The sequence below is a fragment of the Tepidicella baoligensis genome, assembly GCF_013432195.1.
GTDB lineage: Bacteria > Pseudomonadota > Gammaproteobacteria > Burkholderiales > Burkholderiaceae_C > Tepidicella > Tepidicella baoligensis.
Map to the genome: position 1 here is coordinate 1 of NZ_JACCDB010000014.1, position 44,938 is coordinate 44,938.

Genomic DNA, 44,938 nt, shown 5'->3' on the forward strand with positions numbered 1-44,938 from the left:
TCGTGGCCAAGATTCTCGACTGATCGTTTCGTAGGGGTATAGCTCAATTGGCAGAGCGTCGGTCTCCAAAACCGAAGGTTGGGGGTTCGATTCCCTCTGCCCCTGCCACCTGACCCGTTTGTCGGAGTGGTTTCGAAGCCCGCCGAAGTCGCAAGACCTCAGGTGGGCTTGCGTTTCTCGAGAGAACGCTTTTTAGGATAGGACTCATGGCCTCCACTGATGTTGAAACCGTAGGCTCGGGCGCCGACAAGGCCAAGCTGGCGGTGGCGGTCCTGCTGACGCTGGCAGGATTCGTGGCTTTTTATATGCTGTCCGCCCAGGGATCCCTGGTGCAGTGGTTGGCCTTGCTCGTGGGGCTGCTTGCGGGTGCGGGCGTGTTTCTCGTGTCCGAGCCTGGGCGGCGCTTCATCGGTTTTGGTCGGGATTCCTGGCGTGAAGTGCAAAAGGTGGTTTGGCCCACGCGCCGCGAGGCCATCCAGATGACCGCCTATGTCTTTGCTTTCGTGTTCGTCATGGCCTTGTTTCTGTGGCTGACCGACAAGCTGCTCGGCTGGGTTTTGTATGACCTGATTCTGGGTTGGAGATAAACCATGACGGATCCCACGGCAACTCCCATGAGTGCGGCGCCTGCGGAAGGCATGCGCTGGTACGTCGTCCATGTCTATTCCGGCATGGAGAAGGCCGCTGAGCGCAACATCGTCGAGCGCGTTCAACGGGCTGGCATGCAGAACAAGTTTGGGCGCATCCTCGTGCCGACCGAAGAGGTGGTCGAGGTGAAAAATGGCGTCAAGCGGACCACGGAGCGCAAGTTCTTCCCTGGCTATGTGCTGGTCGAAATGGTCATGGACGATGACACCTGGCACTTGGTGAAAAACACGAGCAAGGTCACGGGCTTCGTGGGGGGCGCGCGCAACCGGCCCACGCCCATCTCCGAAGAGGAGGTGCAGAAGATCATCGGCCAGATGCAGGAAGGATCGGACAAGCCGCGCCACAAGGTCGAGTTTGTCATCGGCGAATACGTTCGCGTCAAAGAAGGGCCGTTCACCGATTTCAATGGCACCGTCGAAGAGGTCAACTACGAGAAAAACAAGTTGCGCGTCTCTGTCACGATCTTCGGTCGGGCGACGCCGGTGGAGCTGGAGTTCAACCAGGTCGAAAAAACCTGAGATGGACGCCCTGCGCCTGCAGGTTTGTTTCGTTGAAAGAGTGCTATAATTCCAGGTTCTGCTGAGACGAAGTGTCGTTTTGGTGTTTTTTGCTGGCGCTGTCGGCCCGACGCCAGCCGGCATGAGCCGAACAGGGTCTTGGTCGCGAGGAGGTGGTGGGCCATACGGGCGCGCTGCCGTTTGAACTCGCAGGAGCGACAACATGGCGAAGAAAATCGTCGGCTTCATCAAGCTGCAGGTCCCGGCTGGTAAGGCCAATCCTTCTCCCCCGATCGGTCCGGCGCTGGGTCAGCGCGGTCTGAACATCATGGAGTTCTGCAAGGCGTTCAATGCGCAGACCCAGGGCGTCGAACCTGGCCTGCCGTTGCCGGTGGTGATCACTGCCTTCGCGGACAAGAGCTTCACCTTCATCATCAAAACCCCGCCGGCCACTACGCTGATCAAAAAGGCGATCAAGCTGGACAAGGGTTCCTCCGTGCCGAACAAGAACAAGGTCGGCAAGATCACCCGGGCTCAGCTCGAGGAAATCGCCAAAACCAAAATGAAGGACATGACCGCTGCCGATCTCGAAGCGGCTGTCAAGACCATCGCTGGTTCGGCCCGCTCCATGGGCGTGATTGTGGAGGGCGTGTGACATGGCCAAGCTGACCAAAAAGCAAAAAGCTCTTCAGGGCAAGGTGGACTCCACCAAGCTCTATCCTCTGGCCGATGCCCTGTCGCTGGTCAAGGAATGTGCCACTGCCAAGTTCGATGAATCGATCGACGTGGCGGTGCAACTAGGTGTGGACGCCAAGAAGTCCGACCAGGTGGTGCGTGGCGCCGTGGTGTTGCCCAATGGCACCGGCAAGACCAAGCGCGTGGCCGTGTTTGCCCAGGGCGCCAAGGCGGAAGAGGCCAAGGCGGCTGGCGCTGATGTGGTGGGTTTCGACGATCTGGCGGCCGACATCAAGGCCGGCAAGATCGACTTCGATGTGGTCATCGCTTCGCCCGATGCCATGCGTGTCGTCGGTACCCTGGGTCAGATCCTGGGTCCGCGCGGGCTGATGCCGAACCCCAAGGTTGGCACCGTGACGCCCGATGTGGCCACTGCCGTGAAGAATGCCAAAGCGGGTCAGGTGCAGTTCCGTGTGGACAAGGCGGGGATCGTCCACGGCACGATCGGTCGCCGCTCGTTTGACAACGACAAGTTGCAGGGCAACTTGGTGGCGCTCATCGAAGCGCTGAACAAGGCCAAGCCTGCATCGTCCAAGGGCCAGTACCTGCGCAAGGTGGCGCTGTCGTCCACCATGGGCGTGGGGGTGCGCGTGGACGTGCAGTCCATTGCGGCCTGATCAAGGAAAATCCCGCTCCGCTGCGTCGGGGTGGGGTGGTTTGGTGGGTCCGCCCGGTTCCGGGTGGAGCCATCCAGGACCGCTGGTGCGGTTCGGTGCAAGCCGGCCCGCTTAATGACGCAGGCGCCAGCGCAGATGGCGATCCCGCCGCAGATGGAACATGATCCAAAAACGGTTGGTCGCTGCAACGAGGTGCATGGGAAGGCCGGGCCTGACCATGTTTTTTAAGGAGTAGACCTTGAGTCTGAATCGCAGTGAGAAGCAAGCCGTCATCGATGAGGTGTCGGCGCTCGCCGCTAAAGCTCAAACGCTCGTGATGGCGGAATACCGTGGCATCACGGTCGCCGACCTGACCAAGTTGCGTGTGGACGCGCGCAGCAAGGGCGTGAGCCTGAGTGTTCTGAAGAACACCCTGGCCCGCCGTGCTGTCGCGGGCACAGGCTTCGAGGCAGGCGTTGACCAGATGACCGGCCCGCTGATCTATGGCTTCTCGGAAGACGCCGTGGCCGCCGCCAAGGTGGTGGCCGATTTCGCGAAAACCAACGACAAGCTGGTGATTCGCGGCGGCGTGTATGCCGGTAAGGCCCTGGACGCGAACGGCGTGAAGCAGTTGGCCAGCATTCCTTCCAAAGAAGTGTTGCTGGCCCAGTTGCTGGGCTTGATGCAATCCCCCATCTCTCGCACCGCCCGCGTGCTGGCCGCTCTGGCCGAGAAAAAGGGCGAGGCGCAGGCTGCCTGACAGGCGCCTGTGGGTCCCAACAGTTTTTAGGAAATCAATATGGCATTCGACAAAGACGCATTTTTGACCGCTCTGGACAGCATGACGGTCATGGAACTCAACGACCTGGTGAAAGCCATCGAAGAGAAGTTTGGTGTGAGCGCTGCCGCCATGGCCGCTCCGGCTGCCGCTGGCGGTGGTGCCGCTGCGCCGGCCGCTGAAGAGAAGACCGATTTCGACCTGGTCCTCCAAGAAGCCGGCGCCAACAAGGTGGCCGTCATCAAGGCGGTGCGCGAGATCACCGGTCTGGGCCTGAAGGAAGCCAAGGATCTGGTCGATGGCGCGCCCAAGACCGTCAAGGAGGCGATGCCCAAGGCCGACGCCGAGGCCGCCAAGAAGAAGCTGGAAGAAGCCGGCGCCAAGGCCGAGCTCAAGTAATTCGGTGGCACTCCGAGGCTGGAAAGTCCGTCAAGGGCCTTCCAGCCTTTTGGCGCTTCAGAGCACACCGTCAAGGCTTTGGTTGTTCCGCTGCCTTGACCGTGTCTTCTGACCCCGACTGCAGAAGACGGCTTGGTTCGGGCCTGCGTGCAATGCGCGGGCCGTCCGCCACTGACTGGTAGAGGCCAGTCGCCAAGATCCGGAGGCGTGCGCTGCATGCCTCCGTCCCTCAGTCGCCGCAGACCTCAAGCCCGGAGATCTCATGGCTCATTACTCGTACACCGAACGCAAGCGCATCCGCAAGAGCTTTGGCAGCCGCGAAAACGTGCTGGAAATTCCCTACCTCCTGCAGATGCAGAAGGACGCCTATACCGCGTTTCTTCAGGCCGATGTACCCCCGCGTCAACGCCGTCACGAAGGCCTGCAGGCCGCTTTCGAATCGGCTTTCCCCATCGTCTCGCACAACGGATTCGTCGAGATGAAATTCGTGGAGTACAACCTGGCCAAACCGGCGTTCGACGTGCGCGAATGCCAGACCCGAGGCCTGACCTACGCCTCGGCCGTGCGCGCGCGCGTGCAGCTCATCATCTACGATCGAGAGTCTTCGACGCCGCAGTCCAAGGTGGTCAAAGAGGTGAAGGAGCAGGAAGTCTACATGGGCGAAGTCCCGCTCATGACGGACAAGGGTTCGTTCATCATCAACGGTACCGAGCGTGTGATCGTGTCGCAGCTGCACCGCTCGCCCGGGGTGTTCTTCGAGCACGACAAGGGCAAGACGCACAGCTCGGGCAAGCTGCTGTTTTCGGCCCGGATCATTCCCTATCGCGGCTCTTGGCTGGACTTCGAATTCGACCCCAAGGATCTGCTGTACTTCCGTGTGGACCGTCGCCGCAAGATGCCGGTCACCATCCTGCTCAAAGCCATCGGCCTGAACCCCGAGCAGATCCTGGCCAACTTCTTTGTGAACGACCACTTCCGCCTGATGGACAGCGGCGCCCAAATGGCCTTCGTGCCCGAGCGTCTGCGCGGCGAGGTGGCCCGTTTCGACATCACCGACAAGTCGGGCAAGGTGGTGGTGGCCAAGGACAAGCGCATCACCGCGCGGCACACCCGCGAGCTGGAGCAGTCCGGCACCACCCACATCACCGTGCCCGAGGATTTCCTGTTGGGTCGCGTGGTGGCCAAGAACATCGTCGATCCGGACACCGGCGAGATCATCGCCAAAGCCAACGACGAGTTGACCGAGACCTTGTTGAAGAAGCTGCGCAGCGCCGGGGTGCAGGATCTGCCCTGTATCTACACCAATGAGCTGGACCAGGGGGCCTACATCAGTCAGACCCTGCGTACCGACGAAACCAGCGACGAGTTCGCCGCCCGAGTCGCCATCTACCGGATGATGCGCCCCGGCGAGCCGCCGACCGAAGATGCGGTGCAGGCGCTGTTCCACCGCCTGTTCTACAACCCGGACACCTACGACCTCTCGCGCGTGGGCCGCATGAAGTTCAACGCCCGCGTGGGCCGCGATTCGGCCGAAGGCCCGATGGTGCTGTCCAACGAGGACATCCTGGACGTGGTGAAGATCCTGGTCGATCTGCGCAACGGCAAGGGCGAGGTCGATGACATCGACCACCTGGGCAACCGCCGGGTGCGTTGCGTGGGCGAACTGGCCGAAAACCAGTACCGCACGGGCCTGGCGCGTATCGAGAAAGCCGTGAAAGAGCGTTTGGGCCAGGCCGAGCAAGAGCCGTTGATGCCGCACGACCTGATCAACTCCAAGCCGATTTCCGCGGCGCTCAAGGAATTCTTCGGGGCGAGCCAGCTCAGCCAGTTCATGGACCAGACCAACCCGCTGGCCGAGATCACGCACAAGCGCCGCGTCTCGGCCCTGGGGCCGGGCGGTTTGACCCGCGAGCGCGCCGGCTTCGAGGTGCGCGACGTGCACGTCACCCACTACGGCCGCGTCTGCCCGATCGAAACGCCGGAAGGTCCGAACATCGGTCTGATCAACTCGCTGGCGCTGTATGCGCGCCTGAACGAGTATGGCTTCATCGAAACGCCCTACCGCCGGGTGGTGGACGGCAAAGTGACGAACCAGATCGACTACCTCTCGGCCATCGAGGAAGGCAAATATGTGATTGCCCAGGCCAATGCCGCGCTGGACGCCGAAGGCCGTCTGACCGGCGAGCTGGTGTCGGCGCGGGAAAAGGGCGAATCGGTGCTGGTGTCTCCCGACACGGTGCAGTACATGGACGTGTCGCCGGCGCAGATCGTCTCGGTGGCGGCCTCGCTGGTGCCCTTCCTGGAGCACGACGACGCCAACCGCGCGCTCATGGGCGCCAACATGTCGCGCCAGGCGGTACCGGTGCTGCGGCCCGAAAAGCCGCTGGTCGGCACCGGCATCGAGCGCGTGGCCGCGATCGACTCGGGCACCGTGGTCACCGCCAAGCGCGGCGGTGTGGTGGACTATGTCGATGCCACCCGCATCGTGATCCGCGTCAACGACGACGAGGCAGTCGCCGGTGAAGTGGGCGTGGACATCTACAACCTGATCAAGTACCAGCGTTCCAACCAGAACACCAACATCCACCAGCGCCCCATCGTCAAAAAGGGCGAGCTGATCCACAAGGGTGCCGTGATCGCCGACGGTGCGTCCACCGACCTGGGCGAAATCTCGATCGGGCAGAACATGCTGATCGCCTTCATGCCCTGGAACGGCTACAACTTCGAGGACTCGATCCTGATCTCCGAGAAGGTCGTCTCCGAGGACCGCTACACCTCGATCCACATCGAGGAGCTGGTGGTGATGGCCCGCGACACCAAGCTGGGTGCCGAGGAAATCACCCGGGACATCCCCAATCTGGCCGAACAGCAACTCAACCGTCTGGACGAATCCGGCATCATTTACGTGGGCGCCGAAGTGCAACCTGGCGACGTGCTGGTGGGCAAGGTCACGCCCAAGGGCGAAACCACGCTGACCCCGGAAGAGAAGCTGCTGCGTGCCATCTTCGGCGAGAAAGCGTCCGACGTGAAAGATACCTCGCTGCGGGTGGAGCAGGGCTCGCAAGGCACCGTGATCGACGTGCAGGTCTTCACCCGCGAAGGCATTCAGCGCGACAAACGGGCCCAGCAGATCATCGACGACGAGCTCAAGCGTTTCCGTCTGGATTTGAATGACCAGTTGCGCATCGTGGAAGCCGACGCCTTCGACCGGATCGAGAAGTTGCTGATCGGCAAGGTTGCCAACGGTGGGCCGAAGAAGCTGGCCAAGGGCACGACCATCGACAAGGCCTATCTGGCCGAGGTGGACAAGTACCACTGGTTCGATATCCGCCCGGCGGACGAGAACGTCGCCGCTCAGCTGGAGTCGATCAAGAACTCCATGGAGCAGACGCGCCATGCCTTCGACCTGGCGTTCGAGGAAAAGCGCAAGAAGCTCACGCAGGGCGACGAACTGCCAGCGGGCGTGCTGAAGATGGTCAAGGTGTACCTGGCCGTCAAGCGCCGTCTGCAGCCCGGCGACAAGATGGCCGGCCGCCACGGGAACAAGGGTGTGGTCTCCAAGATCACCCCGGTCGAGGACATGCCCTATCTGGCCGACGGTACGCCGGTGGACATCGTGCTGAACCCGCTGGGTGTGCCTTCGCGCATGAACATCGGTCAGGTGCTGGAGGTGCATCTGGGCTGGGCCGCCAAAGGCTTGGGTGAGCGCATCGGGGAGATGCTGCGCCGCGAGGCCGCTGCCTCTGAAATTCGCGGCTTCCTGGACCAGATCTACAACCGTACGGGGCGCAAGGAAAACCTGGACGACCTCAACGACGAGGAATTGCTGGCGATGGCGCAGGAGCTCAGCAAGGGCGTGCCGTTTGCGTCGCCCGTCTTCGACGGTGCCTCGGAGGCCGAGATCCTGGACATGCTCAAGCTGGCCTATCCGGACGAGATTGCCAAAGCCAAGGGCCTGACCGAGACCCGCACGCAGGCGCAGCTCTACGACGGCCGCACCGGTGACGCGTTCGAGCGCGTGACCACGGTGGGTTACATGCACTACCTGAAGCTGCACCATCTGGTGGACGACAAGATGCATGCCCGCTCCACCGGCCCGTACTCCTTGGTCACGCAGCAGCCGCTGGGCGGCAAGGCGCAGTTCGGTGGCCAGCGCTTCGGCGAGATGGAAGTGTGGGCACTGGAGGCCTATGGGGCTTCCTACGTCCTGCAGGAGATGCTCACCGTCAAGTCCGACGACGTGCAGGGCCGCACCAAGGTGTACGAAAGCATCGTCAAGGGCGAGCACGCCATCGACGCCGGGATGCCGGAGTCGTTCAACGTGCTGGTCAAGGAAATCCGCTCGCTCGGCATCGACATCGAACTCGAACGCTCCTGATTCACCGAAGAAAAGGAAAGCCATCCATGAAATCCTTGCTCGACCTGTTCAAGCAGTTCACGCCCGACGAGCACTTCGATGCGATCCGCATCGGTCTGGCCTCGCCGGAAAAAATCCGCTCCTGGTCTTTCGGTGAAGTCAAGAAGCCCGAGACCATCAACTACCGCACCTTCAAGCCCGAGCGCGACGGCCTGTTCTGCGCCAAGATCTTCGGCCCCATCAAGGACTACGAGTGCCTGTGCGGCAAGTACAAGCGCCTCAAGCACCGCGGCGTGATCTGTGAGAAGTGCGGCGTCGAAGTGACCCAGACCAAGGTGCGTCGCGAGCGCATGGGCCACATCGACCTGGCCGCGCCTTGCGCCCACATCTGGTTCCTCAAGAGCCTGCCGTCGCGCCTGGGCCTGGTGCTCGACATGACGCTGCGCGACATCGAGCGCGTGCTGTACTTCGAAGCCTATGTGGTGGTGGACCCTGGCATGACCCCGCTGAAGAAGTTCAGCATCATGTCGGAAGACGACTACGACGCCAAGGTCAAGGAATACGGTGACGAGTTCGTCGCCAAGATGGGGGCCGAGGGCATCAAGGAGCTGCTGCAGAGCATCGACCTCGACACCGAGATCGAGAAGCTGCGCAACGACCTGACGGGCTCCGAGCTCAAAGTCAAGAAGAACGCCAAGCGTCTGAAGGTGCTCGAAGCGTTCAAGAAGTCCGGCATCAAGCCCGAGTGGATGATTCTGGAAGTGCTGCCCGTGCTGCCGCCGGACCTGCGTCCGCTGGTGCCGCTGGACGGCGGCCGCTTTGCGACCTCCGACCTGAACGACCTGTACCGCCGCGTCATCAACCGCAACAGCCGCCTCAAGCGCCTGCTCGAACTCAAGGCGCCCGAGATCATCGCGCGCAACGAAAAGCGTATGCTGCAGGAGGCCGTGGACAGCCTGCTGGACAACGGCCGTCGCGGCAAGGCCATGACCGGCGCCAACAAGCGCGCGCTCAAGTCGCTGGCCGACATGATCAAGGGCAAGAGCGGCCGCTTCCGCCAGAACCTGCTGGGCAAGCGGGTGGACTATTCGGGCCGCTCGGTCATCACCGTGGGCCCGACCCTCAAGCTGCACCAGTGCGGTCTGCCCAAGCTGATGGCGCTGGAACTGTTCAAGCCCTTCATCTTCGCCCGCCTGGAACAGATGGGCATTGCCACCACCATCAAGGCCGCCAAGAAGGAGGTCGAGGCCGGTACGCCCGTGGTGTGGGACATTCTGGAAGACGTCATCAAAGAGCATCCGGTGTTGCTCAACCGCGCGCCGACGCTGCACCGTCTGGGCATCCAGGCCTTCGAGCCCATCCTGATCGAAGGCAAGGCCATCCAGCTGCATCCGCTGGTGTGTTCCGCCTTCAACGCCGACTTCGACGGCGACCAGATGGCGGTGCACGTGCCCCTGTCGGTGGAAGCGCAGATGGAAGCCCGCGTGCTGATGCTGTCGTCCAACAACGTGTTGTTCCCGGCCAACGGTGAGCCGTCGATCGTGCCATCGCAGGACGTGGTGCTGGGCCTGTACTACACCACCCGCGAGCGCATCAATGGCAAGGGCGAAGGCATGGTCTTCGCCGATGTGGCCGAAGTGCAGCGGGCACTGGACGCTGGCGTGGTCGAACTCACGGCCAAGATCAGTGTGCGCCTGACCGAGTGGATCAAGGACAGGGATACGGGCGAATTCACCCCGGTGACCAAGATGGTGGACACCACCGTCGGCCGTGCCCTGCTCAGCGAGATCCTGCCCAAGGGCCTGCCTTTCGAACTGATCAACAAGGCGTTGAAGAAGAAGGAAATCAGCAAGCTGATCAACGCCAGCTTCCGCAAGTGCGGCCTCAAGGAGACGGTGGTCTTTGCCGACAAGTTGCTGCAGAACGGCTTCCGCCTGGCGACCCGTGCCGGTATCTCGATCGCGGTGGACGACATGCTGGTGCCGGCGGAAAAGCACGCCATCATCGAGCGCGCCGAGGCCGAGGTGAAGGAAATCGCCCACCAGTACGCCTCCGGTCTGGTGACCGCGGGCGAGCGCTACAACAAGGTGGTGGACATCTGGGGCAAGGCCGGCGACGAGATCTCCAAGGTCATGATGGAGCACCTGAAAAAGGAAAAGACCATCGACCGCCACGGCAACGAGGTCGAGCAGGAGTCTTTCAACTCCATCTACATGATGGCGGACTCGGGGGCTCGCGGTTCTGCGGCTCAGATTCGTCAGCTCGCCGGTATGCGTGGCCTGATGGCCAAGCCCGACGGCTCCATCATCGAGACGCCGATCACGGCCAACTTCCGTGAAGGCCTCAACGTGTTGCAGTACTTCATCTCGACGCACGGTGCCCGCAAGGGTCTGGCCGATACGGCGTTGAAGACCGCCAACTCGGGTTACCTGACCCGCCGCCTGGTGGATGTGACCCAGGACCTGGTGGTCACCGAGGAGGATTGCGGAACCTCGAACGGGACGCTGATGCGCGCCATCGTCGAGGGCGGCGAGGTGATCGAGTCGCTGCGCGAACGCATCTTGGGGCGCACCACGGCAGAAGATGTGCTGAACCCCGAAAACCAGCAGGTCATCATCGCTGCAGGGCAGATGATCGACGAGGACGCCTGCGATCTGATCGAGCAGGTGGGCGTGGACGAGGTGCGCGTGCGCACCGCGCTGACCTGCGAAACCCGTTATGGGCTCTGTGCCAAGTGCTATGGCCGCGATCTGGGCCGTGGTGGGCTGGTGAACGTGGGCGAAGCCGTCGGCGTGATCGCCGCCCAGTCCATCGGTGAGCCGGGTACACAGCTGACCATGCGGACGTTCCACATCGGCGGTGCGGCCTCGCGTGCGGCGGTCGCTTCCAGCGTGGAGGCCAAGTCCAATGGTATCGTGGGCTTCAATGCCACGATGCGTTACGTGTCCAACACCAAGGGCGAGCTGGTGGTGATCGCGCGTTCCGGTGAAATCATCATTTCCGATGAACATGGTCGTGAGCGCGAGCGCCACAAGGTGCCGTATGGCGCCATTCTGGCAATCAAGCCCGACCAGACCATCAAGGCCGGCACCATTCTGGCCAACTGGGACCCGCTGACCCGCCCCATCATCACCGAATTCGCCGGTACGGTGAAGTTCGAGAACGTGGAAGAGGGGCTGACGGTGGCCAAGCAGGTGGACGATGTGACCGGCCTGAGCACGCTGGTCGTGATCGACCCGAAGCGCCGTGGTTCCACCAAGGTGGTGCGCCCGCAGGTGAAGCTGATCGATGCCATGGGCAACGAGGTCAAGATCCCGGGCACCGATCACTCGGTGACCATCGGCTTCCAGGTGGGGGCGCTGATCCAGGTGCGCGACGGCCAGGAAGTGGGGCCCGGCGAGGTGCTGGCGCGCATCCCGGTCGAAGGCCAAAAGACCCGCGACATCACCGGCGGTCTGCCGCGCGTGGCCGAGCTGTTCGAGGCCCGTTCGCCCAAGGACAAGGGCATCCTGGCCGAGATCACCGGCACGGTGTCCTTCGGTAAGGAAACCAAGGGCAAGGTGCGCCTGCAGATCACCGACCCGGACGGCAAGGTCTGGGAGGAACTCGTGCCCAAGGAAAAGAACATCCTGGTGCACGAAGGGCAGGTGGTGAACAAGGGCGAGCTGATCGTCGATGGCCCGGCCGATCCGCAGGACATCCTGCGCCTGCTGGGTATCGAGGAGCTGTCGCGCTACATCGTCGACGAGGTGCAGGACGTCTACCGTCTGCAGGGTGTGAAGATCAACGACAAGCACATCGAGGTGATCGTGCGCCAGATGCTGCGCCGCGTCGTGGTCGAGAACCCGGGGGATTCCAGCTACATCGCTGGCGAGCAGGTCGAGCGCTCCGAAATCCTGAACACCAACGACGCGCTGCGGGCCGAGGGCAAGACGCCCGCGACCTACAGCAACATCTTGCTGGGGATCACCAAGGCGTCGCTGTCCACGGATTCCTTCATCTCCGCCGCGTCGTTCCAGGAAACCACCCGCGTGCTCACCGAAGCCGCGATCATGGGCAAGAAGGACGAGCTGCGAGGTCTGAAGGAAAACGTGATCGTCGGCCGGCTGATTCCGGCCGGCACCGGCATGGCCTTCCACGAGGCGCGCCGCGCCAAGGAGCGCATGGACGAGGAAGAGCGCCGGGCCATCGCGGAGGCCGATGCCGCCGCGCTGGCGGCCGATCGTGCCGAGGCCAGCGGCACGGCCGAGTAAGCCCTCGCGCCTTCTTGGCCTGACGCCGCCAGCCTTCGCACAACCCGACCCGCCTCCGTGCTGGTCGGGTTGTTTTTTGGGTGGGACGTTCGTGTGCGCAACCGATGGGCTGCGGTACAGTATGTCGTTGCGGTCCAGTGGCCGTGAGGAGGAAGCATGTCGATCTTCTGGTGGGTGGTGCTGGCGCTGCTGGCCCTGGGGTTTTTCTGGGCCATCGGGGTGTACAACCGGCTGATCCGGTTGAAGAACCAGGTGGCCAATGCCTTTGGCCAGATCGACGTGCAGCTCAAGCGGCGCTACGACCTCATTCCCAACCTCGTCGAGGTGGCGCGCAAGTACATGCAGCACGAATCCGAGACGTTGGAAGCGGTGATTGCCGCACGCAACCAGGCGCAGACGGCCGAACGCGGGGCGGCAGCCAATCCCCTGAGCGCCGGGGCCCTGGGCGCGCTGGCCGGAGCCGAGCAGATGCTGGGCGGAGCGCTGGGCCGTTTGTTCGCTGTGGTCGAAAACTACCCTGAACTCAAGGCGGACCAGACCCTGCGCGAGCTCAAGGAGGAGCTCATCCATACCGAGAACCGGGTTGGTTTCGCCCGCCAAGCCTACAACGACGAAGTCCTCGAATACAACGACGTGGCCTTGCATTTCCCGACGATCATCGTCGCTCGCCTGCTGGGCTTCACCCCGCTGGACATGCTGGCCTCTACCGCCAGCGAGGCCGAACGCCAGGCGCCGCGCGTCCGGTTCTGAAACCGCAACAGCCCGCATCGTGAAGTTTTTCGAGTTCCAGCGCGACGCCCGTGGCCAGACCCGGCGATTGCTCTTCTGGTTCGCGATCATGGTCGGACTGCTGGTGCTGGCCATCAATGCGGTCCTCGCATTGGCCTGGCAGATCACCGTGGGTGGTGTGTTTGACTATCCCAATCATTTTTTTGCGGTGAACACCGGCGTGACGCTGCTGTTCGTACTCGGGGGTTGGTGGATGGAGACCTCTAGCCTGAAGGGTGGAGGGCATGCGCTGGCCACACGCCTGGGTGCCAGAGATGCGCGCACCAGCGGCCACGGGGACGAGCAGCGTTACGTCCATATCGTGCAGGAGCTTTCCATTGCCGCAGGCATGCGCGCCCCGAAGGCGATGGTGTTGCCGCGGGAGGCGTCGATCAATGCTTTTGCCACCGGCTGGGACGCGCGTAATGCGGTGGTGGCCGTCACCCAAGGGGCGCTGGATGCCCTGACGCGTGAGGAGATGCAGGGCTTGGTGGCCCATGAACTCAGCCACATCCGGGAAGGGGACACCCGGTTGAACATGCGGCTGGTGGGGATGGTGTTCGGGCTGGAAATGATTTACCGGCTCGGGCAGATGCTCGTGCGGCCCGATGCGCGCGGACGTCGCCACGTGGCCGCCCTCATCGGCTTGGGGGTGATGGCCGTGGGCTGGCTGGGTTGGCTCGCGGGCCATGCCTTGCAGGCAGCCGTCTCGCGCCAGCGCGAACACTTGGCCGATGCCCGGGCCGTGCAATGGACCCGCAACCGCGACGGATTGGGGCGGGTGCTGCGCAAGGCCATGGGTCAGTTGCGGCAGGGGGGATCGCCAGGGCGCATCGAACAGCCCACCGTGCAGCACATGTTGCTCGTGTCGGGCGAGTCCGGCTGGATCGGGCGCTGGTTCGATTCGCATCCACCACTGGCCGAGCGCATCCGTCGCATCTACGGTGGCCTGATGCCGCCGCTGTCGCCGCGTCATGGCCGCGAGCCCGATGTGAAAGCGCCGTTTGCCGATACGCTGCCTTTGTCTGGTGCCTGAATCCCGATGAACACCCTTCGGCCTCCCTGCACCGTGGATCTGTCGCATCAACTGGCCTGGGCCGCCCGCACGGTGGAGGCCGTGGCCAAGGGGCGCTCCCTCACCGATGCCTTGCCCCGTGTGCCCGTGGCCCTCAGGCCAGGCGTGCAGGCGCTGGTGTTCGATGCGCTGCGCCACCGCGGTCTCACGGTGACGCTGGTGCGCGGTTTGGCGCAGCGCGCTCCGGCGCCGCCCGTGCATGCCTTGTTGTCGGTGGCCCTGGGGCTGTTGCTGGAAGACGATGCCAGTACCGACCGGCCCTCGTACGCGCCTCACACCGTGGTGGACCAGGCCGTGGCGGCCGTGCCCTTGCTCAAACAACCCCCTCCGGTGGCCGGGTTCGTGAATGCCTGCCTGCGTAGGTTCCAGCGCGACCGGGCCGCACGCCTGGCGCAGGCGCGGCAGGTGGAGGTGGCGCGCTGGAATCACCCGGCCTGGTGGGTTCAGCGGCTGCGCGAGGACCATGCCTTGCACTGGCAGCAGATTCTGGCGGCGAACCAGCGACCGGCGCCCATGGTGCTGCGGGTCAATCGGCGTCGCGTTCAGCGCGACGACTACCTCGACCGCCTGCGTTCCGAGGGCCTGCCAGCCCGGGCCTGGGGTGAGGATGGCGTGGTGTTGGAGGCTCCCGTTGCCGTCGATCGGCTGCCGGGGTGGGCGCTGGGACACGTATCGGTGCAGGACGGGGCGGCACAGCTCGCTGCGGGGCTGTTGCTCGGCGCCGGGCCGGCGCCCCGGCGCATACTCGACGCCTGTGCCGCCCCCGGCGGCAAGACGGCGCATCTGCTGGAGCGCTGTGACGCCGAGGTGTTGGCGCTTGACCGTGACCCCCAGCGGACCGAGCGCATACGAGAAACCCTCAGTCGATTGGGCTTGCAGGCCGATGTCCGAACGGCCGATGCCGCCGCGCCCGACACCTGGTGGGATGGCCGCCTTTTCGATGCCATTTTGCTGGATGCGCCGTGCACGGCCTCGGGCATCGTGCGGCGCCATCCGGATGTGCGCTGGTTGCGGCGCCCGGAGGATGTCGATCGGCTGGCTGCGCAGCAACATAGACTGTTGGAAGCGTTGTGGCCGCTGTTGGCCCCAGGCGGGCGGCTGCTGTACTGCACCTGCTCGGTGTTTCGGGCCGAAGGTGAGCAGCAGATCGAAGCCTTCCTGGAGCGCCATCCGCAGGCTCGGCGGCTGGCGGCACCCGGCCATATGCTGCCCACAGGCGATGCTTTCGAGGCTGCCCCCGATGCAGATGATGCGATCGGCGACAATGCATCACGTGAAACGGATGGTTTTTTCTACGCCCTGCTGCACAAGCCCGCGTGAAGCGGGCACGGCTGCGCCTGCCCGGGTCGGTCCCGGCTGGCGTGGCTGGATCTGGCTGCTGGGCTTGCTGTGGGTGTTATGGAGCGCCGGCCTGGTGCGCGCCGACACGTTGCAATTGGCTCGCGAGCCGTCCGGGCTGGTGCTCAGCGCTCGTCTGGATGTCGATCTGCCAGACGGACTGGAGGACGTATTGCTCAAAGGGGTGCCGGTGCATTTCGTCTGGCAGGCCGACGTGCGCCGGACCCGCTGGTACTGGACCGATCAGCGCGTGGCCAGCGCCCAACGGGTGGTGCGGCTGGCTTATCAACCGCTGACGCGGCGCTGGCGCCTGAGCGTACTGCCGGAGACGGGTGGCGATCCTGGCCTGGCCGCAGCCCTGCACCGCAACCTGGACACCTTGGATGAGGCCCTGGCCGTGGTGAAGTCGGTATCGCGTTGGCGCATCGTGGCGGCGGAGGATCTGCCGGACGCGGGGGAACTGCGTGTGGACGTCCAGTTCCGCATCGACGGCGGTCTGCTGCCCCGGCCGTTTCAGGTGGGCGGTACCGGGCCCGTGAACTGGGGGGTGGTCTATCGCGAGACGCTGAAGGTGTCCGAGTTCGACGCGGCCTCCGATCAGGACAAGCCATGAGCGCTTCTGCGTCCAGTCCGCCGAGCGCAGCCAGCCGTCGCTGGCTCATGGGGCTGGGGCTGGTGTTCATGACCGGTGTCGCACTGGTCCTGTTTTTCCTGCTGACGCTGGCCACCGATCACCGGGCACTCGAGGCCGGGGGGTACACCAGCCTGGTGTGGCTCAACGTGGGCGTGGCGGCTGTGTTGGCCCTGGTGCTGCTGTGGCTGTCCATTCGACTGGCCAGCCGTTGGCGGCGCAAGCGCTTCGGCAGTCGTCTGCTGGTCAAGCTGGCGGCCATTTTCGCGCTGGTCGGCTGCTTGCCCGGCTTGCTGATCTATCTGGTGTCTTACCAGTTCGTCTCACGGTCCATCGAAACCTGGTTCGATGTGCGCGTCGAGACCGCCCTGTCGGCAGGGCTGAATCTGGGCCGGACCACGCTGGATACCCTGGCCGCCGATTTGTCCGGCAAGACTCGTGCGGCTGCCGTGGGGCTCGGTGGGGTGGGTGATCTCGCGGCAGCCTTGGCGCTGGAGGGGTTGCGCGAGCAGTTGCAAGCCAGCGATGTGATTCTGTGGAGCAGCGCGGGGCAGGCGATTGCCACGGCCGGCGAGTCCCGCTTCAATTTGGTGCCCGAGCGGCCCTCGGCCACTTTGCTGCGACAGGTTCGCAACCAGCGCGTGGTCGCCTTCATCGAGGGGCTGGAGGAACTGGAAGCCTTGGCCGACCCGCGGGAGGTGCTCGCCTTGCCGGTGCGGGAGCTCCCTCGGGTGCGGGTGATCGCGGCGGTCTCGCCTCCCAGCTTCGGGCTCGGTGGCGATGTGCGCTTTTTGCAGGTGACCATGCCGCTGCCGGCGGCCTTGGTGGCCGACGCCCTGGCCGTGCAGCTGGCGAACCGGGAATACCAGGAGCGGGCACTGGCCCGGGACGGGTTGCGCAGCATGTACATCGGGACACTCACGCTGGCGCTGTTTCTTTCCGTATTCGGTGCCGTGCTGCTCGCAGTGCTGCTGGGCAACCAGATTGTGCGCCCCCTGCTGGTGTTGGCCGAAGGCATGCGCGATGTTGCCCGGGGAGACCTGACCCCGAAAGTGGCCCTGACTGCCCGAGACGAACTCGCCGGGCTGACCCGCACCTTCGCCCACATGACGCAGGAACTCCTGGAAGCCCGGCAGGCCGTGCAGCACAGCATCGGCCAGGTCGATGCCGCCCGCGCGAGCCTGCAAACCATCCTCGATAACCTCACCGCCGGCGTGGTGGTGCTCGATGCCCAGCACCGCGTGGTCAGCGCCAACCCGGGGGCTACACGCATCCTTCGCGTGCCGCTGGCGGCTCACTTGGGCGAGCCCCTGAGCGGGATACCGGGGCTGGAATCGTTTGGCCAGTGGGTGCAGCAGCAGTTCGACCGCTTTCTGTCCGATCAGTCCCACCACGAAGGGGGGCACTGGCAGCAGTCGATCGAACTCCACGGTGGCCAGCACGCGCAAGAAGGGCAGGGGGTGACGCTGATTGCGCGCGGGGCCCTGCTGCCCAACGGCGACCACCTGCTCGTGTTCGATGACGTCTCCGAAATCATCTCGGCCCAGCGCGCCCAGGCTTGGGGGGAGGTGGCGCGGCGTCTCGCCCACGAAATCAAGAACCCCTTGACACCCATCCAGCTCTCCGCCGAGCGCTTGGCGATGAAATTGGAGCCCAAGCTGGAAGGCGCCGATCTCGCGGTGCTCAACAAATCGGTCAAGACCATTGTCGATCAAGTGGACGCGATGAAGCGGCTGGTCAACGAGTTTCGTGACTATGCCCGCCTGCCAGCGGCCAGCCTGCAACCCCTGGATCTGAACGCCTTGGTACAAGAAATCGTTGGCCTGTACGAGGCAGCCGAAGTGCCGGTGCGGCTGGAACTGCAGCCCGAGGCTCCGCTGGTGTTGGCCGATCCCCAGCAGGTGCGGCAGGTGGTGCACAACCTGGTGCAAAACGCGCAGGACGCTACCCCGCCCGGTGCCGGTCCGGTGCTGCTGCGCATCCGAGTGTCTGAAGGCGGGCGCTGGGTGCGCCTGCAGGTGCTGGACCACGGTCCAGGCTTCGCCGACGCCATCCTCAAGCGTGCCTTCGAGCCCTACGTGACGACCAAGCCCAAAGGCACGGGCCTTGGACTCGCCGTCGTCAAGAAGATCATGGACGAGCACGGCGGCCGGGTGGACATCGGTCAACGCCAGGACATCGATGGAACCCGTGGCGCGCAAGTATCGTTATCATTCAGGGTTGCAAATCTGCAACAGGGTTGAGCAGTCCCCGGAAAGCAAGCGGCGCAGCATGGCAAACATATTGGTGGTTGACGATGAACTCGGGATCCGCGACTTGTTGTTCGAAATCCTGAACGACGAGGGGCACGCAGTGGAGTTGGCTGAGAACGCCGCCCAGGCGCGCGAACTGCGTGCGCAGTACCGTCCCGATCTGGTGCTGCTCGACATCTGGATGCCAGATACCGACGGTGTGACCCTGCTCAAGGAGTGGTCCGCCAGCGGCTTGCTGACCATGCCGGTGATCATGATGAGTGGGCACGCCACCATCGATACGGCGGTGGAGGCGACGCGCATCGGCGCCATGGCCTTCCTGGAAAAGCCGATCACGATGCAGAAGCTGTTGCAAGCGGTGGAGAAGGGGCTGAACCGGGCCATGGCGCGTCCGATCACGCCACCCAAGCTGGCGGTCCCCACTGCAGTGGCCGCGGAAGTCCAGCCCCCAGCGGGTGAGGTGCGCCTGCCCGCAGTCCAGGACGGCGACACCTCGGTGCAGACCTTCGATCTGGATGTCCCCCTGCGCGACGCGCGTGATGCCTTCGAAAAAGCCTATTTCGAGTTTCATCTGGCCAAGGAAAACGGCTCCATGACCCGCGTGGCCGAAAAGACCGGCCTGGAACGAACCCATCTGTATCGCAAGCTCAAACAACTCGGCGTGGATCTCAGCCGCGCCAAGCGCGGCGCCGTCTGAGCCGCTTTCTGTGTTATAGTAGTGGTCTTGGCCCGGTAGCTCAGTTGGTAGAGCAGCGGATTGAAAATCCGCGTGTCGGTGGTTCGATTCCGCCCCAGGCCACCATATTCAAAGCCCAACCCTTCTCGGTTGGGCTTTTTCACATCTGGGCTTCCCCAGGCTGTGCGCGGTTTGCGTCGATTCTGCGTGTGCTACAGGCCCCGGCAGGCCAGCCACAAGGCGCCTACTTACCGGCCTAGTTTGACCCTTTTCCGCTCTCGGTTCTCAAAAAATATCCGAGAACTTCGCCAGCCGAGCACACGCAGAAACCCTTTCACGACAAGCGCTTGCTACCGAAGTGCTGCACTGGGTTCGACGCATAGACCACCTGCCGCCAATAGTCGAACCCGATGCCTGCATGGCGGTGATCGTCAGCCCTTGGGCGGGTGAGGATCATTGCCGTAGCTGTTGCGCTCGCGGATGCGACCATCCTCACCATGAATCAGCACTTCGCTGCGCTGGTTGATGGCGATGTCCCGGGCGGCACGTTCGGCCTCGGACTGGGTGCGGTGATGCGAGGTGTCTCGCTGGTTGCGTTCGCCACGGACGGCCCAGCCGTCGTCGCGCTTCACTACGTGTTGGTTCTTGCCGGCCATTTCAAAATCCTTTCAAGGTTGGGTGGATGCTGTACATCGGGTGCGAAGAGGGATCGGTTCAGTCACCCCCTTTCCAAAATCACGAACTCAGGCTTGAGCCAGTAGTGCCCCTTGTCGTCTTTGTCGACGAAGGTGGCGTAGACCTGCTTATGCCGCTTGAAAATGTCTGCAGTCCGGAAGCTGGCACCAGGCTCGAGGCCGAGCCCTGCAGCGATGTGTCGCTTGTGCACCTCGTCCCCATCGGCGTCTTCCAGGACCTTCAGGAACAGGTAGACCTGAGGCGACAGATCGATTGCCTGACCATCAATCAGCGCGACACGCTGCGTGTGCATCAGACGCAGGGAGGTCTCCGCCGATTCCTGCACCGGTGCCGGACGAGTCAGGTACGCCTCCAAGTTCTCGATCACCAGACCAGCCTTGCGGATGTGGGCGATGGCCCGCAGCGGCACCAGAAGGCGATCGCTCAAGGCAGTCCCGACCAGGGATGTTGGATCATCCGATGTGATGATCACCTCGGCACCGGGTGCGACCAATTGCGTCAGCTTGGCCGCCAACTGCTCGGGCATCGCACTCAGGCGTCGCGCAAAAAACACCGTGTGACGGCGGCGCCGATGTTCGAACTCACCCAGCCGCCACAAGACGTTGTCGACGATCGGCTCGACGGCATAGCGCGGGGCCAACCCCAATCCTGCTGACAACCACTTGGCCAGCTTCTGCGGTTGCACCTGCCAAAAGTGCGCCTGTTGATTCGCCAGTCCGACCCAACCGCATTCCGGGCAGTAGCCGCGATAGGGTTGCGAATCTGGCGCGGTGTGTGGCTGCGGCCGCATGGCCTCGGTGCCGCACTCCGGGCAGAGGATGTCCAGTGCCCGCTCGCGGCTGACGGCGATGGCGTCCAGGGCCAGCAGATGGCCATAGAACCCGGGCCGGCTCGAAAGCCAGACCGCGTCGGGGGAGATCAGCATGTCTTCACGCTCGAGCAGGCGGCAGATCTCGGCCAGCCCCTGGTCGTTCATGACCGCGACCGCCTCATTCATGCATGACTCCTTCGGCTTCCTCCGCCAGCTTGGCCGTCGCGGGTGACTGCATGACACCCAGTGCGCGCAGCAGCGATTCCACCAGCCGGGCGTCAGCCTCTTCCATGTCCCGCAGATTGCTAATCCCGCTTTGCTTGAGATCGATGTGCAGCACCCGGCTGGCTTTTCCCGGCTGCAGCGGCTCGAAGTACAGCGAGACAACGGCGTCGATGATGTTGAAGCCTTGTCCCATCAGGATGGGACTGATTTGCTGAGCAGCGAGACAGGCCAGCACATCGGGCGCGTCTTTCTCCCCCGGCGGCTTGATCTGGTAGTCGCAGATCGGGGGATGGATGGCCCGCACTTTCGCCTGTGACAAACGGATGCGCTCAACCCGGTGTGCCGCCAGGTCACATTCGCGGTCATCGAAAAGCTCGAAGCCATCCCGCAGACGGTTCAGTAAAAACATCGGCTTCTCGATGTCCTGGGGCTGCAGCACCTGCTTGAATACATGCTTGCCGAGGTGCTCCAGCAAGGTCTGCTGTGTCTTGGCACCACCGGGCGCCAGCACATCAATCACCCCGCTGGCCGGGTAGATGACGACATCCATGGCCATGGGTGGTCTGACGTCACGCCAGTGCGCCCGGTTGTCGTCGCCAAATTCAAGCTGACGCTGGGCGTTGTCCTCAATGAGGATGCCCAGTTGCACGCCACCATCCAGATGCCGGTCCAAGGTGTCGATCTGACAGGCGCGCGGCGTCCCCTTGCTCGGCGTGAATGCGGTGGCCAGTGCCACCTCGAGGGCGCGAATGTCTTCCTGGCCACGGAACAGCGCATCGACGGGCGGCACCTGCAAGCGTTTCCACCCACGCTTGCCAATGCGCAGGCTCACCGCGTAGATCGCCTCGGCCGTGGCGAATAGGTCAGGCCAGTTGGCCATGACCCACAAGGCGCGCTCGGCATCGCTGGAGAATTTCGTGAAATCCTCGTGGATCGCGGAGTCCGGTGGGGCGGTGTTGCGCAGGGCATCGACACCACGCCCGTTGGCCAAGTCATGCACGCGCCGCATCTCGGCGTACAACACCTCTCGTTGGACGGTAGGCAGGGCATCGATGATCTCAGTAACGGCATTGACCAGCTTATCGTCGACAGGATCGGCGGGCAGTTCCAACTTGCGAGACTGCAGGTAGAACTTCCAGGCGTGCGCTGGGACTTGGCGGATGAGTTGGCGGTAGTTGAAGGCGGCCATCTTGTTTTTCCTTTTTGCTGGGCCGCCGTGCCGATGACTTCTTGTGTGCGCGAGAGGCCTGGGTTGGTTACACTGTTCTCAACACCGTATTGCACAACAAAGCAAAATGTATTTGTTCGCTATATCGGGTGTTTGATGGAATTTAACGGTGGATGATTGTGTTGTCAAGCCGGTGCGGATTCGTTCGAAATAACGTAATATCTCGGTCTGTGCAAAACGCTACCCGTCCCCCTGTTCGCGTGGGGCTGAGAGAACACAGGAGAAACCGTGGCAACCCCACTGGGTGACAAAATTCGCAGACTGCGCCGTGAGCAGAAGTTGAGTCTCGACGCACTGGCCGCCGCAGCCGGCATGAGCAAGAGCTATCTGTGGGAGTTGGAGAACAACGACGATGCCAACCCCACCATGGAAAAACTGGCCAGCATCGCCGCTGTCCTGAACGTCACGCCAGAGTTCCTGGCGCACAACGAGCTGGCAGACCAGCCGGAGGACGCCTTCGACAAGGCGTTCTTCCGCAACTACAAGACGCTAAAGCCCGAGACCAAGCATCAGCTCCTTGAGATCCTGAAGACCCTCAAGAAAACCCAAGGATGAGTGCCCCGCCCAACAAGCCGGCGCCTTGGGCCAACCGGCTGAACAAGCTCTTGGATCAGTTTCACGCCGTCCATGGAGGCGACCGATTCCCGGTCGATGTGGAAGCGCTGATTCGGGAAGTGCCGGGTACTTTCCAGACCGGCGAGCCGATCACCATTCAGGGCGAGGCAATGGACCCGGAGTTCGAGGGGGCGCTGTTCAACCTGAATGCCGATGCGCCGGGCAAGGGCAACTGGGCCATCATCTACAACCAGGCGATCAGCTCACCGGGGCGAATCCGCTTCACGCTGGCACACGAGCTGGGGCATTACCTGGTGCATCGCCATCTGCAGACGTCTTTCAACTGCAGCGAGGTGGACACCACTCAGTGGGACAGCGACGAGCGAAAGATTGAGTCCGAAGCGAACACGTTTGCGTCCTACCTGCTGATGCCTGCGGATGATTTCCGTCGGCAGATCCACGGGGCAACCATCGATCTGGACGTGCTCGGTGCATGCGCGGATCGGTATGGCGTGTCCATGACGTCGGCCATACTGAAGTGGCTCGAGCTCACGCCCCACCGTGCGGTGCTGGTCATGTCCCAGAACGGGATCGTCCAGTGGGCTTCCGGCAGCGGGTCCGGCAAGTGGCTCTCCATCTCTCTGAACAAACGGCTGGCCAATGGTCAGCGACGGCCACTTCCCGCAAGGAGTGCCACCCGCTTGGACACCGATACCAATGTCGATCGACTAGGCACCCCGATCGATGCACGCATCTGGTTCCCACAGGAGCCCGATGGCATGGTGGCGCGGGAGATGCGCATCGCGTCTGATCTCTATCGTCAAACGATGACCCTGTTGATCCTCCCGCCCGAGGTCAAACCTTGGGAGCGCAACCAGACGGACGATGACGACGACGGCCTTGAAAACACCTTCGATCGTTTCGTCCGCAACGGTCAACCGCCGGTGCGCTGACGGCACGGCCGGATGGTTCGGTGGCGTTTGTCACCAGCAAGCGCCCATCCGCAACGGCTAACCTCCGTTCGCAATCACCCGCAGCAGGCCGCAATTCCCTGCTCGGAAATCCGGTGGCCAGCCGGTGAAATGGTGGCAGTTTTTCATCACGAAAGCCTGCCATGACACCTCTCGAACACCCTACCAAATCCGCCCACCGCGATACCCGCGAGCTTGGGCGCTCGCCTTGCCAGGAAATCGCGCAACTGCTCGCTGCCGGCATCCTCCGGGCACACACAGTTCCCACCGTGGCAAGCCCATGTCAGCATGAAGCCACGGCTGGCGACATTCCGCTTGGCTTCACTAGCCACCAGCGCGTTCATACGAACCCGTCTCAACAAGAAGGAGTTTCCGTATGACGACACACGCAAGCCAAGAAACCGTGGCTGCACGGCTGGCGCAACTGCCCTACCTGCCGATGGAAAACCTCTGGGCGCTCTGGGATCAGTATTTTGATCGTCGCCCTGGCCACCATCACCGCACCTGGCTTGAAAGTCGGCTGGCTTACAAGATTCAGGAAGAGGCGTTTGGTGCCATGTCCTCATCGCTCAAGCGCCGCCTGGAAAAAATCGGTGAGACCGGCGAGGTGCCCAACCAGAAGCGCAGAGCAGAAAACCAGTTGGCGCCGGGTGCCACCCTGATCCGCGAATACAACGGCATTGCCCATCAGGTCAAAGTCCTGGACGATGGGCGTTTCGAATACCAGGCCCGTGCCTACAAAAGCTTGTCTGGGGTGGCCAAGGCCATTACCGGCACCGCGTGGTCTGGGCCGGCATTCTTCGGACTGCGCCAGCCGTCCAAGCGGGGGGCGTCCGTATGAGAAAACCCGCCCTTTATCCCAATACGCAAGCGCCAGCGATCACGCCCAAGCGGCGCTGTGCGGTCTACACCCGAAAGTCCACCGATGAAGGCTTGGACATGGAATACAACAGCCTGGAGGCGCAGCGTGATGCGGGGCTTGCCTACATTGCCAGCCAGCGCCATGAAGGCTGGATCGCTGTGGCCGATGGTTATGACGATGGCGGCTTCTCGGGTGGCAATATGGAGCGGCCCGCGCTGCGCCGATTGATGGACGATATCGAGGACGGAAAGATCGACATCGTCGTGGTCTACAAAATCGACCGCCTCACGCGCAGCCTGCCAGACTTCGCGCGACTGGTGGAAGTCTTTGATCGGCACGGAGTCTCGTTCGTGTCTGTGACCCAGCAGTTCAACACCACGACGTCGATGGGACGCCTGACGCTCAACATCCTGCTGTCTTTTGCCCAGTTTGAGCGCGAGGTCACCGGCGAGCGCATCCGCGACAAGATTGCCGCCAGCAAGGCCAAGGGGATGTGGATGGGCGGCGTGCCGCCTTTGGGCTACGACGTCAAGGATCGCAAACTCGTCGTCAATGACAAAGAGGCAGCGCTGGTGCGCGATATCTTCATGCGCTACGCCGAGCATGGATCGGCCGCACGTCTGGTGCGCGAGTTGCAGGTCGAAGGCCACACCACCAAGTCCTGGGAAACCCAGACCGGGAAGTTCCACCACGGTCGGATCATTGATCAGCAGTACCTGTTCAAGCTGCTGCGCAATCGCCTGTACCTGGGTGAGATCACGCACAAGGGCGAGGTTTTCAAAGGCCAACACCAGCCCATCATCTCGACGGCGCAATGGGAGGCGGTCGACGCCATCATTGCGCAACGCAAGCGCAGCACGACCCGTGACCGGTACAACGAGACGCCGGCGCTGCTGGCGGGATTCCTCTATGCCCCCGACGGCCAGCGCATGCTACCTACCTACACGCAGAAGAAAAACGGCAAGCGGTACCACTACTACGTTCCCTACCTGGAAAAGCGCCAGACCGCTGGTGCATCACGCATCCCTGGCCAGCGCAGCATGGGGCCCATGCCGGCCGCTGAAATCGAATCAGCTGTGCTGATGCAGGTTCTGCGCGTGTTGCAGGAGCCCGAGATGATCATCGGCGTGTGGCGCGAAGTGCTGGCAATGCAGGATCAACCCGGACTCGATGAAGCCATGATCGTGGTGGCCATGCGCCGTATCGGTGACATCTGGGCGCAGATGTTCCCGGTGGAGCAGCACCGCATCATGCGGCTGCTGATCGAGCGTGTGCAACTGCACCCGAATGGCCTCGACATTGTCTGGCGTGAAGACGGATGGCACCGATTCCGGCGTGAACTGGCCCAGCACCCCTTTGTGGTGGAGCAGAAAGATGCGCCCGCCATGGGGCGCCTCGGCCATGATGAAGAGGTGATGGCATGAGCCAATCCACCCCGCAACGTTGCAAGATTGAGATATCCGTATCGGGTCCGTCGCGTGAATACCAGAGCCAGGGCTCAGCGGTCACCTTCGTCCCCCTGACCATCAAGCGTCGTCACACCCGCAAACTGCTGATTGCGCCGCCTGGCCAGGAAGATGCCAAGGTCCGCTCATCATTTGACCTGCCCATGATCCGAACGATCGGCAAGGCTTTCTACTGGCAAAAGCTGCTCGACAGCGGTGAGGTCGCCAATGCCACCGATCTGGCGCGGCAATTGAAGCTAGAGCCAGGCTGGGTCGCCGAGGTGCTGCGGCTCACGCGCCTCGCCCCCGACATCGTGCAGGCCATTCTGGATGGGCGGCAGCCGCGCCACCTCAATCTTCACGCGATCCGGGGCCGGCAGGCGGACGTGCCTGTGGACTGGGATGAGCAGCGACAGTTGCTGGGGTTTCGGCCGATGGCCTGATCACGGCAGAAACAGGTTCTCTTCACCTTCGGCTCCTCATCTGTCCGCCTGCGCCCACTGCAGGCGTTTTTTTCATCTGGATGCTGGCACGGGCAGCAATTGCCCGATCTGCCCACCCTTTGCGTCCACCTTGCCCACCGGTTTGCCCACCCCCTGAATCCCAAACTGCACTCACGTTTTCGCAATCACCTGAAAGGAGAAGAACGTGAGTGTCAAACACCTGAATCAGCGCCAGCTGGCTGAGCGCTGGAATGTCGCGGAGGCCACGCTCGAGCGCTGGCGATCCGCCGGTATCGGGCCTGTGTACCTGAAATTGCAGGGCCGCGTCCTCTACCGCGTCGAGGACATCGAAGAGTACGAGGCGAGGAGTCTGCACAGCAGCACGTCGTCGCGCGTGATGGCCGGAGGTGTTGCATGAGCCAACGCCATCTACCCCCTCCACACGAGGATTTGCTGTCCATCCCGGCGACCGAATTGGCCGCATTCGATGCCCGCAGCCTTTTCCAGCTGAAGACGCTGGCCGCCGACCGTCTGGCCACTGCCAAGGCTGAAGTCGATCACATCGAACACGCCCTGAACTTGAAGTATGCCGAGCGCGCCAAGCACCTGCGCCAGGTCGCCGGCAAAGACAGCGGTGTCGTCCATTTCGATGACGGCGAGGTGCGCATCACGGCCGACCTGCCCAAGAAAGTCGAATGGGATCAGGCGCTGCTGGCCAACCTGGATGCGCGCATTGCCGCCAACGGCGACAACCCCCGCGAATTTATCGACGTCAGTTATCGCGTCTCAGAGACCAAGTTCTCCGCCTGGGCCAGTGCCCTGCGCGAGCAATTCATCCCCGCGCGAACCGTGAAGGTGGGCAAGCCCAGCTTCCGTCTCGCCCTGCTTTCGGAGTAATCACCATGTTCAAAAACCTCATCGAATCCCTGCGCAAAAAAACCTTGTCCCTGTCGGACCTGCCGGAAACCATCCGCGTCCCGGGTCACGCCGGGCAGACCGACATTGACCGCCTTCCCCTCGATCAGGCATCCGTCGATGACCTGGCCTTCGCTATCCAGGGCCTGGAAGCCCGCTCGTCTGAGATCTCCTGCCAGTTGCATTCCTTGCGCCGCCTGCACGATCTGGCCCGCGCCCGGGGCGCGCTAGGCACGGATAAGGTCACAGAGATCTTTGGTGGGGAGGTCTGATATGAGCTTTCCCTTCATCACCGCCGAGCAGCGCCTCGCAGAAAAGCGCGGCTCCAAGGGCGTCATTCTTGGGCCATCAGGTGTGGGCAAAACCACGCTGCTCAAAACCGCCGATGCGACCCGCACCCTGTTCATTGACCTGGAGGCTGGCGATCTGGCCGTGCTGGATTGGCCTGGCGACAGCGTGCGGCCACGCACCTGGCAGGAATGCCGCGATCTGGCCTGCTACATCGGTGGCCCAAACCCCGCGCTGCGTGACGACCAGTCCTACAGCCAGGCGCATTACGACCAAGTGTGTGCCTTGTATGGCGATCCCGCCATGCTGGCCAAGTACTCGCTGATCTTTGTGGACTCGATCACGGTTGCGGGGCGCCTGTGTCTGCAGTGGGCCAAGGGGCAGCCGCAGGCCTTCTCCGAAAAAACCGGCAAGCCCGACACGCGTGGTGCTTATGGCCTGCATGCCAGCGAACTGGTCGGGTGGCTCACCCAGTTGCAGCATGTCCGTGACAAGGACATCTGGCTGGTCGGGATCCTCGACGAAAAGCTCGATGACTTCAACCGCAAGGTGTTCAGCCCTCAGATCGAAGGCTCCAAAGCCGCGCTGGAACTGCCCGGCATTGTCGATCAGGTCATCTCGATGGTGGTGCTCAAGTCGGATGACGGCACCCCTTATCGCGCCTTCGTCTGCCAGCACATCAACCCCTGGGGCTACCCCGCCAAAGACCGTTCCGGACGACTGGAAGTCGTCGAGGAGCCGCATCTGGGCCGCCTCATTTCCAAGATCACTGCGCCGCGCGCGCAATAAGCAGGAGAGTATTCATGAACAGCTACAGCAACAACGCCGCCTGGAATGACTTCAACGATGCCGAAGACCAGCGCGAGTACGCCCTGATCCCACCCAAAACCCTGGCCAAGGTCATCATGGCCATTCGCCCGGGTGGGTATGACGATCCAAGCCAAGGCTGGACTGGCGGTTACGCGACCCGTTCCGACAAGACCGGTGCGATCTATCTCAACGCCAAGTTCACCATTCTGGAGGGACCGTTTGCCAAACGCGTGGTGTTCGGGCTGATTGGCCTGTCCAGTCCCAAGGGCCCGGAGTGGACCCATATCGGGCGTAGCTTCCTGCGCGCCATCCTGAACTCGGCACGAGGCATACATCCGGCAGACAACTCGCCACAGGCGCAGAGTGCGCGCCGCATCAAGGGCTTTGCCGATCTGGATGGTGTGGAGTTTGTCGCCCGCATTGATGTCGAGAAGGATCAGAACGGCGACGACAAGAACGTGATCAAGGCCGCCATTCAGCCGGATCACAAAGAGTATGCCGTTCTGATGGGGCAGCCGATGCGCACCCCAAGCCAAGCGCCCTCGGCTCCCACCGGTACGCCCCCTATGACATCGGCGCCAGCCGTTCCCACTCGTCCTGCCTGGGCGCAATAAGGAGGACTACCCATGATGCTGCGTCCTCGGCAGCGGGAGTTCGTCACCCGCTGCGTCACGGCTCTCAAGGCCCATGGCAACACCCTCGGTGTGGCGCCGACTGGGGCTGGCAAGACGATCTGCCTGTCCGGCACCGCCGGGGAGTTTCTTCAACATCCGGACGCCAAGGCCTGCATCTTGGCGCACCGCGACGAATTGACCGCGCAAAACCTGGCCAAGTTTGGCCGCGTCAATCCGCACGTCAGCACCTCGGTCTTCGATGCCCACCAGAAATTGTGGTCGGGTCAGGCCACCTTTGCCATGGTGCAAACCTTGGCACGCAATCTGGAGCAGATGCCCACGCTGGACATGCTGGTGATCGATGAGGCTCACCACTGCGCGGCGCCCACCTACCGACAGGTCATCGACTCGGTCCTGGCCAAGAACCCGCATGCGCTGATTTACGGCGTGACTGCTACGCCCAATCGCGGGGATGGCAAGGGCCTGCGTGAGGTGTTCTCCAATGTCGCAGACCAGATCAGGTTGGGCGAGCTGATCCGCTCTGGGCATTTGGTCCCACCGCGCACCTTCGTGGTCGATGTCGGAACGCGTGACGCACTCGACGGCGTGCGAAAACTGACCGACGACTACGACATGAACGCCGTGGCGTCGATCATGAACACCACGCCTGTCAATGCAGCGGTGGTCCAGCATTGGCAGGCGCATGCCGCCCGTCGCAAGACAATTGCATTCGCTGCCACCGTCGATCATGCCCATGCCGTCTGCCAGGCCTTCAACGCGGCGGGGGTTCGGGCCGCAGTGGTTCATGGCGAGATGACACCTGCCGAACGGCAGTTCACCCTGGCTTCGTATGAGACTGGCGATGTCATGGTGCTGGTGAACGTGGCCGTGCTCACGGAAGGGTATGACTACACCCCCACCTCCTGCATCGTGCTGTTGCGCCCCAGCTCCTACAAGTCCACGCTGATCCAGATGGTCGGACGTGGCCTGCGCGTGGTCGACCCTACCGAGCACCCTGGCGTCGTCAAGACCGATTGCGTGGTCCTGGACTTCGGCACCGCCTCCCTGCGCCATGGCAGTCTGGAGCAGGAAGTCGATCTGGATGGTTTTGCCGGTGATGGCGTGGCGCCGACCAAGCACTGCCCGCAGTGCGATGCAGAAGTACCGATAGCCAGTCGCGAGTGCCCGCTCTGTGGCCACAGCTTTGCCAAGGCGATCGAGGAAGCACGTCACCAAATCAGCGATTTTGTGATGACCGAAATCGATCTGCTCAAGCGCTCCAACTTCGCCTGGTGCGACCTTTTCGGCGACGACTGCGCGCTGCTGGCCACCGGTTTCAAAGCCTGGGCGGGTGTCTTCTTCCTGGGTGGGCGTTGGTACGCGGTGGGTGGTGCCGAAAAACTGCCCGCCCGCTTGCTGGGTGCAGGGGAGCGCACGGTGTGTTTGGCCCAGGCCAATGACTGGCTCAACGACCAGGAAGTTGACGATGCCGCTCACAAGACCCGTCGCTGGTTGCAGGAGTCGCCCACACCTGGGCAACTGCGTTACCTGCCTGCGCCGCTGCGCGCGGATTTCAGCCTGACCCGCTATCAGGTCTCAGCGCTGTTGACCTTCCAGTTCAACAAGGCGGCCATTCAGCGCCTGGTTACCGCAGCCAACGATGCGGTGATGGCCGAGTTTCGGGAGGCTGCGTGAGATGTGCTGTGTGCGCCCGTCAAGCCAAAGGCCTGGGGTATTTCAACCCACGCTTACGGCGTTCCGACCCCCGCCGCTACAACGACCGGTGGGTGTTCTGCTCCATGCGGTGCCAGAACGTCTTCTCCCGACTGATGGAGCGCCTGACCCCGTTTCAGGAGGATGCCGTGATTGATCCCAGCGACATGGAGATCGCCGCCATGCAATCGGCACTGGCTCCCTTGGGTGAGTACGTCGCCTCCATCGGCATGGATCGCCCTTTAGCCGACTACGGCAAGGACGAAGTCCTGCGCCTGGTGGAGGTCGTGGTCGACGCCTATCAGGCCCACATGTTGGCTGAGCACGAACGCATGGTCGAGCGCGATCGCACTTTCTTTGAACAACTCGCCAGCCGCAAGGCCACTGCCAGCACGGGTGGCGATCACCACAGGATTCCATTTTGATGATCGACCTGAACCATCAACCCAAATTTCACGAGCAGGTGTCAATGCTGCTGGATGCAGCCTTGCAAGCCGAGCGCAGCCAGCAGGCCCGCCGGCGCTATCTGGGCGCCTCACGCCTCGGTGTGCCCTGCGAGCGCGCCCTGCAATACGAGTACGTCGACGCGCCGGTGGACGACGGTGCCGAGCTGCCGGGTCGCACGCTGCGGATCTTTGAAGTCGGCCATGTCATGGAGGACCTGGCCATTCGCTGGCTGCGCCTGGCTGGCTTCGACCTCTACACCCGCAAGCAGGATGGCGAGCAATTTGGCTTCTCCGTCGCGGGTGGTCGCATCCAGGGGCATGTCGACGGCGTGATCGCCGGCGCCCCTCCCAACCTGGGTTTGTCGTTTCCCATGCTCTGGGAGTGCAAGACCATGAACGACAGGAGCTGGCGCGACACCGCCAAAAAGGGCGTGGCCGTGACCAAGCCAGTCTACGCCGCGCAAATGGTGATCTACCAAGCCTACATGGAGCCGAGCATTCCTGGCATCGCATCTCATCCTGCGTTGTTCACCGCCATCAACAAGGACACCCAGGAGCTTTGGTTGGAGCTGGTGCCGTTTGATGCAGCGCTTGCGCAGCGCATGTCTGATCGCGCTGTCAAAGTCATCCAGGCGACCGAGGCTGGTGAATTGCTGCCGCGCGTGGCGTCTGAGCCGAGTTTCTACGAGTGCAAGTACTGCGCCTGGGCGCGTCGGTGTTGGCGCGAGCAGGGTGTGAGCGCATCGGGGGTGCAGTCATGAATGCGCGTCTTCCTCAACCCGTCATCGAGGCATTGACGGTGACCGCCCGTCGCCAGAAACCCTTGATTGGTGCATCCCTGCTGGAGCGTCTGCTGCTGCGCCATGTGGCTGTGGTGTGTCCGGAGTCGCGACTGGTCGTAGCTGTTATCAAACAGGCGTTCATTGACCTGTGCTCGCCCTCGAAACATCTGCGCTCTGAGGCCAGACGTTTCTTTCGAGACGGGCGCCTGGAGCTGTGGTGCGACCAGGTCGGTCTGTCCTCCAACTTCATGCGAGAGATCGCGACCAAGGCTGGCTACTTGAATCCGGCAGACACCGATGAAGGAGGTGTCCATGCTTGATTTCAACGACCAAGAACCCGCAGCTCCATCACCCAGCGGAAATTCCGAGCGGGATGAACTGCGATCGGCCTTGATGGCACGGCTCGAGGGCGTGCTGTTTGCTTTATTTCCGGCGGGCAAGGTGACACACGGCAAATTCGTCGTTGGCGATGTGCTGGGCAGTCCAGGTCGCAGTCTGGAGATCGAGCTGGATGGTGAACGGGCGGGCCTGTGGATCGACCGCGCCACGGGTAATGGTGGCGATGTCTTTGCGCTCATCGCTGCGCACCGCCATTGGGACACGCATCGTGATTTCGCGGCCGTCCTCAGCTTCGCCCGGGAACTGCTCGGCCGAGCGCCCGCCGTGTCACCCGCCAGACGCAAGGCAAGCGCGCCGGTGGATGAATTGGGTCCAGCCACCGCCAAGTGGGACTATCTTGCCGCTGACGGCAGTCTGATTGCCTGCGTGTATCGCTATGAGCCCAGTCCTGGACGTAAGGAATTCCGCCCTTGGGATGCCAAGCGTCGCAAAATGGCGCCGCCCGATCCGAGGCCGTTGTTCAACCAACCTGGCATTGCTCATGCCGACCGGGTGATTCTGGTCGAGGGCGAAAAATGCGCCCAGGCCTTGATCGACGCTGGCCATTGCGCGACCACCGCGATGCACGGTGCCAACGCGCCCATCGACAAGACCGACTGGTCACCCCTGCAGGGCAAGCATGTACTGATTTGGCCCGACCGCGACAAACCCGGCTGGGAGTACGCCATGAATGCCGCCGAGGCGGTCATGGCAGCAGGAGCCCAGCACTGCGCGGTGTTGATGCCGCCGTCCAATCCTACGTCGCAAGACCCCCAAGGAAGTGCGGATGGCTGGGACGCAGCCGACGCCATTGCTGAGGGCTTTGATGTGGAGGCTTTCCTTGCCCACGGTGAGCGCATCCAATTCCAGCCTTCAACGCCAGACACCACGCCGGCAGCAGATCCGACCGAGCAATCGGTCTGGGCCACTGAAGACGCGCTGGCGCTGACTTTCTCGGGTCGGTACGCCCAGGACTGGCGCTATGTCGCGTTGTGGGGCAAGTGGGTGTTCTGGACCGGCAAGCGCTGGCAAACCGAGGAGACTCTGGCGGCGCACCACCTGATGCGCCAGATCTGTCGGGAGGCCGCACTCAAGGCCGATTCTCATCGGGTGGCCGCCAAACTCGCCAGCAGTGGCACGGTAGCTGGCTTGGAGCGGCTCGCACGCTCCGATCGGCGTCATGCCGCCACCGCCGACGAGTGGGATGCCGACCCCTGGCTGCTCAACACGCCAGGCGGCGTGGTGAATCTCAAGAATGGCGTGCTGCGCTCCCACGACCGTCTGGACCGACTGACCAAGATCACGACGGCCACCCCCGCGGGTGATTGCCCCACCTGGCGGCAGTTCATCGATGAGGTCACGGGTGGCGATCAGGCCCTGCAAGCTTATCTTGCTCGGATGGCAGGGTATGCGCTGACTGGATCGACACGAGAGCACGCGCTGTTCTTTCTGTATGGCACAGGTGCCAACGGCAAATCGGTGTTCGTGAACACCCTGGCCACCATCCTGGGGGACTACGCCACCAACGCGCCCATGGACACGTTCATGGAGACCCGCACAGACAGGCACCCGACCGATATGGCCAGCCTGCGTGGGGCCCGGTTTGTCGCCGCCATCGAAACCGAGCAAGGGCGACGCTGGGCCGAGTCCAAGGTCAAGAGCTTGACCGGTGGCGACAAGATCTCGGCGCGCTTCATGCGCCAGGATTTTTTCGAGTTCATGCCGCAGTTCAAGCTGATCGTGGCAGGCAATCACAAGCCAGCCATCCGCAACATCGACGAAGCGATGAAGCGGCGCCTCCACCTGATCCCGTTCACGATCACCGTCCCACCGGAAAGGCGTGACAAGCACCTGCAGCAAAAGCTGCTGGCCGAACGGGATGGGATCCTGGCTTGGGCAGTTCAAGGCTGTCTGGAGTGGCAGCGTCAGGGCCGGCTCGACCCACCCCAGCAGGTGCTCGATGCCACCGATGAGTACTTCGAAGAGGAGGACGCGATTGGTGAGTTCCTGGACGAGGACTGCCAGCAGTCGCCCGTGGCGCGGGAAGCGATTTCCGCGATCTACCAGCGCTGGCGTGAGCGCGCTGAGCGGCGTGGCGAGTACGTGGGCACCAGCCGCTGGCTCACCCAGCAACTCATCAACCGTGGGTTTGCGCGCACACGCCTGCATGGCGGGGCAAAAGCCCTGTCAGGCCTGTCGCTCAAACCCCGCGAGCCGGGCGGCTACATGCCCTATCGCGACGACTGACCGAATCGACAGACCCCAGTGGGTGACCGAAAGTGACCGGCATATCGTTATCTCTCTACACGTGTACGTGCGCAGGCGCGAGCGGATAACGAGAAACGGGTCACCTTCGGTCACCAGATGCCAAAAACGCAAGGAGTGACCAATGAACACAATGACCATCTTCGCCCTTGATCTGGGCACACAAACCGGCTGGGCACTGACCAGCCGTGACGGCAGCATCACCAGTGGCAGCCAATCTTTCAAACCCCAACGCTTCGAAGGCGGCGGCATGCGCTTTCTGCGGTTCAAGCGCTGGCTCACCGACATCAAGCAGTGCAACGACGGCATCGACCAAGTCGTGTTCGAAGAGGTCCGCCGCCACGTTGGTGTCGACGCGGCCCATGCCTACGGCGGATTCATGGGACAGCTCACTGCCTGGTGCGAGCACCACCAGATTCCCTACCAGGGCATTCCGGTCGGCACGATCAAGAAGCACGCCACGGGTAAAGGTAACGCCAGCAAGGACGAAATGGTGGCATCTGTCCGTGCGCGTGGACATGCCCCGACCGACGACAACGAGGCTGACGCCATCGCCTTGCTGTACCTGGCCCGTGAGATGGCCACAGAGGTGGTGTGACATGAAAGTGCCCCAATACCGCTACCGCTGCCCCTTGGGCAATCTGCAGCCCACCACGCCGGATCTGGACGCGGTCAAACGCGAGGGCTGGCGCACCGATCACATCCTGGTGGTCAGCGAGCACGACGAACGGCTCGACTGGGTGGAGAAACAGTTCGTCCGTCGTCTGGGTGAACGCCTCTACGGTGATGGAGGCAAGCGCCATGACTGAGGCCAGAACCGAATGGACTGTGGACGATGTGGCCGCCCGGTTTGCTGAGGCTGCCGAGATTGCACACAAGCTGCCCCGGGTCAGACCTGGTGGCTACTTCAATCCCTGGATGACGCTGGCCATGCAGGTGCCCGAGCGCTACCCCGATCCCGAGCGGCTGTACAGGCCCATGCCCCCCAGCCCCCAGGCGGTGGAGCGGATGCTCGAGACCATGCGCTGGGTGCAGTGGCTGGAGGTGGAGCAGCGGCATCTGGTGTGGATGCGTTCGAACCGGTATCGCTGGGAGCAGATCGGTCGGCGGTTTGCCTGCGCGGCAAGAACTGCCCAACGACGGTACGACGCTGCCATCCATCNGCAGTGGCTGGAGGTGGAGCAGCGGCATCTGGTGTGGATGCGTTCGAACCGGTATCGCTGGGAGCAGATCGGTCGGCGGTTTGCCTGCGCGGCAAGAACTGCCCAACGACGGTACGACGCTGCCATCCATCTGGTCACTCTGCACCTGAACAAGGGACACTGACTGAAGTCGAGGCAAATCGATGGCGGGGGCGGGGTGGTGCGGGATGGTGATGACAGATGCCAAAACACCCCCTGTCGCGTTTTGCCCGGTTTGGGCCTACAGTTTCAGCTATGGTCAGGACAGCGGTGTGAGCAGCGGGCGTGATCTTCCGACTCGAACCTTGCACCCCGACAGATGCGAAGCGATGCAAACACCTGATGGCTGATGCCAATCAGATGATCGCGGAGTCCTGCGGACAATCGATGGGTCCTTCCTGGCCAAAACGGTATGCGGGGGGCAACAGCGCGAGATTTCGATAGCGTCTGCCCTGAAAAACAGGTTACCACCCGGCCAGGTTACCGGCCTGTGGTTACCACCACCCCAGACAGTTACCACCCCCTGAATATTTCCCACCCGCCCGGCGGCAACGCTCGGCGGGTTTTTCAATTCCATGACGCCCAACCTGCAGATCGAATACCGGCCGATCGATGCGCTGCTGCCGTACGCGCGCAATCCGCGCACGCATTCTCCGGCGCAGATTGCCAAGATCGCGGCCAGCATCGTGGAGTTTGGCTGGACGCAACCCATCCTGGTCGATGGCGAGAGCGGAATCATCGCCGGCCACGGGCGCCTGGCGGCGGCGCGCAAGCTGGAGTTGGCGGACGTCCCTGTCATTGAACTGGGCCACCTGACCCCGGCGCAAAAGCGTGCTTACGTGATCGCCGACAACCGCCTGGCGCTTGACGCTGGATGGGATGACGAGTTGCTGGCGCTTGAACTGGCGGAGCTGTCTGAGGCCGGATACGACCTGCTGCTCACCGGATTCGACGATGATGATCTGGCCAAGATGCTGGCCGACTTGGGTGATGGTGAAGGCAGCGAGTCTGGAGATGAGTCGGATGCCGATGAGGAAAGCGACGTTCCCGAACCACCCAAGCAGCCGATCTCCCGACCAGGGGATGTCTGGCAACTGGGCCAGCACCGCCTGATCTGCGGCGATGCCAGCGACCCATCCGTGGTCGCCACCTTGATGCAGGGCGAGCAGGCCAGCCTGTGTTTCACCTCGCCCCCTTACGGCAACCAGCGCGATTACACCTCTGGCGGCATTGCCGACTGGGATGGCCTGATGCGCGGCGTGTTCGCGCAAGTGCCCATGGCCGCCAATGGCCAGGTGCTGGTCAACCTCGGCCTGATCCACCGTGACAACGAGTTCATCCCGTATTGGGATCAGTGGCTCGACTGGATGCGCAGCCAAGGCTGGCGACGTTTTGCCTGGTACGTCTGGGACCAGGGGCCAGGCATGCCCGGTGACTGGCAAGGTCGCCTGGCACCGAGTTTCGAATTCATCTTCCACTTCAACCGGCAAACGCGCAAACCCAACAAGACCGTGCCCTGCAAGTTCGCCGGCCAGGAAACGCACCTGCGCGCCGACGGATCCTCGACCGCGATGCGTGGCAAGGATGGCCAGGTCAACGGCTGGACCGCTGCCGGCCAGCCGACGCAGGACTGCCGAATTCCCGACTCGGTCATCCGGGTCATGCGCCACAAGGGAAAGATCGGCAAGGACATCGATCATCCGGCCGTGTTCCCGGTGACGCTGCCAGTGCAGGTCATCGAGGCCTACACGCAGGAAGGCGAGATCGTGTTTGAGCCCTTTGGCGGCAGCGGCACCACGCTGATGGCCGCCCAACGCACCGGTCGCATGGGCCGCGCGGTGGAGATCGCACCCGAGTACGTCGACGTGGCGCTGCTCCGTTTCCAACAGAACTTCCCTGGCGTGCCGGTCACCTTGGCCGCCACCGCAGAACCCTTTGAGGTTGTTGCTCAACAACGCAAAGCCGAGCATCGACAAGAGAGCGAACATGCAACTGTCTGAACATTTCGAACTGGCCGAGTTTCTGGTCTCAGAAACGGCGGCTCGCCGTGGCATTGCCAACGAGCCCACACCCGAGGTCATCGAGAACCTGCGTCGGCTGTGTCAATCGGTACTGCAGCCGCTGCGCGTTCACCTCAAGCGCCCGGTGGTGATCACCTCCGGCTACCGCTCGCCAGCGCTGAACCGCGCCATTGGGGGCAGTCCGACCAGTCACCACATGCAAGGGCGTGCGGCTGACCTCATCGTGCCAGGTATGACGCCGTTGCTCGTGTGCCAAGCCGCCCACCAGTTGAAGCTGCCCTGCGTGCAGATCATTCACGAGTTCGGACGGTGGACCCATCTGGCAGTGGCGATCTCGAATGAGCGCACCCAGTTGCTCACGGCCAAGCTGAACCAGGGCAAGACCGTCTATGAAACGGGGTTGGTCCATGTCTGAACCCTGGCTATCCACCCATATCGAGCGCTGGCCCACCGAGAAACTGGTGCCCTACGCCCGCAATGCCCGTACCCACTCAGAGGAGCAGGTGGCGCAGATTGCGGCATCCATCGTCGAGTTCGGGTTCACCAATCCGATCCTGGCGGGGTCCGATGGCGTGATCGTGGCGGGCCATGGACGTCTCGCCGCCGCGCAAAAGCTCGGTCTGGATACCGTGCCGGTGGTCGTCCTCGATCATCTGACACCCACCCAGCGACGTGCCCTCATCATTGCGGACAACCGCATTGCAGAAAACGCCGGCTGGGACGACGCCATGCTGCGCATCGAGTTGCAGTCGCTGCAGGAAGATGGATTCAATCTCGACATCACCGGCTTCGATGCCGACGCGCTGGCCGAGATCATGGCGGGCGAAGAGACCACGGTCGATGGCAATACAGATGAGGATGCCATTCCAGAACTGAGCGAAACAGCCATCAGCCGACCCGGTGACGTGTGGATTCTTGGCAATCACCGGCTGGTTTGCGGTGATGCTACGCAGCCATTCAGCTACGAGCAGTTGCTCGCCGGGCAACGCGTTCAGATGATCTGGAGCGACTTGCCCTACAACGTCAACTATGCCAATAGCGCGAAAGACAAATTGCGTGGTAAGCACCGACCTATCCTGAATGACAACTTGGGCGAGGGTTTTTATGACTTCGTCTTCGATGCGCTCTCGCTGATGTTGCCCCACTGCGATGGCGCGGTCTACATTGCGATGTCCTCCAGCGAACTTGACACGCTACAAGCCGCGTTTCGCGCGGCCGGTGGAAAGTGGTCTACGTTCATCATTTGGGCCAAGCACACCTTCACCCTGGGCAGAGCGGATTACCAGCGTCAATACGAACCGATCCTGTATGGCTGGCCGGAAGGCAGCAGTCGGCATTGGTGTGGCGATCGCGATCAAGGTGACGTCTGGAATATCAAGAAACCTGCCCGCAACGATCTTCATCCCACGATGAAACCTGTCGAGTTGATGGAACGTTCAATCCGCAATTCGAGCCGACCAGGCGATGTGGTCCTCGATTGCTTTGGCGGATCCGGCAGCACGCTGATCGCCGCTGAGAAATCGGGGCGCCGCTGCTTCATGATGGAGTTGGAGCCGAAGTACTGCGATGTCATTGTTCGCCGTTGGCAGGAATTCAGTGGCGGCAAGGCTATCTCTGAATACAGCCAACGCGTCTTCGACGAGGTCACAATCCAGGAGGCTCCGGCGTGATCAGGCAGCTCAGCTTCTTGGATGTGGCTGAGCCCAAGGACCACGGCTTGATCGACGAAACTGCTGTTGTTCGGCACCACCACCTGCGGGTCAGCGCCGAAATGGAAATCGGCCGAGCGGGTGAGTATTTGGTGATGGCAGATTTGCTGCTCAATGGTTGGGTAGCGTACCCGACATCACAAGGCGTGCCGTATGACATTGCTGTTGACATCGGCCAGCGGGTGATCCGGGTTCAGGTGAAATCCACCAAGACGCCCAAGACACCCGGTTCGCTCAACCGCGGCTCTCCGCTGTATGTGTTTCACACCCGTCGAGCTGGAAAAGGTGGGCGACGGCGGTACAGCAGCGATGATTTTGATGTGCTGGCATTGGTCGCCCTGGATCGCCGGCTGATTGCCTACTATGCATTGGCCGATACCCACAACGATTGCATTGCGCTGCGCGTACCCGGGGTCCGCTATGGTGATGGTGGCGTCAAGTGCCGCTACTTTGAGGATGCGAAATTCGAATTCGCCCTGGATAGCGTTTTGATGAGACAACGACAGGAGGCATTGTTCGCCTCCTGAGTCCATGTCAATGCTCGGTGCGTTTGAGGTCGCGGTAGAAATTCTCGTGCGGGCCAACCATCAGCAACTTGAGCGTGTTCTCATCCAGAATGCGGTAGGCAAGCAGGCACAGCAGGTTGCCCATGCGGAACTTGTAAACCTGCACGCCAGCCAGATCGCCGACTTTGGTTTCACCGGCTTCCGGCTGGCCGACAATGGTTCGAACTGCCTCGTCAAGCGCGGCTTTTTGCTGCTTGTGCAGCTTTTTAACGGCGCGCTCGAAGGTCGGTGTGACAAGGACGCGCATCAGCCGAACTGGTACTCACCCACGGGCTCTTCCTGGTCAGCGATCAGGATGTCGCGGATGACGCTGAACGGAAGATCGGGGTTTTCTGCGGCGATCTTGCCGATCTGAGACCAGTATTCGATTTGCTTGGGCACCGAGCGGTGCTCGATGGTGCCATAGCGCTTGGCGGTCTCAACCAAGGCTTCGGGCAGTTTGACATTGATGGCCATACGAACCTCCTTTGAATGGGTCTATGATAGCCCATAAGGGACCAAAATGGAACCTGTGATGTCAGTCTGCCAGGGCCTCTTCGACGATCTCGCAGTGAATCACAAAGCCCGTCAGGTAGGGCAGCCCCTTGGGAATCCCGTGCTGCTTGCTGGTCAGGCGGCCGATGGTCCAGCCCATCCAGCGTTGGGTGGCGGCGTGGATCGCATCGTGCAGGTTCAATCCGGCGTGCAGGCCGTTGAGCACATCGTCGGCAAAGTGACGGCCATGGCGGCTGTCCAGGAAGGCGCGCACCGATTCGAGGGGCTGGAAGGTGGCGTCCGAAATCGCGGTCATCGCGATCGGCCAAGCTGCTGCGGCTTGATCATTCATCGTGCCCCAAAAGCCCCAGACTTCGTTCTGGGTGGCAGGGATGTGGGTGGTGGTCATCGTCGGCTCCATGTCTGTGTTGGCGATGACTCCATTGACGCGCTGTAGAGCACAGAAGCCAAGGCTTTCTCGATCATTTATCGAGAGCGTGATCATTTCGCGACGCTGGCCAGTTCGGCCTGTGCGTTGGCGATCAGGTCCAAGCGCAGGTTGGGCGTGATGTTGCAGGCCAGGGCGTTGAGCGCCCAGTTCATCACCTGTGATTTGTCGTGCGGCGTCTCGGCCGTGTCGAGTCGCTCGATGTAATGGTCCAACTCGCGCAGGCTGCGCTCCAGGGTGGACCGGGCGGTGAGCAATGCGTCTTTGGCCCTTTGTTCGGTCATCTGGCGCATGAGGGTGTCGAGGTCGAGGGTCATGGTGGGGCTCCTTCAATCGTTGGGCGATGACCCCATTTACGCGCTGTCCCGATGCAAAGCCAAGGCTTTGATTGCAGAAGATGGGCAGCGTGGCGTCAGAGCCACTAGCCCAGACGGGCTGCGTAGCGGGCGTAGTCCCCGCCCGACGGATCGACATAGAGGCACGGGCGTCCGGGGGCATGGACTTCCACGCACAAACGCCCCTGGCCGACATAACCACCCTTGCCGGCCAGCCAGTCGCGCGAGACCAGCAGGTTGGCAGCAAACCCATCGAACTCCTCAGGCGTCATGGTCCGGGTCTCGGTGACGTAGACGAGGTAGTCGCCGCTGGCGCTCATGTCCCTGAGGTTCTCGGGCTTGCGCGCAAAGGGCAGCCGGATGCCGAGCTGCTCGACTTGAATCTCCCGGCCCTCCCACTGGAGGGTCAAGGGGGTGCGTTCAATGGTGATGGACATGCTGGGCATGAAGTGCCTTTCTGGTTTGAGTGGCGGTTGGGCTGTTGGATCGGTACTTGGGGCTGGCGACCTTGGACTGCAAGGCTTCGACGCCCGCCAGTGCCAGGGTGAGCACGGCGTTGTGAAACGCCGCTTCGGCCAAACAGGGCGCAAGCCGCGCGTCTTCGAGCAGGAGGTCGATGCTTGGTGCCACCTTGGCCCTCATCGCGGCGCACACCGCCTCCTGGCGCGCTGGGCTGGCGCTGCGGATTTCGGGGCAAAGGCTGATCAGGGTGCGAAACGCCTGGTCGGCCAGGCGCCGCCCCAGCTCATCGATGCGCGCCAAGTTGGGGTGGGCGTTCATGCGGCCTCCGATTTAGTAGTGGTGACGGTAGCGGTGCCTGCGGACGTGGACTCGATGCGGTACACGCGCTGACCACCAGCTTCCTTGGCTGATGTGATGGTCAGCCCCAGGCGCTTCTTGAGCGTGCCGGCCAGGGTCCCGCGCACGGTGTGCTGTTGCCACCCCGTGGCCTCCATGATCTGCGCGATCGTGGCGCCCTCGGGGCGTTGCAGCAGGCCGATGACCAGAGCCTGTTTGCTGTCGGCGCGGGTGCGAACCGGCTTGTCCTTGGCGGGCTGCTGCCAACTGGCCTCTGCACTGGCGACATCGGCCTCCAGTTCCGGATCGTCCAACGTGATGGTCGGCGGCAATGCGCCCGGTCGGGGCAGGCCCAAGGCGTCGTAGCCCTCGGCAGCCACCACCCAGTCATCGCCATCGGGCGTGATCAGGGCACGTTTGAACAAGCCTTCGAGCACCTTGGCACGGGCGCCGCCCTTGATGTGCTCGGGGAACCAGGCGATCTTGCCGCCGCTGTCTTGAACGGCGTGCTCCAGGATGGCCTGCTGGTTGGGGTTGAGTGCGGTGGTCATGGCGCCCTCACGCATGCAGGGCAGTGGCGCTGCCGTTGCCACTGGTTTGACGTGCTGCGGTGACTTTGCGCACGCGGTGCACGGCCTGCTTCGGTGCGCCGCCTGCCGCACGCAGCCCAGCATCAAACGCGGCTTGCAGGGCGCTCTTGACACCCCAGACGCTGACGTCGTGGAAGTCCAGGCTGTCGCGGTGGCGGGTTTGCAGGGTTTCGATAAACAGGTGGTCCAGGGCAATCGATTCGAGCAAGAGCTCGATCTCGTCGGGGGGGAGTGTGGTGGGCTGCTTCTGTTTGGTCATGTGGGGCTCCTGGGTGGTGGGTTGCTTGTCAATCGACATCCGCATTCACGCGCTGTGCGCCACAGAAGCCAAGCGCTTTTTAATCCCGGGTGATTCACTCGCCTTTGCATGAAAAACCGCATACAGGAGGCCACCCACTTGCACTGAGTAGATCAACACCATGGGACTGTCCATTCGCGCCTACGCGCGCCATCGCGGCGTGTCGCACGTGGCCGTCAAGAAGGCCATCGACACCGGGCGCATCAGCCAGTTGCCGGACGGCACCATCGATCCGGTGGTGGCCGATGCCCAGTGGGCAGCCAACACCACACCGACCCGACGGTCGGTGGCAGATGTCGCCAGTGACAAACCGGCCCCGCAGGTTTCCGCAGCCACCCGCGAGATTCCGCAAGCTGCCGCACGACCACAACGGGAAACGCCAGAGCCGCCCACCCCGGCGCTGTCATCGGGCGGCACGTCACTGCTGCAAGCCCGGACCGTCAACGAGGTGGTCAAGGCGCAAACCAACAAAGTACGCCTGGCCCGATTGAAGGGCGAACTGGTCGATCGGTCGCAGGCCGTAGCCCATGTCTTCAAGCTGGCCCGTGCCGAGCGCGATGCCTGGCTCAACTGGCCAGCGCGCATTTCGTCACAGATGGCCGCCGGACTCGGTGTCGATCCGCATGCCTTGCATGTGGCGCTGGACGCCGCCGTGCGCCAGCAACTTCAGGACCTGGGCGACTTGCAAGCCAAGGTAGATTGACCATGGACGAGCTGTATTACGAAGGCTGGGACGCCATCGAGCGTGCCTGGCGCGAGGGTCTCACCCCCGATCCGCTGCTCACGGTGTCCGAATGGGCCGACAAGCACCGGGTGCTCTCCAGCAAGGCCGCCTCGGAGCCAGGGCGCTGGCGCACCAGCCGCACACCCTACCTGCGCGAGATCATGGATGCCTTATCCCCCATGTCGCCGATCGAGCGGGTGGTGTTCATGAAAGGCGCGCAGGTGGGCGGCACCGAATTGGGCCTGAACTGGGTGGGCTACGTGATCCACCACGCCCCGGGCCCGATGATGGCGGTGTGGCCCACGGTGGAGATGGCCAAGCGGGCCTCCAAGCAGCGCATTGATGCGCTGATCGAGGAAAGCCCGGCCATCCAGGAGCGCATCGCCCCGGCGCGCAGTCGGGACTCCGGCAACACCATCCTGGCCAAAGAGTTCCATGGTGGCGTGCTGGTGATGACCGGCGCCAACAGCGCGGTGGGCCTGCGTTCCATGCCGGTGCGCTACCTGTTTCTCGATGAGGTCGATGGCTACCCGCTGGATGTGGAAGGCGAAGGTGATGCGATTTCCCTGGCCGAGGCGCGCACCCGCACCTTTGCCCGGCGCAAGATCCTGATCGTCTCGACCCCGACGATTGCCGGGGCCAGTGCAGTGGAGCGCGAGTTCGAGGCATCGGACCAGCGCCGCTACTTCGTGCCCTGTCCGCACTGCGACCACCGCCAGTGGCTGCGGTTCGAGCAACTGCGCTGGGAGCGCGGCCAGCCCGAAACAGCGGCCTACATCTGCGAAGGCTGTGGTGAACCGATTGCCGAGCACCACAAAACATGGATGCTGGAGAACGGTCAGTGGCAGGCCTGCGCGCCAGAACAAGCTGGGCGCACGGCCGGGTTTCATCTTTCCAGCCTCTACAGCCCGGTGGGCTGGCGCAGCTGGATCGAGATCGCGCGGGCGTGGGAGTCGGCTGCGATGTCAGACAGTCGGTCGGCGTCGGCCATCAAGACCTTCAAGAACACCGAACTGGGTGAGACCTGGGTCGAAGAGGGCGAAGCGCCGGATTGGCAGCGCCTGCTGGAGCGTCGCGAGGACTACCGTATCGGCACCGTACCCGCGGGTGGCCTGATGCTCACTGCCGGTGCCGACGTGCAGAAGGACCGCATCGAAGTCTCTGTCTGGGCCTTCGGGCGTGGCAAAGCCGCGTGGCTGGTGGAGCACCGGATCTTGATGGGTGACACCGCTCGCACCGAGGTCTGGTCGGCTCTGAACAAGCTTATGGGTGAGACCTGGACCCACAGCAGCGGATGCCAGTTGAGCCTGGCGCGACTGGCGCTGGACACCGGCTACGCCACCC

The 44,938-nt window shown here is 62.8% G+C and carries 49 protein-coding genes and 2 tRNA genes; 40 read left to right on the forward strand and 11 right to left on the reverse strand.

Features of this window, described 5'->3' with window-relative positions:
- Window positions 1-32 precede the first annotated feature (32 nt).
- From HZS63_RS12075 to HZS63_RS12150, 16 genes are all read left to right on the forward strand, one after another.
- Window positions 33-108 (forward strand) — tRNA-Trp (locus HZS63_RS12075).
- 98 nt (window positions 109-206) lie between these two features.
- A complete protein-coding gene (secE, locus tag HZS63_RS12080) occupies window positions 207-587 on the forward strand; it encodes a preprotein translocase subunit SecE (RefSeq protein ID WP_180684279.1) in 381 nt (126 codons plus the stop codon).
- Window positions 588-590: 3 nt separating this feature from the next.
- A complete protein-coding gene (nusG, locus tag HZS63_RS12085) occupies window positions 591-1,166 on the forward strand; it encodes a transcription termination/antitermination protein NusG (RefSeq protein WP_180684280.1) in 576 nt (191 codons plus the stop codon).
- A 202-nt stretch (window positions 1,167-1,368) separates the two neighbouring features.
- Window positions 1,369-1,800 (forward strand): 50S ribosomal protein L11, encoded by a 432-nt coding sequence (rplK, locus tag HZS63_RS12090; RefSeq protein ID WP_180684281.1) that lies wholly within the window; start codon window positions 1,369-1,371, stop codon window positions 1,798-1,800.
- Between the two features lies 1 nt (window position 1,801).
- A complete protein-coding gene (rplA, locus tag HZS63_RS12095; protein ID WP_180684282.1) occupies window positions 1,802-2,497 on the forward strand; it encodes a 50S ribosomal protein L1 in 696 nt (231 codons plus the stop codon).
- Between the two features lie 238 nt (window positions 2,498-2,735).
- Window positions 2,736-3,236 carry a 50S ribosomal protein L10 gene (rplJ, locus tag HZS63_RS12100; RefSeq protein ID WP_180684283.1) on the forward strand — a complete coding sequence of 167 codons (501 nt, stop codon included), beginning with the start codon at window positions 2,736-2,738 and terminating at the stop codon, window positions 3,234-3,236.
- A gap of 39 nt (window positions 3,237-3,275) precedes the next feature.
- Window positions 3,276-3,653 carry a 50S ribosomal protein L7/L12 gene (gene rplL / locus HZS63_RS12105; protein ID WP_180684284.1) on the forward strand — a complete coding sequence of 126 codons (378 nt, stop codon included), beginning with the start codon at window positions 3,276-3,278 and terminating at the stop codon, window positions 3,651-3,653.
- A 262-nt stretch (window positions 3,654-3,915) separates the two neighbouring features.
- Window positions 3,916-8,031: a DNA-directed RNA polymerase subunit beta gene (rpoB, locus tag HZS63_RS12110; protein ID WP_180684285.1), complete on the forward strand. Its 4,116-nt coding sequence runs from the start codon at window positions 3,916-3,918 to the stop codon at window positions 8,029-8,031.
- Between the two features lie 26 nt (window positions 8,032-8,057).
- Window positions 8,058-12,263, forward strand: coding sequence for a DNA-directed RNA polymerase subunit beta' (gene rpoC / locus HZS63_RS12115; protein ID WP_180684286.1), 4,206 nt, complete (start codon window positions 8,058-8,060; stop codon window positions 12,261-12,263).
- A 156-nt stretch (window positions 12,264-12,419) separates the two neighbouring features.
- Window positions 12,420-13,013, forward strand: a complete 594-nt coding sequence (locus HZS63_RS12120; RefSeq protein ID WP_180684287.1) for a LemA family protein — start codon at window positions 12,420-12,422, stop codon at window positions 13,011-13,013.
- A 19-nt stretch (window positions 13,014-13,032) separates the two neighbouring features.
- Complete coding sequence (locus tag HZS63_RS12125; protein ID WP_180684288.1) at window positions 13,033-14,067, forward strand: M48 family metalloprotease; 1,035 nt, start codon at window positions 13,033-13,035, stop codon at window positions 14,065-14,067.
- Between the two features lie 6 nt (window positions 14,068-14,073).
- A complete protein-coding gene (rsmB, locus tag HZS63_RS12130; RefSeq protein WP_180684289.1) occupies window positions 14,074-15,426 on the forward strand; it encodes a 16S rRNA (cytosine(967)-C(5))-methyltransferase RsmB in 1,353 nt (450 codons plus the stop codon).
- Window positions 15,389-16,057 carry a DUF4390 domain-containing protein gene (locus HZS63_RS12135; protein WP_180684290.1) on the forward strand — a complete coding sequence of 223 codons (669 nt, stop codon included), beginning with the start codon at window positions 15,389-15,391 and terminating at the stop codon, window positions 16,055-16,057. The genes rsmB and HZS63_RS12135 overlap by 38 nt, the downstream gene beginning before the upstream one ends.
- Complete coding sequence (locus HZS63_RS12140; protein WP_180684291.1) at window positions 16,054-18,318, forward strand: sensor histidine kinase; 2,265 nt, start codon at window positions 16,054-16,056, stop codon at window positions 18,316-18,318. Before HZS63_RS12135 ends, HZS63_RS12140 begins: the two co-directional genes overlap by 4 nt.
- A 28-nt stretch (window positions 18,319-18,346) precedes the next feature.
- The gene (locus HZS63_RS12145) at window positions 18,347-19,024 is read left to right on the forward strand and encodes a response regulator (protein WP_180684292.1); all 678 of its coding nucleotides are present in this window, start codon (window positions 18,347-18,349) and stop codon (window positions 19,022-19,024) included.
- Window positions 19,025-19,053: 29 nt separating this feature from the next.
- A tRNA-Phe gene (locus tag HZS63_RS12150) sits at window positions 19,054-19,129 on the forward strand.
- Window positions 19,130-19,434: 305 nt separating this feature from the next.
- On the opposite strand, the gene HZS63_RS12155 is transcribed toward HZS63_RS12150, so the two are convergent.
- The 3 genes from HZS63_RS12155 to HZS63_RS12165 all read right to left on the reverse strand — a co-directional run bounded on the left by HZS63_RS12155 (window position 19,435) and on the right by HZS63_RS12165 (window position 21,924).
- Window positions 19,435-19,659, reverse strand: coding sequence for a DUF2188 domain-containing protein (locus tag HZS63_RS12155; protein WP_180684293.1), 225 nt, complete (start codon window positions 19,657-19,659; stop codon window positions 19,435-19,437).
- 62 nt (window positions 19,660-19,721) lie between these two features.
- On the reverse strand, window positions 19,722-20,696 hold the full coding sequence (locus HZS63_RS12160; protein WP_180684294.1) for a hypothetical protein: 975 nt from the start codon (window positions 20,694-20,696) through the stop codon (window positions 19,722-19,724).
- Entirely contained in the window at window positions 20,689-21,924 is a 1,236-nt protein-coding gene (locus tag HZS63_RS12165; RefSeq protein WP_180684295.1) for a hypothetical protein, read from the reverse strand. The genes HZS63_RS12160 and HZS63_RS12165 overlap by 8 nt, the downstream gene beginning before the upstream one ends.
- A 267-nt stretch (window positions 21,925-22,191) precedes the next feature.
- Here HZS63_RS12165 and HZS63_RS12170 point away from each other — a divergent pair, with 267 nt between their 5' ends.
- From HZS63_RS12170 to HZS63_RS12275, 22 genes are all read left to right on the forward strand, one after another.
- Window positions 22,192-22,518 (forward strand): helix-turn-helix domain-containing protein, encoded by a 327-nt coding sequence (locus HZS63_RS12170; protein ID WP_056929737.1) that lies wholly within the window; start codon window positions 22,192-22,194, stop codon window positions 22,516-22,518.
- Entirely contained in the window at window positions 22,515-23,471 is a 957-nt protein-coding gene (locus HZS63_RS12175) for an ImmA/IrrE family metallo-endopeptidase (protein WP_180684296.1), read from the forward strand. The genes HZS63_RS12170 and HZS63_RS12175 overlap by 4 nt, the downstream gene beginning before the upstream one ends.
- A gap of 394 nt (window positions 23,472-23,865) precedes the next feature.
- Window positions 23,866-24,330 carry a DUF2924 domain-containing protein gene (locus tag HZS63_RS12180; RefSeq protein ID WP_180684297.1) on the forward strand — a complete coding sequence of 155 codons (465 nt, stop codon included), beginning with the start codon at window positions 23,866-23,868 and terminating at the stop codon, window positions 24,328-24,330.
- The gene (locus tag HZS63_RS12185) at window positions 24,327-25,775 is read left to right on the forward strand and encodes a recombinase family protein (protein WP_180684298.1); all 1,449 of its coding nucleotides are present in this window, start codon (window positions 24,327-24,329) and stop codon (window positions 25,773-25,775) included. Before HZS63_RS12180 ends, HZS63_RS12185 begins: the two co-directional genes overlap by 4 nt.
- Window positions 25,772-26,239, forward strand: coding sequence for a hypothetical protein (locus HZS63_RS12190; protein WP_180684299.1), 468 nt, complete (start codon window positions 25,772-25,774; stop codon window positions 26,237-26,239). The genes HZS63_RS12185 and HZS63_RS12190 overlap by 4 nt, the downstream gene beginning before the upstream one ends.
- Before the next feature lie 205 nt (window positions 26,240-26,444).
- Window positions 26,445-26,657 carry a MerR family transcriptional regulator gene (locus HZS63_RS12195; protein ID WP_011886417.1) on the forward strand — a complete coding sequence of 71 codons (213 nt, stop codon included), beginning with the start codon at window positions 26,445-26,447 and terminating at the stop codon, window positions 26,655-26,657.
- Window positions 26,654-27,136 carry a hypothetical protein gene (locus HZS63_RS12200; RefSeq protein WP_180684300.1) on the forward strand — a complete coding sequence of 161 codons (483 nt, stop codon included), beginning with the start codon at window positions 26,654-26,656 and terminating at the stop codon, window positions 27,134-27,136. The genes HZS63_RS12195 and HZS63_RS12200 overlap by 4 nt, the downstream gene beginning before the upstream one ends.
- A 5-nt stretch (window positions 27,137-27,141) precedes the next feature.
- The gene (locus tag HZS63_RS12205; protein ID WP_011886415.1) at window positions 27,142-27,426 is read left to right on the forward strand and encodes a hypothetical protein; all 285 of its coding nucleotides are present in this window, start codon (window positions 27,142-27,144) and stop codon (window positions 27,424-27,426) included.
- Between the two features lies 1 nt (window position 27,427).
- Entirely contained in the window at window positions 27,428-28,231 is an 804-nt protein-coding gene (locus HZS63_RS12210; protein ID WP_011886414.1) for an ATP-binding protein, read from the forward strand.
- A 14-nt stretch (window positions 28,232-28,245) separates the two neighbouring features.
- A complete protein-coding gene (locus tag HZS63_RS12215; RefSeq protein WP_011886413.1) occupies window positions 28,246-28,866 on the forward strand; it encodes a hypothetical protein in 621 nt (206 codons plus the stop codon).
- Window positions 28,867-28,878: 12 nt separating this feature from the next.
- Window positions 28,879-30,561 (forward strand): DEAD/DEAH box helicase, encoded by a 1,683-nt coding sequence (locus HZS63_RS12220; protein ID WP_180684301.1) that lies wholly within the window; start codon window positions 28,879-28,881, stop codon window positions 30,559-30,561.
- 8 nt (window positions 30,562-30,569) lie between these two features.
- Complete coding sequence (locus HZS63_RS12225) at window positions 30,570-31,004, forward strand: DUF6511 domain-containing protein (protein ID WP_343039991.1); 435 nt, start codon at window positions 30,570-30,572, stop codon at window positions 31,002-31,004.
- Complete coding sequence (locus HZS63_RS12230; protein ID WP_180684302.1) at window positions 31,004-31,786, forward strand: hypothetical protein; 783 nt, start codon at window positions 31,004-31,006, stop codon at window positions 31,784-31,786. Before HZS63_RS12225 ends, HZS63_RS12230 begins: the two co-directional genes overlap by 1 nt.
- On the forward strand, window positions 31,783-32,127 hold the full coding sequence (locus HZS63_RS12235; RefSeq protein WP_180684303.1) for a hypothetical protein: 345 nt from the start codon (window positions 31,783-31,785) through the stop codon (window positions 32,125-32,127). The genes HZS63_RS12230 and HZS63_RS12235 overlap by 4 nt, the downstream gene beginning before the upstream one ends.
- Window positions 32,120-34,432: a phage/plasmid primase, P4 family gene (locus HZS63_RS12240; RefSeq protein ID WP_180684304.1), complete on the forward strand. Its 2,313-nt coding sequence runs from the start codon at window positions 32,120-32,122 to the stop codon at window positions 34,430-34,432. The genes HZS63_RS12235 and HZS63_RS12240 overlap by 8 nt, the downstream gene beginning before the upstream one ends.
- Before the next feature lie 142 nt (window positions 34,433-34,574).
- Entirely contained in the window at window positions 34,575-35,048 is a 474-nt protein-coding gene (locus tag HZS63_RS12245; RefSeq protein WP_180684305.1) for a crossover junction endodeoxyribonuclease RuvC, read from the forward strand.
- Between the two features lies 1 nt (window position 35,049).
- Window positions 35,050-35,259, forward strand: coding sequence for a hypothetical protein (locus tag HZS63_RS12250; RefSeq protein ID WP_011886406.1), 210 nt, complete (start codon window positions 35,050-35,052; stop codon window positions 35,257-35,259).
- Window positions 35,252-35,776: a DUF6362 family protein gene (locus HZS63_RS12255; protein WP_219339183.1), complete on the forward strand. Its 525-nt coding sequence runs from the start codon at window positions 35,252-35,254 to the stop codon at window positions 35,774-35,776. Before HZS63_RS12250 ends, HZS63_RS12255 begins: the two co-directional genes overlap by 8 nt.
- A gap of 430 nt (window positions 35,777-36,206) precedes the next feature.
- Window positions 36,207-37,631 (forward strand): site-specific DNA-methyltransferase, encoded by a 1,425-nt coding sequence (locus tag HZS63_RS12260; RefSeq protein ID WP_180684306.1) that lies wholly within the window; start codon window positions 36,207-36,209, stop codon window positions 37,629-37,631.
- Window positions 37,618-38,067 carry a D-Ala-D-Ala carboxypeptidase family metallohydrolase gene (locus tag HZS63_RS12265; RefSeq protein ID WP_011886401.1) on the forward strand — a complete coding sequence of 150 codons (450 nt, stop codon included), beginning with the start codon at window positions 37,618-37,620 and terminating at the stop codon, window positions 38,065-38,067. Before HZS63_RS12260 ends, HZS63_RS12265 begins: the two co-directional genes overlap by 14 nt.
- Complete coding sequence (locus tag HZS63_RS12270; RefSeq protein WP_011886400.1) at window positions 38,060-39,322, forward strand: site-specific DNA-methyltransferase; 1,263 nt, start codon at window positions 38,060-38,062, stop codon at window positions 39,320-39,322. The genes HZS63_RS12265 and HZS63_RS12270 overlap by 8 nt, the downstream gene beginning before the upstream one ends.
- Window positions 39,319-39,888, forward strand: coding sequence for a group I intron-associated PD-(D/E)XK endonuclease (locus HZS63_RS12275; protein ID WP_180684307.1), 570 nt, complete (start codon window positions 39,319-39,321; stop codon window positions 39,886-39,888). Before HZS63_RS12270 ends, HZS63_RS12275 begins: the two co-directional genes overlap by 4 nt.
- A gap of 7 nt (window positions 39,889-39,895) precedes the next feature.
- Here HZS63_RS12275 and HZS63_RS12280 read toward each other — a convergent pair whose 3' ends face one another.
- From HZS63_RS12280 to HZS63_RS12315, 8 genes are all read right to left on the reverse strand, one after another.
- A complete protein-coding gene (locus tag HZS63_RS12280; protein ID WP_011886398.1) occupies window positions 39,896-40,174 on the reverse strand; it encodes a type II toxin-antitoxin system RelE/ParE family toxin in 279 nt (92 codons plus the stop codon).
- Window positions 40,174-40,383, reverse strand: coding sequence for a TA system antitoxin ParD family protein (locus tag HZS63_RS12285; protein ID WP_011886397.1), 210 nt, complete (start codon window positions 40,381-40,383; stop codon window positions 40,174-40,176). Before HZS63_RS12285 ends, HZS63_RS12280 begins: the two co-directional genes overlap by 1 nt.
- A 61-nt stretch (window positions 40,384-40,444) precedes the next feature.
- A complete protein-coding gene (locus HZS63_RS12290) occupies window positions 40,445-40,810 on the reverse strand; it encodes a hypothetical protein (protein WP_180684315.1) in 366 nt (121 codons plus the stop codon).
- Window positions 40,811-40,902: 92 nt separating this feature from the next.
- Window positions 40,903-41,166 carry a hypothetical protein gene (locus tag HZS63_RS12295; RefSeq protein WP_180684308.1) on the reverse strand — a complete coding sequence of 88 codons (264 nt, stop codon included), beginning with the start codon at window positions 41,164-41,166 and terminating at the stop codon, window positions 40,903-40,905.
- 104 nt (window positions 41,167-41,270) lie between these two features.
- The gene (locus tag HZS63_RS12300; protein ID WP_180684309.1) at window positions 41,271-41,630 is read right to left on the reverse strand and encodes a hypothetical protein; all 360 of its coding nucleotides are present in this window, start codon (window positions 41,628-41,630) and stop codon (window positions 41,271-41,273) included.
- Window positions 41,605-41,964, reverse strand: coding sequence for a hypothetical protein (locus tag HZS63_RS12305; RefSeq protein WP_180684310.1), 360 nt, complete (start codon window positions 41,962-41,964; stop codon window positions 41,605-41,607). Before HZS63_RS12305 ends, HZS63_RS12300 begins: the two co-directional genes overlap by 26 nt.
- A complete protein-coding gene (locus HZS63_RS12310; RefSeq protein ID WP_180684311.1) occupies window positions 41,961-42,533 on the reverse strand; it encodes a DUF3489 domain-containing protein in 573 nt (190 codons plus the stop codon). Before HZS63_RS12310 ends, HZS63_RS12305 begins: the two co-directional genes overlap by 4 nt.
- Window positions 42,534-42,540: 7 nt before the next feature.
- A complete protein-coding gene (locus HZS63_RS12315) occupies window positions 42,541-42,831 on the reverse strand; it encodes a DUF6900 domain-containing protein (protein ID WP_180684312.1) in 291 nt (96 codons plus the stop codon).
- Window positions 42,832-42,991: 160 nt separating this feature from the next.
- On the opposite strand from HZS63_RS12315, the gene HZS63_RS12320 reads away from it, so the two are divergent.
- Both HZS63_RS12320 and HZS63_RS12325 read left to right on the forward strand, forming a co-directional pair.
- Window positions 42,992-43,573: an elements of external origin gene (locus HZS63_RS12320; RefSeq protein ID WP_180684313.1), complete on the forward strand. Its 582-nt coding sequence runs from the start codon at window positions 42,992-42,994 to the stop codon at window positions 43,571-43,573.
- 2 nt (window positions 43,574-43,575) lie between these two features.
- A partial coding sequence (locus HZS63_RS12325; RefSeq protein ID WP_180684314.1) for a phage terminase large subunit family protein occupies window positions 43,576-44,938 on the forward strand: 1,363 nt, incomplete at its 3' end.

Coding starts and splice junctions, on each gene's coding strand:
- secE (WP_180684279.1), top strand. CDS start 207: ATGGCCTCCACTGATGTTGAAACCGTAGGCTCGGGCGCCGACAAGGCC.
- nusG (WP_180684280.1), top strand. CDS start 591: ATGACGGATCCCACGGCAACTCCCATGAGTGCGGCGCCTGCGGAAGGC.
- rplK (WP_180684281.1), top strand. CDS start 1,369: ATGGCGAAGAAAATCGTCGGCTTCATCAAGCTGCAGGTCCCGGCTGGT.
- rplA (WP_180684282.1), top strand. CDS start 1,802: ATGGCCAAGCTGACCAAAAAGCAAAAAGCTCTTCAGGGCAAGGTGGAC.
- rplL (WP_180684284.1), top strand. CDS start 3,276: ATGGCATTCGACAAAGACGCATTTTTGACCGCTCTGGACAGCATGACG.
- rpoB (WP_180684285.1), top strand. CDS start 3,916: ATGGCTCATTACTCGTACACCGAACGCAAGCGCATCCGCAAGAGCTTT.
- rpoC (WP_180684286.1), top strand. CDS start 8,058: ATGAAATCCTTGCTCGACCTGTTCAAGCAGTTCACGCCCGACGAGCAC.
- HZS63_RS12120 (WP_180684287.1), top strand. CDS start 12,420: ATGTCGATCTTCTGGTGGGTGGTGCTGGCGCTGCTGGCCCTGGGGTTT.
- rsmB (WP_180684289.1), top strand. CDS start 14,074: ATGAACACCCTTCGGCCTCCCTGCACCGTGGATCTGTCGCATCAACTG.
- HZS63_RS12135 (WP_180684290.1), top strand. CDS start 15,389: ATGGTTTTTTCTACGCCCTGCTGCACAAGCCCGCGTGAAGCGGGCACG.
- HZS63_RS12140 (WP_180684291.1), top strand. CDS start 16,054: ATGAGCGCTTCTGCGTCCAGTCCGCCGAGCGCAGCCAGCCGTCGCTGG.
- HZS63_RS12145 (WP_180684292.1), top strand. CDS start 18,347: ATGGCAAACATATTGGTGGTTGACGATGAACTCGGGATCCGCGACTTG.
- HZS63_RS12155 (WP_180684293.1), bottom strand. CDS start 19,659: ATGGCCGGCAAGAACCAACACGTAGTGAAGCGCGACGACGGCTGGGCC.
- HZS63_RS12160 (WP_180684294.1), bottom strand. CDS start 20,696: ATGAATGAGGCGGTCGCGGTCATGAACGACCAGGGGCTGGCCGAGATC.
- HZS63_RS12165 (WP_180684295.1), bottom strand. CDS start 21,924: ATGGCCGCCTTCAACTACCGCCAACTCATCCGCCAAGTCCCAGCGCAC.
- HZS63_RS12175 (WP_180684296.1), top strand. CDS start 22,515: ATGAGTGCCCCGCCCAACAAGCCGGCGCCTTGGGCCAACCGGCTGAAC.
- HZS63_RS12180 (WP_180684297.1), top strand. CDS start 23,866: ATGACGACACACGCAAGCCAAGAAACCGTGGCTGCACGGCTGGCGCAA.
- HZS63_RS12185 (WP_180684298.1), top strand. CDS start 24,327: ATGAGAAAACCCGCCCTTTATCCCAATACGCAAGCGCCAGCGATCACG.
- HZS63_RS12190 (WP_180684299.1), top strand. CDS start 25,772: ATGAGCCAATCCACCCCGCAACGTTGCAAGATTGAGATATCCGTATCG.
- HZS63_RS12200 (WP_180684300.1), top strand. CDS start 26,654: ATGAGCCAACGCCATCTACCCCCTCCACACGAGGATTTGCTGTCCATC.
- HZS63_RS12205 (WP_011886415.1), top strand. CDS start 27,142: ATGTTCAAAAACCTCATCGAATCCCTGCGCAAAAAAACCTTGTCCCTG.
- HZS63_RS12210 (WP_011886414.1), top strand. CDS start 27,428: ATGAGCTTTCCCTTCATCACCGCCGAGCAGCGCCTCGCAGAAAAGCGC.
- HZS63_RS12215 (WP_011886413.1), top strand. CDS start 28,246: ATGAACAGCTACAGCAACAACGCCGCCTGGAATGACTTCAACGATGCC.
- HZS63_RS12220 (WP_180684301.1), top strand. CDS start 28,879: ATGATGCTGCGTCCTCGGCAGCGGGAGTTCGTCACCCGCTGCGTCACG.
- HZS63_RS12230 (WP_180684302.1), top strand. CDS start 31,004: ATGATCGACCTGAACCATCAACCCAAATTTCACGAGCAGGTGTCAATG.
- HZS63_RS12235 (WP_180684303.1), top strand. CDS start 31,783: ATGAATGCGCGTCTTCCTCAACCCGTCATCGAGGCATTGACGGTGACC.
- HZS63_RS12240 (WP_180684304.1), top strand. CDS start 32,120: ATGCTTGATTTCAACGACCAAGAACCCGCAGCTCCATCACCCAGCGGA.
- HZS63_RS12245 (WP_180684305.1), top strand. CDS start 34,575: ATGAACACAATGACCATCTTCGCCCTTGATCTGGGCACACAAACCGGC.
- HZS63_RS12250 (WP_011886406.1), top strand. CDS start 35,050: ATGAAAGTGCCCCAATACCGCTACCGCTGCCCCTTGGGCAATCTGCAG.
- HZS63_RS12260 (WP_180684306.1), top strand. CDS start 36,207: ATGACGCCCAACCTGCAGATCGAATACCGGCCGATCGATGCGCTGCTG.
- HZS63_RS12265 (WP_011886401.1), top strand. CDS start 37,618: ATGCAACTGTCTGAACATTTCGAACTGGCCGAGTTTCTGGTCTCAGAA.
- HZS63_RS12270 (WP_011886400.1), top strand. CDS start 38,060: ATGTCTGAACCCTGGCTATCCACCCATATCGAGCGCTGGCCCACCGAG.
- HZS63_RS12280 (WP_011886398.1), bottom strand. CDS start 40,174: ATGCGCGTCCTTGTCACACCGACCTTCGAGCGCGCCGTTAAAAAGCTG.
- HZS63_RS12285 (WP_011886397.1), bottom strand. CDS start 40,383: ATGGCCATCAATGTCAAACTGCCCGAAGCCTTGGTTGAGACCGCCAAG.
- HZS63_RS12290 (WP_180684315.1), bottom strand. CDS start 40,810: ATGACCACCACCCACATCCCTGCCACCCAGAACGAAGTCTGGGGCTTT.
- HZS63_RS12295 (WP_180684308.1), bottom strand. CDS start 41,166: ATGACCCTCGACCTCGACACCCTCATGCGCCAGATGACCGAACAAAGG.
- HZS63_RS12300 (WP_180684309.1), bottom strand. CDS start 41,630: ATGCCCAGCATGTCCATCACCATTGAACGCACCCCCTTGACCCTCCAG.
- HZS63_RS12305 (WP_180684310.1), bottom strand. CDS start 41,964: ATGAACGCCCACCCCAACTTGGCGCGCATCGATGAGCTGGGGCGGCGC.
- HZS63_RS12310 (WP_180684311.1), bottom strand. CDS start 42,533: ATGACCACCGCACTCAACCCCAACCAGCAGGCCATCCTGGAGCACGCC.
- HZS63_RS12315 (WP_180684312.1), bottom strand. CDS start 42,831: ATGACCAAACAGAAGCAGCCCACCACACTCCCCCCCGACGAGATCGAG.
- HZS63_RS12320 (WP_180684313.1), top strand. CDS start 42,992: ATGGGACTGTCCATTCGCGCCTACGCGCGCCATCGCGGCGTGTCGCAC.